43 protein-coding genes, 5 pseudogenes and 1 riboswitch (2 of these 49 only partly in view) are annotated in these 57,671 nt (G+C 45.8%); of the genes and pseudogenes, 10 read left to right on the forward strand and 38 right to left on the reverse strand.

From position 1 onward, the window contains the following. On the reverse strand, nt 1–1,624 hold the 5' portion of the coding sequence (locus tag DMB88_RS23005) for a PDC sensor domain-containing protein (protein ID WP_128103224.1). 233 nt of this gene lie to the left of the window's left edge; 1,624 of the gene's 1,857 nt are visible here — the first part of the coding sequence; it begins with the start codon at nt 1,622–1,624; the stop codon falls past the left edge of the window. Between the two features lie 540 nt (nt 1,625–2,164). Between DMB88_RS23005 and DMB88_RS23010 the strand changes: the two are divergent. Both DMB88_RS23010 and DMB88_RS23015 read left to right on the forward strand, forming a co-directional pair. Next, nucleotides 2,165–4,191, forward strand: a pseudogene (locus DMB88_RS23010) (DNA mismatch repair protein MutS). 134 nt (nt 4,192–4,325) lie between these two features. Next, a complete protein-coding gene (locus DMB88_RS23015; RefSeq protein WP_128103225.1) occupies nt 4,326–4,580 on the forward strand; it encodes a cysteine-rich CWC family protein in 255 nt (84 codons plus the stop codon). 65 nt (nt 4,581–4,645) lie between these two features. Here the strand turns inward: DMB88_RS23015 and DMB88_RS23020 are convergent, their stop codons facing one another. From DMB88_RS23020 to gcvH, 5 genes are all read right to left on the reverse strand, one after another. Beyond that, the gene (locus DMB88_RS23020; protein WP_128103226.1) at nt 4,646–5,791 is read right to left on the reverse strand and encodes a mannitol-1-phosphate 5-dehydrogenase; all 1,146 of its coding nucleotides are present in this window, start codon (nt 5,789–5,791) and stop codon (nt 4,646–4,648) included. Next, complete coding sequence (locus DMB88_RS23025; protein ID WP_128103227.1) at nt 5,788–6,222, reverse strand: PTS mannitol transporter subunit IIA; 435 nt, start codon at nt 6,220–6,222, stop codon at nt 5,788–5,790. The genes DMB88_RS23020 and DMB88_RS23025 overlap by 4 nt, the downstream gene beginning before the upstream one ends. A gap of 5 nt (nt 6,223–6,227) precedes the next feature. Beyond that, nucleotides 6,228–8,321: a BglG family transcription antiterminator gene (locus tag DMB88_RS23030; protein ID WP_128103228.1), complete on the reverse strand. Its 2,094-nt coding sequence runs from the start codon at nt 8,319–8,321 to the stop codon at nt 6,228–6,230. Nucleotides 8,322–8,361: 40 nt separating this feature from the next. After that, nucleotides 8,362–9,816, reverse strand: coding sequence for a PTS mannitol transporter subunit IIBC (locus DMB88_RS23035; RefSeq protein ID WP_128103229.1), 1,455 nt, complete (start codon nt 9,814–9,816; stop codon nt 8,362–8,364). Nucleotides 9,817–10,327: 511 nt separating this feature from the next. Then, nucleotides 10,328–10,720: a glycine cleavage system protein GcvH gene (gcvH, locus tag DMB88_RS23040; protein WP_128103230.1), complete on the reverse strand. Its 393-nt coding sequence runs from the start codon at nt 10,718–10,720 to the stop codon at nt 10,328–10,330. A 341-nt stretch (nt 10,721–11,061) separates the two neighbouring features. Then, nucleotides 11,062–11,185: riboswitch (glycine riboswitch) on the forward strand. 346 nt (nt 11,186–11,531) lie between these two features. Here gcvH and gcvT point away from each other — a divergent pair. The 3 genes and pseudogenes from gcvT (at nt 11,532) to gcvPB (ending at nt 15,581) form a co-directional block, all read left to right on the forward strand. Then, nucleotides 11,532–12,668, forward strand: a complete 1,137-nt coding sequence (gene gcvT, locus DMB88_RS23045; protein WP_128103231.1) for a glycine cleavage system aminomethyltransferase GcvT — start codon at nt 11,532–11,534, stop codon at nt 12,666–12,668. After that, nucleotides 12,665–14,020: an aminomethyl-transferring glycine dehydrogenase subunit GcvPA gene (gcvPA, locus tag DMB88_RS23050; RefSeq protein WP_128103232.1), complete on the forward strand. Its 1,356-nt coding sequence runs from the start codon at nt 12,665–12,667 to the stop codon at nt 14,018–14,020. Before gcvT ends, gcvPA begins: the two co-directional genes overlap by 4 nt. 125 nt (nt 14,021–14,145) lie before the next feature. After that, nucleotides 14,146–15,581 (forward strand): annotated as a pseudogene (gene gcvPB / locus DMB88_RS23055) (aminomethyl-transferring glycine dehydrogenase subunit GcvPB). Nucleotides 15,582–17,110: 1,529 nt separating this feature from the next. Here gcvPB and ptsP read toward each other — a convergent pair. From ptsP to DMB88_RS23110, 12 genes and pseudogenes are all read right to left on the reverse strand, one after another. Next, complete coding sequence (gene ptsP / locus DMB88_RS23060; RefSeq protein ID WP_128103233.1) at nt 17,111–18,823, reverse strand: phosphoenolpyruvate--protein phosphotransferase; 1,713 nt, start codon at nt 18,821–18,823, stop codon at nt 17,111–17,113. Next, complete coding sequence (locus DMB88_RS23065) at nt 18,816–19,091, reverse strand: HPr family phosphocarrier protein (protein WP_036617010.1); 276 nt, start codon at nt 19,089–19,091, stop codon at nt 18,816–18,818. The genes ptsP and DMB88_RS23065 overlap by 8 nt, the downstream gene beginning before the upstream one ends. Before the next feature lie 79 nt (nt 19,092–19,170). Further along, nucleotides 19,171–20,119: pseudogene (locus tag DMB88_RS23070) on the reverse strand (glucose PTS transporter subunit IIA); the annotation flags it as partial. A 269-nt stretch (nt 20,120–20,388) separates the two neighbouring features. Further along, the gene (locus DMB88_RS23075) at nt 20,389–21,243 is read right to left on the reverse strand and encodes a glucose PTS transporter transcription antiterminator GlcT (protein WP_128103234.1); all 855 of its coding nucleotides are present in this window, start codon (nt 21,241–21,243) and stop codon (nt 20,389–20,391) included. Between the two features lie 167 nt (nt 21,244–21,410). Then, nucleotides 21,411–22,958 carry a flotillin lipid rafts scaffold protein FloT gene (locus tag DMB88_RS23080; RefSeq protein WP_128103235.1) on the reverse strand — a complete coding sequence of 516 codons (1,548 nt, stop codon included), beginning with the start codon at nt 22,956–22,958 and terminating at the stop codon, nt 21,411–21,413. A 55-nt stretch (nt 22,959–23,013) separates the two neighbouring features. Beyond that, entirely contained in the window at nt 23,014–23,550 is a 537-nt protein-coding gene (locus tag DMB88_RS23085; protein WP_128103236.1) for an NfeD family membrane protein, read from the reverse strand. A 288-nt stretch (nt 23,551–23,838) separates the two neighbouring features. Beyond that, on the reverse strand, nt 23,839–25,002 hold the full coding sequence (locus tag DMB88_RS23090) for an iron-containing alcohol dehydrogenase (protein ID WP_128103237.1): 1,164 nt from the start codon (nt 25,000–25,002) through the stop codon (nt 23,839–23,841). Nucleotides 25,003–25,094: 92 nt separating this feature from the next. Further along, a complete protein-coding gene (locus DMB88_RS31510) occupies nt 25,095–25,367 on the reverse strand; it encodes a PNPOx family protein (RefSeq protein WP_254438316.1) in 273 nt (90 codons plus the stop codon). Between the two features lie 2 nt (nt 25,368–25,369). After that, nucleotides 25,370–25,681: a pyridoxamine 5'-phosphate oxidase family protein gene (locus DMB88_RS31515; protein ID WP_254438317.1), complete on the reverse strand. Its 312-nt coding sequence runs from the start codon at nt 25,679–25,681 to the stop codon at nt 25,370–25,372. Nucleotides 25,682–25,856: 175 nt separating this feature from the next. Continuing rightward, nucleotides 25,857–27,455: a UDP-glucose--hexose-1-phosphate uridylyltransferase gene (locus tag DMB88_RS23100; protein ID WP_128103238.1), complete on the reverse strand. Its 1,599-nt coding sequence runs from the start codon at nt 27,453–27,455 to the stop codon at nt 25,857–25,859. A 15-nt stretch (nt 27,456–27,470) separates the two neighbouring features. Beyond that, nucleotides 27,471–28,459 (reverse strand): annotated as a pseudogene (gene galE, locus DMB88_RS23105) (UDP-glucose 4-epimerase GalE). Between the two features lies 1 nt (nt 28,460). Beyond that, on the reverse strand, nt 28,461–29,642 hold the full coding sequence (locus DMB88_RS23110; RefSeq protein ID WP_128103239.1) for a galactokinase: 1,182 nt from the start codon (nt 29,640–29,642) through the stop codon (nt 28,461–28,463). 170 nt (nt 29,643–29,812) lie between these two features. Between DMB88_RS23110 and DMB88_RS23115 the strand changes: the two genes are divergently transcribed. After that, on the forward strand, nt 29,813–30,754 hold the full coding sequence (locus DMB88_RS23115) for an AraC family transcriptional regulator (protein WP_128103240.1): 942 nt from the start codon (nt 29,813–29,815) through the stop codon (nt 30,752–30,754). A gap of 267 nt (nt 30,755–31,021) precedes the next feature. Here the strand turns inward: DMB88_RS23115 and mgrA are convergent, their stop codons facing one another. From mgrA to DMB88_RS23145, 6 genes and pseudogenes are all read right to left on the reverse strand, one after another. After that, nucleotides 31,022–32,032 carry an L-glyceraldehyde 3-phosphate reductase gene (mgrA, locus tag DMB88_RS23120; RefSeq protein ID WP_128103241.1) on the reverse strand — a complete coding sequence of 337 codons (1,011 nt, stop codon included), beginning with the start codon at nt 32,030–32,032 and terminating at the stop codon, nt 31,022–31,024. Between the two features lie 79 nt (nt 32,033–32,111). Further along, nucleotides 32,112–32,852, reverse strand: coding sequence for an NAD-dependent protein deacylase (locus tag DMB88_RS23125; protein ID WP_128103242.1), 741 nt, complete (start codon nt 32,850–32,852; stop codon nt 32,112–32,114). A 37-nt stretch (nt 32,853–32,889) separates the two neighbouring features. Next, nucleotides 32,890–33,669 (reverse strand): HAD family hydrolase, encoded by a 780-nt coding sequence (locus DMB88_RS23130; protein ID WP_128103243.1) that lies wholly within the window; start codon nt 33,667–33,669, stop codon nt 32,890–32,892. Nucleotides 33,670–33,698: 29 nt separating this feature from the next. After that, nucleotides 33,699–34,475 carry an alpha/beta fold hydrolase gene (locus tag DMB88_RS23135; protein WP_128103244.1) on the reverse strand — a complete coding sequence of 259 codons (777 nt, stop codon included), beginning with the start codon at nt 34,473–34,475 and terminating at the stop codon, nt 33,699–33,701. An 85-nt stretch (nt 34,476–34,560) separates the two neighbouring features. Then, nucleotides 34,561–35,225, reverse strand: a pseudogene (locus DMB88_RS23140) (bifunctional 2-keto-4-hydroxyglutarate aldolase/2-keto-3-deoxy-6-phosphogluconate aldolase). A gap of 84 nt (nt 35,226–35,309) precedes the next feature. Next, entirely contained in the window at nt 35,310–36,275 is a 966-nt protein-coding gene (locus tag DMB88_RS23145) for a sugar kinase (protein WP_128103245.1), read from the reverse strand. Nucleotides 36,276–36,494: 219 nt separating this feature from the next. Here DMB88_RS23145 and DMB88_RS23150 point away from each other — a divergent pair, with 219 nt between their 5' ends. From DMB88_RS23150 to ilvD, 3 genes are all read left to right on the forward strand, one after another. After that, on the forward strand, nt 36,495–37,535 hold the full coding sequence (locus tag DMB88_RS23150) for an acyltransferase family protein (RefSeq protein WP_128103246.1): 1,041 nt from the start codon (nt 36,495–36,497) through the stop codon (nt 37,533–37,535). Nucleotides 37,536–37,635: 100 nt separating this feature from the next. Continuing rightward, nucleotides 37,636–37,887 carry a KGG domain-containing protein gene (locus DMB88_RS23155; RefSeq protein WP_128103247.1) on the forward strand — a complete coding sequence of 84 codons (252 nt, stop codon included), beginning with the start codon at nt 37,636–37,638 and terminating at the stop codon, nt 37,885–37,887. A gap of 317 nt (nt 37,888–38,204) precedes the next feature. Continuing rightward, nucleotides 38,205–39,890, forward strand: coding sequence for a dihydroxy-acid dehydratase (ilvD, locus tag DMB88_RS23160; RefSeq protein WP_128103248.1), 1,686 nt, complete (start codon nt 38,205–38,207; stop codon nt 39,888–39,890). A gap of 148 nt (nt 39,891–40,038) precedes the next feature. Here ilvD and DMB88_RS23165 read toward each other — a convergent pair whose 3' ends face one another. Next, nucleotides 40,039–41,469, reverse strand: coding sequence for a polysaccharide deacetylase family protein (locus DMB88_RS23165; protein WP_128103249.1), 1,431 nt, complete (start codon nt 41,467–41,469; stop codon nt 40,039–40,041). A 190-nt stretch (nt 41,470–41,659) separates the two neighbouring features. Between DMB88_RS23165 and DMB88_RS23170 the strand changes: the two genes are divergently transcribed. Then, nucleotides 41,660–42,877 (forward strand): AI-2E family transporter, encoded by a 1,218-nt coding sequence (locus DMB88_RS23170; protein ID WP_254438318.1) that lies wholly within the window; start codon nt 41,660–41,662, stop codon nt 42,875–42,877. Here DMB88_RS23170 and DMB88_RS23175 read toward each other — a convergent pair. From DMB88_RS23175 to DMB88_RS23235, 13 genes are all read right to left on the reverse strand, one after another. Next, on the reverse strand, nt 42,841–44,661 hold the full coding sequence (locus DMB88_RS23175) for a peptidoglycan D,D-transpeptidase FtsI family protein (RefSeq protein ID WP_254438319.1): 1,821 nt from the start codon (nt 44,659–44,661) through the stop codon (nt 42,841–42,843). The two genes, DMB88_RS23170 and DMB88_RS23175, sit on opposite strands and share 37 nt — an antisense overlap. Nucleotides 44,662–44,834: 173 nt before the next feature. Continuing rightward, on the reverse strand, nt 44,835–47,102 hold the full coding sequence (locus DMB88_RS23180; RefSeq protein ID WP_254438320.1) for a methyl-accepting chemotaxis protein: 2,268 nt from the start codon (nt 47,100–47,102) through the stop codon (nt 44,835–44,837). 233 nt (nt 47,103–47,335) lie between these two features. Further along, nucleotides 47,336–48,664, reverse strand: coding sequence for a peptidase U32 family protein (locus DMB88_RS23185; protein WP_128103250.1), 1,329 nt, complete (start codon nt 48,662–48,664; stop codon nt 47,336–47,338). A gap of 17 nt (nt 48,665–48,681) precedes the next feature. Continuing rightward, nucleotides 48,682–49,611 carry a peptidase U32 family protein gene (locus DMB88_RS23190; protein ID WP_128103251.1) on the reverse strand — a complete coding sequence of 310 codons (930 nt, stop codon included), beginning with the start codon at nt 49,609–49,611 and terminating at the stop codon, nt 48,682–48,684. Nucleotides 49,612–49,626: 15 nt separating this feature from the next. Beyond that, nucleotides 49,627–50,667, reverse strand: coding sequence for an endolytic transglycosylase MltG (mltG, locus tag DMB88_RS23195; protein ID WP_128103252.1), 1,041 nt, complete (start codon nt 50,665–50,667; stop codon nt 49,627–49,629). A gap of 75 nt (nt 50,668–50,742) precedes the next feature. Next, a complete protein-coding gene (locus tag DMB88_RS23200; protein ID WP_128103253.1) occupies nt 50,743–51,057 on the reverse strand; it encodes a DUF1292 domain-containing protein in 315 nt (104 codons plus the stop codon). Next, the gene (locus DMB88_RS23205) at nt 51,058–51,357 is read right to left on the reverse strand and encodes a DUF1292 domain-containing protein (RefSeq protein WP_024633075.1); all 300 of its coding nucleotides are present in this window, start codon (nt 51,355–51,357) and stop codon (nt 51,058–51,060) included. Between the two features lie 12 nt (nt 51,358–51,369). Beyond that, nucleotides 51,370–51,786, reverse strand: a complete 417-nt coding sequence (ruvX, locus tag DMB88_RS23210; protein ID WP_174715350.1) for a Holliday junction resolvase RuvX — start codon at nt 51,784–51,786, stop codon at nt 51,370–51,372. 127 nt (nt 51,787–51,913) lie between these two features. Beyond that, nucleotides 51,914–52,174 (reverse strand): IreB family regulatory phosphoprotein, encoded by a 261-nt coding sequence (locus DMB88_RS23215; RefSeq protein ID WP_090915537.1) that lies wholly within the window; start codon nt 52,172–52,174, stop codon nt 51,914–51,916. A 231-nt stretch (nt 52,175–52,405) separates the two neighbouring features. After that, complete coding sequence (gene alaS / locus DMB88_RS23220; protein ID WP_128103255.1) at nt 52,406–55,036, reverse strand: alanine--tRNA ligase; 2,631 nt, start codon at nt 55,034–55,036, stop codon at nt 52,406–52,408. Nucleotides 55,037–55,461: 425 nt separating this feature from the next. Further along, the gene (locus tag DMB88_RS23225; protein WP_128103256.1) at nt 55,462–56,529 is read right to left on the reverse strand and encodes an AI-2E family transporter; all 1,068 of its coding nucleotides are present in this window, start codon (nt 56,527–56,529) and stop codon (nt 55,462–55,464) included. A 614-nt stretch (nt 56,530–57,143) separates the two neighbouring features. Further along, nucleotides 57,144–57,353 (reverse strand): hypothetical protein, encoded by a 210-nt coding sequence (locus tag DMB88_RS23230; RefSeq protein WP_024633070.1) that lies wholly within the window; start codon nt 57,351–57,353, stop codon nt 57,144–57,146. Nucleotides 57,354–57,363: 10 nt separating this feature from the next. Continuing rightward, on the reverse strand, nt 57,364–57,671 hold the 3' portion of the coding sequence (locus DMB88_RS23235) for a PRC-barrel domain-containing protein (protein ID WP_128103257.1). Its footprint extends 214 nt past the window's final position; only the last 308 of its 522 coding nucleotides appear in the window; the start codon falls outside the window, past its right edge — the gene reads right to left on this strand; the stop codon is at nt 57,364–57,366.

Consider the following 57,671-nt stretch of genomic DNA (forward strand, 5'->3'; position numbering starts at 1 on the left):
TACCCAGGCTCACTCGCCCTTGTAGTGCTTCCCGGCTCTCCTGATAAGCCTGCGGCGTATCACCTATGGCACGATAAGATCGGCTGATCCCAATACTTACGGGCAGATTCAGATAAGTCACGACACGCTCCCGTATGCCTTCGGCTTGCGTGTGCATCCATTCTTTCAGTTGCAGTTCATCATGCAATTCAGAAGCCAGAACGGTAACCTGAGCATCATCAATCATGACAGGTGTGAACCGAATTTCCGGAGGAAGCCATTCGCCAACAATGTTATTTACCGCGAAAAGCAACAGATCACGATCCTGCTCTTCATAACGCGTCCCCTCAATGGTATCCATCTGAAGTGTAAGCACACCAAGGCTAGACCAGTTGGTTGGAAAATCATATAGATCTCCTTGATATCTGAAATCCTCTTCCGATATTTTGCCTGTTAATAGTTTAGTCATAAAAAATTCCTGTAAATGAACGTGTTGTCCTTTCATTTGCTCTCGCATGGTCTGCTCAGAACTGAACAAGGTTGACAATCGCTCTTCGATATAACTGAATTCATCCTGTCTTCGACCTTTCGAATCCACAGGTGAGTCCAGACCTTTCGTGAATTGAAGCAGCCTTGAAATAGGTGAATACATCCGGCGGCTACCGTAGAATGCAACTAATCCGGTTAATCCTAACATCACAAGTGTGGCTACTCCCGTTACCAGAGCAATTTTCTGAGATTGAGCAGTAATCTGCCCAAGCGATACAACAGACACATACAACCATCCGTTAAGCTGTGACTGCCGATAACTAACAGCCACCTGATTCCCCTCTACCTCCGCATTAAAGAAACCTTCCGATTCCCCTGTTACTTGCACTTTCTCTTGAATTTCCTCGTTCAGTGCAGTGTACTTCCCATTCTGTTCCATATCGTTCAGGAAAAACTTCTGATCCCGATCAAGGACATACATATCTCCGGAATTGGTATTACGACTCAAATAAGAGCTAAGCTCTGTATCAGAAATATCAATCACTAGAAATCCTTTCGGTTTGACATTCGTCGGCATCATGGGAATCTTGAATACCATACTCACCACATTGTCTGAAGAAATGAGTGTGGGAACGATCTCCTGTGTGGAATCGCCCACGCCTGCCGATACAGGTACGCTCTCTTTTGCTGAGTTTACATTCTGCGTTACCCAGAATAAACTGTTGGTATACTTCAGATACGAGCCGATTCGATCCCGGATACTAAAATCATCTAGTTTGCCAAATGAACGCATCGAAACAACCCAGTCCTCATCTAGATTGACTAAATAAGCCTGATCAATATTAGTCACCGCCTGCAAATTGTTAAACCCAGACGTCAGATCACGGATTTGCTGAAATTCGCTGCTATCGAGTGGTTGTTTCATCGCTTGTAAAACCAAAGGCGAATTTACGTATTGAATAGATGATAATTGCAAACTGCGCAGCACCTGCTCCACCCTCATCTGAGTCTGATGTAAAATCTGCAGATTGCTCTCGCGCACCTTTTGTTCAATATCCTGTGAAGCTATCGTATACGAGACGGAACCAATAACGATGACTGGAAGCGCTCCAAGGATCATGGTGAAGCATAGCAGACGCAGCAAGTATTTTGGCAAAAAAGAGCACCTTCTTTCAAAAAACGTTCTATTCCATAATATCGCTTACATTGGGTTAATTTACTATTGTTATTTTAAAACCCATTCTTATTCAAGTCCACTTATTTATTCTGAAAGATGAACTTCCGGGTTGACTTTGAGGTAATTTCCAGTTTATATTAGTTGCATATTCCTCAATCAAAGGAGAGATTTTGATGTCGGTGAGCGTTCTTAACTAACCAAGTTTCATATTCAGGAGTTTGGCCTTTCATGTCGCTTATGCCTCATGGCGTACGTGTATTTTCTGATGTGCCAGAACCCTGTACTTAGTTAAGAACAGCGGATATCATAAATCGCCTCCGGGATTGTACTTGTCCGGGTCTATTTCCGCGCTGTGTTCAGCGTGGATTTTTTTGTTATAGACCTTATTGGACTTTGCTTTTCCATACAGCTTAGGGCGGAGAATGACGTTTGTTCATTCTCCGCCCTTTTTGCGTTTTCCAGGAATAAGTCAGCTGCAATAACCAAACACCATATTTTAATATTAAGGAGAGATCCCCCATGAACGAAAACACTTTACGCACACTTAATTACTTCGAAATTCAAAAAAACGTAGCCTCCTGCGCCCGATCTTATTTGGGCAAGCGTCATGCGCATAATATGAAACCGATGAATGATGTCCATTGGATTCAGACACGTCTAGAAGAAACAGCAGAAGCCGCTCTCATGCTCCGTTACGGCGCAAGCATTCCCATTCCATCCCTGGATGGAATGGAAACCATCATGGATCTGCTAGGCACAGGATATTTGTTCAGTGAACGTGATTTCAGTCATCTTGCACAATTTCTGCGAAGCTGTGCGCAGCTGATGAAGTATATGGAGGGTAAATCCGAGATCGCTCCAACGGTCAGCCGTTATGCTGCATCTATGATGCTGATGGAATCGTTGCTAAGCGAGATTGAACGTAGTATCCACAACGGACGTATTCAAGATCTGGCGAGCAAAGAGCTTACAAGAATCCGCAAAAAAATAATGGTAAATGAAGAGCGTATGAAGCGTAAGCTCGATTCACTGCTCAGCAAACATCGCTCCATCATGCAGGAAAATGTCATTAGTCAACGTAATGGAAGAACCGTACTACCAATCAAGAAGGAATTCCGCAAGCTGGTCAAAGGCAGTGTGTTAGACGAATCAGGGAGTGGGCAAACGGTGTACATTGAGCCGGTAGAACTCATGAGTCTTCACAGTGAACTCGCTACATTGCAGGGGGATGAATCTCGAGAAGAGATGAAGATTCTTGGCGAGTTGACCACACTCACAGAGTCATACAGTCGTGAAATTGCTCTGAATACCGAGACGGTGGGCATACTAGATTTTCTACTGGCAAAAGCAAAATATGCGGTCACGATGGACGGACGCGTTGTTCAAGTTAATGCAGAAGGAAGAGTTCAGATCCAACGTGCACATCACCCATTGATGGGCGAATCTATGGTTCCACTGGATTTTACAATCGGCACGAACTATCGTTCACTCATTATTACAGGGCCAAATACCGGGGGAAGACGATTGCACTCAAGACACTTGGGCTACTTACCCTTATGATGCAATCCGGGTTGCTTGTCCCTGTTGGAGAAGGTGGCACGATGTCTGTATACAGTGAAATTGCGGTGGATATCGGAGATGGTCAGAGCATGGAGCAAGCACTTAGCACGTTCTCTGCTCATATTCGCAACATGATCGGTATTCTGGAACAGGCTAATTCCTCAACACTCGTACTCATTGACGAGATGGCTTCAGGTACAGATCCTGGGGAAGGAGTCGGATTATCCATCGCGATGCTTGAAGAGTTACATCGACGCGGAGCAACGGTTGTAGCAACCACTCATTTTGGAGAAATCAAGCATTTTGCCGCTGCTACACCAGGTTTTGAGAATGCTCGGATGGAATTCGACACGGTAACGCTCCAGCCTTTATATCGGTTGCGAATTGGAGAAGCTGGACAGAGTTATGCTTATGCCATCGCACTCAAACTAGGAATGGCACAACACATTATTGATCGTTCCAAGTCTATCTCCGATCAGGGCGTTCAACAGAACCATTCATCAACAGAGAAATGCATAACAGAGCATTTACCAACCCTATCAGGTGAAACAGAAGCAAATGTATTCGTTCAATCGGAAGCAACAGATGCACCGCCAGTGGCTGACATAGCCAAACCGATCGTGCCTACTAATGCTGCCTCTCAGACTACATCGGCAATGAAGTCTATGAAGGCCGAAGAAACAGAGACATCTGTACCAGCGACTGTATTCCAAAAAGGGGATCGAGTCTATATTGGTTATCTTGATCAGACGGGAACCGTGTGTGAAGTCGAGGATGCTCGTGGCAATATCGGGATTATGCTGCGTGGTCGCAAGGTTAAAATTCACAAGAAGAGATTGAAACTGCATATTGCTGCAGACCAACTCTACCCAGATAACTATGACCTCGACATCGTATTCGAGAGCAAAGAAAACCGGAAGAAGCGTAAGTTGATGGGACGTAAACATGTGGAAGGACTGCAGATTGAACTGCCCCCTGATGAGTAAACAGTGAAATAGGATACTAAAATAGATACCGTGGTGCAAAGTTCACTCCCTGCTTGTAAACACATATCTGTTATACTGGAATTTGTATGTATTCACTTCAGATCGTGTTTATTAACAGGGAGGGAAAGAACCAAATGTCTTCAGAACAGGATGCTACTCATCATCAGAATACTGATGTTCTTGTCTGCCCGTTATGCGGAGAAGCTAATCGCTGTTCCTATGCGGCTGGACACCCTCATTCGGAATGCTGGTGTAACCGGGCTACTTTCCCCGAAGGTATATTTGACCGTATTCCAGCAGAACAGCGCCGCAAATCATGCATATGCCAGCGCTGTTTGGATGCATATACCAACAAGCTTACATTAAAACAAGAGCCATACAGTCGTTAACTGTACGGCTCTTGTTTTATGATGCATGCTACCATGTTAGATCATGGCTACTTTGACCCACTACTTTACATTTCGTGGTATTGAGCAACAGCTTGTTTAAGTACCGGATGATGCTCATCCATGGACGTATAATGCTGCAGTGCAGCAGCAATCCCCTTCTGACGAATCATGTCCTGCAGTTCAACAGCTTCCGGATCATCGGAAACATCGAATTTACAAGCTGCGGCCATGCCCATAGTCAGATAAGTTGTTTCCGTTCCATCCGCATATGCAAGAAGAGCCGGGCGAACCAGACGATCATTCGGGGACAGCTTGCGCAGCGGGGAACGACCAACACGAGTAACCTCATCCGTGATATACGGGTTGACGAACCGTCCCAATATTTTAAGGATATACTGCTCATGCTCTTCCGGATTGAATCCAAATCGCTTCACCAGCACTTCTCCGGTTTCCTGCAAAGCACCATATACAATGGATTTTACTTTTTCATCGGCGATAGCCTTCTGAATAGTGTCATACCCGTGCACGTTACCAATATACGCAGCAACGCAGTGTCCTGTATTTACAGTGAACAGCTTGCGTTCGATATACGGCTCCAGCTCATCAACATATACAATGCCCTCAACCGGTTTGAATGCAGGAGCCATCTGAGAACGATCCACCACCCACTCGTAAAAAGGCTCCACCTGTACATGCAATGGATCTTCATGGTGCTGAATAGGTACAATCCGGTCTACAGCCGAATCGGGAAAATAAATGTACTGATCCGCAAGTGAGCGTACTTGCTCATCAAGCAGAGCATATACATGCTCTTTCAGTTGCGTACTGGCTCCAATTGCATTTTCACATGCAATAATATGAAGAGGTTTCTGAACAAGATCCGAGTGAAGTCTCGCCTTAAGCCCCTTGGCAATGCCTGGTGCAATATATTTCAGCACACCCACACCAACTGCAGTTGTAATCAGATCTGCTTCCACAACCGTTTGGGCAACCGTCTCCAACTGGGTTCCATCGATTGCGTTTACACCCGTAACGGTCTCCTGATCCTTACTCTCGTTAGCCAGTTCCACCGTATACTGTCCTCGTTGCTGTAGAGCCGATACCAATTCCTGATTCACATCTGAGAAAATAACCTCGTATCCTGCACGAGACAGTATTAACCCGATAAATCCGCGTCCTATGTTACCTGCGCCAAAGTGTAAGGCCTTCATAGTTCCATTTCACTTTCCAGAATAGCAATAACTTCTTCCGCTGTTTTGGCTAGACGCAGAGCCTCCATATTTTCATCCTCAGCACAGATTACTGCAATGCTAGTCAGGATCTCCATATGTTCCCCACCTTGAGCCGCAATACCAATCACCATATAAGCTTTTTCCTCGCCAAAATCCACACCTTCTGGATATTGAATGACTGAGATACCTGTGGATAAAATGAATGATTTAGATTCCTTCGTACCGTGCGGGATCGCAAGGCCATTTCCTACATAAGTTGAAACAATCTCTTCACGCTCAATCATTTTCTCGATGTAATCAGCGGTAATATGACCCGCATCCTTCAAAATCTGTCCTGCCATACGAATCGCTTCGTATTTATCCTGAGCCTTCGCATTCATAATGACTTTATCTGTTGTTAAAATACTCATAATGGTTAACCTCCAATTTCGGTTTTACTGCGATAGAATCCAACGAGTTCCTTGGACAGGTAATGAATGAGTTCATCCCTGACTCCCTTTTCCAGCAATGTAATCATTTCTTCCTGCAATAACAGTGCGCTGATCTCACTAAGAACCTCCAAGCTTTCCTTGGATAATTCTCTCGGGCCCAGCATCAAGAGAACATGGGTAACTCCTGCCGGATCAGCTGACGTACGAAGGAGCGGCTCCGTGAGCTGGAAGAGACTGATCGACGGACGATAGATTCCCTCACTGCGTGTATGAAACAGCGCAAGTGTTGTACCCGGAATCTTCTGACTCCCTACTGCTTCACGTTCCTCCAACCGTTTCGCGATTTCCTCTGGTTCCTTCAGCACCCCGGATCCATGAAGTACGTTGCACATCGCATACACCGTTTTATAGAAACCGGCACCTTGATTGTCCAGCGGGTAGACCTGAAACTTGCCAATGATTCGGACGATTTCAATCAGAGTGGCTTCCATTCCGTCTGGATCCGAGTAATGACTTGGCGTCTGGGTTTCTGTTTCCCTTGACTTGTTATGCTGTCGTTGTAACGTTGTTGTTCTAATAAAATGACGCAGATGTTCACTCTCTTCTGCTGTAAGCAGTGGACTCACTTTGTAGTACTGATGCTCATCCATCGGCAGATCAACAGTGGATAACACCAGATCGTATTGATCCGTTGGAATCCGGGTAGCTTCATACCAGGAGACGCTGTCTATAATTCGAATCTCGGGAAACTCCTTCGTCAGTCGGCTGGACAGCATGCGTGATGAACCAATTCCGCTTGTACAGACAATGATCGCCCTGATTTCCCGTTTTAATGTGCGTAATCTCTCGATGGATGCTCCAAAGTGCATGACTAGAAAACCAATTTCCTCATCGGGAACATCTATACCTGGCCAAGCCTGGTACACGGATTTTTTGACATCTTCGAACAGTGAATCATAATCCTTGCGAATCTGCTGCAGTAGTGGATTACGGATCATCTGTTGTCCTTCAATACGTTCCATTACAGGTGCCATATGCCCAATCAGACCTTCACGAAGCATACGATCCTCATGAAAGGCATAATGGGTTCTCGCCTGCATCTGATCAATCAATGAATGTACCCTATCTAGTAGAATTAAGTCGTCTATTGGCAACAGCCTTGAAGAGTGTATCCTCTGCTCTGTCTCAATTAATAATCTGTGAAAATAATCCTGCTCATCTTGGGAGAACGTCAGCCCTAGCTGGGTAGATAGTACACCGCACAATCGGGATGCCATATAAGGTGGAACCTTCATCTCATCCTGCTCCGCAACGTCATCTCTCGCTTTCTCACGTGGAGAAAGACGACCAATGCCAAAGCCTTTACGAATACGTACAACCGCAACGGATAATTGAATCAGCAGCTTCATATATTGCCGTTCCGGGATGTTCTCCAGCCATTCGATATCTGGTTGCCACAATGCATTTTCGACTGTAAGCACATCACCATGCCCAATCATATTCAGCAACTTCTGGTTTACGATGGAGCCCCCTTGCTCAGGCTGTCTTCCGAACAGATCGGACTCATCCAGAAATTCCAGAGCAAGCGCAGCTATGGCAGTACGATGAATCGTCTCATTTCCGTTAATCTTGACTCCATATCCACGTCTGCGAACCAGCTTTAGTCCAGCCTGACGAATCCGTGACTCCAGATCATCGAGATCATTGGTCACCGTTGATACTGTCACTTTCAGATCTGAAGCTAGTGCAAGCAGTTTTACAGGTTCCGACTCATCCAGCAAAATACAAAGCATGAAGAGCTTACGCTCTTCCGGCGTAAACTCAATAGATTCCTTACCCTCTAATTGCTGGCGCAATACGGCCAGATTACCGGAACCGGCATCAATTCGAATACCGGTTCCTGATTTTTTTTCCAGCCTCATACCCAAAGGTTCCAGCCACTGTTCAATCATCTGAAGCTCTCGGTGAACTGTTCGCGTACTGACTTTGACTTCAACGGCGATCTCACCAGCAGTGACTTCTTGTGGATGCTCCAGCAGAAACTCCACGATTTCACGTTGTCTTTTGGTAATACTCATATCTCTAGCCTCCGGCTCAGAGAAGACGAATGCGTCCGATTTATTTCAGTCGTTCAACGAGCGCATCGTATTCCGGGCTTTTTAGGAAGTTGTCAATGGATATATGTTCTGCGTTTGGTGCAACGGAACGGGCACGATCGGTTAATGTTTTCTGTGTAATAACCACATCTGCATCCTGCGGGATCTCACTGATTGCGGTATTGGTCACCGCAACGTCAATCCCTTCCGCCTTCATTTTCTTACGCAGAATGGAAGCGCCCATTGCACTTGATCCCATGCCTGCGTCACAAGAGAAGACGATTTTTCTCACATCTGTCTTCACTGTAGAAGCAGTACGATCCGCAACTTTGTTTTCTTCACCGCCATTAGCCGTAATTGCAGCATTTGGCGTAGTTCCTTGACTCTTCATATCCTTCATTCGGCTGGATGCAGCCTCTAGATCTTCGTCCTTTTGTTTACCGGTTTTCAGCAATACTGCTGCAATCAGGAAGGATACTACCGCCGCTACAAGCACCCCTGCAAGCATTGGGAGATATCCGCCTTTTGGTGTTAGAAGGAAATAAGCGATAATACTACCTGGTGATGGTGCTGACACCAATCCTGCTCCAGTAAGCATAAATGTTAATGTACCCGCAACACCGCCGCCAATTGCGGCAAGAATTAGAATCGGTCTCATCAGAATGTAAGGGAAGTAAATTTCATGTATTCCCCCGAAGAAATGAATAACAACCGCACCTGGTGCAGAAGATTTAGCCATACCGCGTCCGAAGAAGCAGTAAGCAAGCAGAATACCAAGTCCCGGACCCGGGTTGGATTCAAGCATGTATAATACAGATTGCCCTAATTCTCTTGCCTGATCTGTTGCAATCGGTGTGAGAATTCCGTGGTTGATCGCATTGTTCAGGAACAATACTTTACCCGGTTCAATGATCAGGTTAACCAGTGGCAACAAGCCCAGATTCATTAACCCCTGTACTCCGGCAGATAATACTTTACTAACAGCTTCTACAGCAGGCCCGATGCCCACGAGAGCAGCAATTCCCAAGATTCCACCTATAATACCTGCGGAGAAGTTGTTAACCAGCATTTCAAATCCAGCTTTAATTTTACCTTCGATGGATTTATCAAACTTCTTGATGATCCATGCTGCCAGCGGTCCGGCAATCATGGCTCCGAGGAACATCGGAATGTCGCTACCCACGATGACCCCGATGGTCATTATGGCACCTACGACACCACCCCGCTGTCCATGCACCATTGTACCGCCAGTGTAACCAATTAATAGTGGGAGCAAATAGTTTATCATCGGTCCCACAAGCTGTTCTATCGTCGCATTTGGGTACCAGCCTGTTGGAATGAACAGAGCCGTAATTAATCCCCAGGCGATAAAGGCGCCCATATTCGGCATGACCATACCACTCAGGAATCGGCCAAAACGCTGTACACCTACCCGTAGCCCACCTTTAGAATTGGACGTTTGGTCCAAATTACTCATTGTTATATCCTCCTTGGATCAAGTCATTATGAAAATGAAAGGGGTATCATTTTGCCCCTGCTGCAATCCTAAGCGAGAATGCTCTCCTGTTCAATAAAATGAAAGCGTACTTTCGTCATGAACAATGATGACAACATTAGGTTATGTAATCATAGTTTGTCTATGCATAATGGCTGGATACGTTGATACACAAGGATTTTTTCGCCTATGACTTATGTCACTTCCAGAACCAATTTCTGATCCAGAACTGGATTCAATCAGACAATTAACAACCAAAATCAGTGTGAGTTGTCATTCACTACAATCCTCAGAGAGCACAAAAAAAACTGTGCAAGCATCTCGCTCACACAGGTTAATATGATATAAAGCAACACTCTATATGTTATTAAATGAGTCCATTTATAACCACTAAAGGTTGATTTTTGATCTATATCTGGCTGCGTTTGCAGCACCAAATAAGATATTATGAAATCGATTCAAACATATGTTAATAAGTCCATTTCAGAACATATTATTCTTCCGTGTGTTTGCGATAAGCATCCGCGTTCATCAGCTTGGATAAGGCTACACTCAAATCGCCATCCACCCGGATCTCAATCATCCATCCTTCTTCATAAGGAGAGCTATTCACAAGCTCTGGTGAGTCTTGCAACGCATCATTGATCGCAATAATGGAGCCACTCACAGGTGAAAATAAATCCGAAACCGTTTTGACGGATTCAATCGTACCAATACTTTCTTCCGCTTGTACACTGGATTCAAGATCAGGCAATTCAACAAACACAATGTCACCCAGCTGGTGCTGTGCGAACTCGGTAATACCAATACGTACAGTATCCTCCCCTACGGTCTGCACCCATTCGTGCTCTTCACTGTACAGGAAATCACTTTTCAATTCGCTCATCGATATCCGCCTCGCTTTTCATTAATGAGTGCATGCGTTCTTTGGCCAAATCCCTTTTCCCAGAACATAGCGTATGATATTTTCGAATCAAATGTCAAGATACCTTACAATTTGTTCATATTTTCTGATCAAAAGCGAGATCATCTAAATACGAACTTACATATACTAGTTATTATTGGAATAGTAAGCGCACTCTTTTTATTTAAACGAACATTAAATTGCATATAAGCTTAAATTATTCGTCTTTCTTTGAAATCAGATGACATTGTTCTTGACATCAGCAGGCAATTCGCGTATTAATGAAAGGAGTAAAACTGTTTTCGTTGTGTGCAATATCGCGGATGAATGTAAAGGGAGAGATTACCCAAGCATCTGGATCTGGATGTTCATGCGGTAACGCCGAAGGAGTAAACCACCCGACAAGCGGGCGGTGAATCTCTCAGGCAAAAGGACTTTTACGGGACGCAACTCTGGAGAGCATCTACCCGCCCGGTACGGGCGTTAAGATCACCCAAGGGGAAACCTGCTGCATTGGCGGCGGGGTAACTCTCAGGTACCAAGGACAGAGCCTAAGAATACAGCGTGCTTCTGGCATGCCGGTTCTTTGGCCTGTCCTTTTCCTTTTTCCCAAAAAAGATAAACACAGCAACCAAACCGTGCAGCATAACCGGATCTCAGAAGTACGATTTTACGTACGATTTATATTCATTACTCAAAATACTTATACCACTCTAATAACGATCATGCCTATTCAACATTAATCCATATGCAGCACATTCAGCCGCTTGACGGCTAATGAAGAGGTGATTTGATGTCCGATTTACTTAGAACTCCACTCTTTCCCTTATATCAACAGTACGAAGGCGTACGTTGCATTGACTTTGGTGGCTGGGAGCTTCCGGTACAGTTTAGCGGAATTCAGAAGGAACACGAAGCAGTTCGTGAACGTGCAGGGCTGTTTGATGTATCCCATATGGGCGAATTCACCGTACAAGGTGAACAAGCGGAGGCTTTTTTGCAGCACATGACCACCAATGACGTAACCGCACTTGTTCCGGGTCAGGCACAATATACGTTGATGTGTTATCCCGATGGCGGTGTGGTCGATGATCTACTGGTGTATAAACTGGAGGAACAGCACTATATGTTAGTTGTTAATGCCTCCAACATCGATAAGGATTGGGCATGGCTAGTGGAACATCTCGCCCCTGGGGTAACCATGACAAATGACTCCAAGCAGACTGCTCTTCTAGCACTGCAAGGTCCATTGTCTGTTGATATTCTCCAAAAAGTTACGGACATTGATGTAGCTACCATTGAGCCGTTTCGTTTTGTACAGGATACGGAAGTATGCGGTGTAAAATTGCTGTTATCCCGCACTGGATATACCGGCGAAGATGGCTTTGAGCTGTATGTTCGAGCAGATCACGCTGCTACGGTGTGGAATGGATTGATGCAGGCAGGGGAAGAACACGGATTGGTTCCGGCTGGACTTGGTGCACGGGACACCCTACGCTTTGAGGCAAAATTGCCATTGTACGGGCAGGAACTGTCACCCACGATCTCCCCGCTGGAGGCTGGGGTTGGCATGTTTGTGAAACTGAATTCCGGGCCTTTTATCGGACACGACGTTTTATCACAGCAAAAAAATGACGGGCCTGCTCGCAAATTAGTCGGCATCGAAGTGCTGGAGCGCGGGATTCCACGTCCCCATTACCCTCTCTACGCAGATGGTGTACAGATTGGTGAAGTAACGACAGGCACACAATCACCTACGCTAAAAAGGAATCTTGGGTTAGCCCTCATTGACAGTAAATATGCTGCACTAGGTACGCCACTGGAGATTGAGATTCGCGGCAAAAAGCTAAAAGCCGAGGTCGTAAAGACCCCTTTTCATAAACGGACACGCACGCCTAAGACACCTACTCAAGGAGCTGATCAAGCATGACCAAGCACCGTTACATTCCTATGACCGAGCAGGATCAGAGCGCTATGCTGGCAACAGTTGGTGTGAAAACGATCGAAGACCTCTTCCGAGATATCCCGCAGGAGATTCGTTATCAGGGTGAGTTACCCGTATCCTCTCGGCTAGATGAATATGCACTTACGCGTCATATGTCCAAACAAGCTGGTGCCAATGCCAACTTCGAGACACACGCAAGTTTTCTTGGTGCAGGCATCTACGACCATCATATACCTTCTGTCATCAATCATGTGATCTCCCGTTCGGAATTCTATACTGCATATACACCGTACCAACCTGAAATTAGTCAGGGCGAGCTTCAAGCAATATTTGAGTTTCAATCATACATCTGCGAATTGACAGGCATGGCCGTTGCCAATGCAAGTATGTATGACGGTGCGACCGCTTTTGCAGAAGCAGGGAATTTGGCAGCAGCAGCTACTCGCCGTAAACAATTGATCGTATCTCGTACCGTTCATCCGGAAGCACGTCAGGTACTGAAAGCCTATGCTCATGGTCTAAGTCTGGATATCGTCGAGATCGGGTATCAAAATGGCGTAACTGACTGGGATGCCTTACAAGCCGCCATCTCGGAAGAAACGGCTGCAGTCATGATTCAAAGCCCAAACTTCTTCGGTGCCGTTGAACCTATCCAGCAAGCAGCTGACCTAGCTCATGCACACAAAAGCCTGCTTGTAGTAAGTGCGAATCCACTTTCACTAGGATTGTTAGAGGCTCCTGGGAAGCTTGGCGCTGACATTGTTGTCGGTGACGCTCAACCTTTGGGGATCGCCGCATCTCTCGGCGGACCAACATGTGGATATTTTGCTGTATCACAGGCTCATATGCGCCGTATTCCTGGCCGAATTGTAGGTCAGACGACTGATCGTAACGGCAAACGTGGCTTCGTACTAACACTACAGGCACGCGAACAGCATATCCGCCGGGAAAAGGCGACGTCTAACATTTGTTCCAACCAAGCATTGCTTGCACTGAGCGCATCCGTATACATGTCTACAATGGGAAGACAGGGCATGATCGATGTAGCGGATCTCAATTTGCAGAAGAGTCATTATGCACTTGAAGTATTCAAAGCTATACCTGGTGTAAAAGCAACCTTCAACGCACCAACATTTAACGAGTTTGTCATTCAGTTGCCTGAAGGAACAAACGTCGATGCCCTGCAACTAGAGTTGCTGGATAAAGGTTTTATCGGTGGATACGAACTCGGTCGGGATTATCCCGAACTCGCTGGACATATGTTACTCGCAGTAACGGAGCGACGCACCAAGGAAGAAATTGACGAATTCGCACGAGCATTGGAGGGATCGTTGTGACTCAAGAAACGAAGACAGCAACAGGACAAACCGAGTTAGCGCATTCTAGTACATCGCCGCTAAGCACCGACACAGAATCAACGAGTTCAGCATCGACAGCATCTCCTGCTCCTGAGCAAACACTCATATTTGAACTGAGCAGCCCTGGACGTGTGGCTTATTCCCTACCGGAATGTGATGTGCCTCGCCAAGATCCCGGAGCTTTGATTCCCCGGGAAATGCTGCGGGCAGAAGCGGCTGCGTTACCAGAAGTATTCGAAGTGGATGTGATTCGTCACTATACAGCTCTCTCCCGTCGTAACTTCGGTGTAGATAACGGGTTTTACCCGCTCGGCTCCTGCACGATGAAATACAATCCCAAAATCAATGAAGATGTTGCACGCTACAGTGGATTCGCCAAAATCCACCCATATCAGCATGAGTCTAGCATTCAAGGTGCTCTTGAGCTGCTGTACACGCTGCAAAATGACCTTGCTGGTCTGACCGGCATGGATGCCGTGACTCTACAACCAGCTGCCGGCGCACATGGCGAATGGACGGGGCTCATGATGATTCGAGCCTACCATGAAAGTCGTGGTGAAGTACGTACCAAAGTCATCGTGCCTGATTCATCCCATGGTACAAATCCAGCTAGTGCAACAGTTGCCGGGTTCGAAACTGTAACCATTCCTTCCCGTGCTGATGGTCTTGTTGACCTGGATGCACTCCGCGGGCAGTGGGTAATGACACGGCTGCATTAATGCTTACCAATCCTAATACGCTTGGTCTGTTCGAGAAGGATATCCAGGAGATTGCTTCCATTGTGCATGAGGCAGGCGGATTGTTGTATTATGATGGTGCTAATTCCAATGCCATTATGGGCATTACCCGTCCGGGAGACATGGGCTTCGATGTCGTACATCTGAACTTGCACAAAACGATGAGTACCCCACATGGTGGTGGTGGCCCTGGTGCTGGCCCTGTCGGTGTGAAAAGCCGTCTCGTGCCGTACCTGCCTAAACCGATGGTAATCAAAAACGATCAAGGCCTTTATGCTCTGGATTATGAAGGCGATCAATCCATTGGACGTGTCAAAGCGTACTATGGCAACTTCGGTATCTTGGTACGTGCTTATGCTTACATGCGCACATATGGTCCTGAGGGACTGCGACGTGTATCCGAATGTGCTGTGCTTAATGCAAATTACATGATGGCACGTCTCGCACCTTATTACGAGATTCCATATCCAGGTGTATGTAAACATGAATTTGTGATGTCTGGTCGCGGGTTGAAGCAATATGGTGTTCGGACATTGGACGTTGCCAAACGGTTGCTTGATTTTGGCTATCATCCACCAACTGTGTATTTCCCACTCAATGTGGAGGAATGCATCATGATTGAGCCTACCGAGACCGAAAGCAAAGAAACGCTTGATGGATTCATTGATACGATGATCCGCATTGCGAAGGAAGCAGAAGAAACACCTGAATTAGTTCTTAACGCCCCTTACGGCACACCGGTAACTCGTCTGGACGAAACAACCGCTGCTCGTAAACCTGTATTGAACTGTGCTTGCAGTTAGGACGTTCTTGAATCTTACTTGAATTTGTGTGTAATCACACTTGTGGGTATCTTCCCGTGAGCTTTGGGTGAGCTTTCTCAGTGAGTTTTCAGTGGCTTCTCAATGGCTTCCCAGTAGCTTCTCGGTAACTTCTCACTGTCTTTTCACTGTCTTTTCAGTGACTTCTCACTGCCTTTCCGCCATACTGCGTCTGCGTCACGATCTCTTGACGTAGCTGGTAGGTCTGTGGAAAAGTTCCTGGCTTGGAACGAAAATGTGGCACACTCTGCTGCTTACGGAACGATAATTTGGCAAAACCTACTTCTTTCGGGTTATAGAATGTACCCTGAGTAAATCATTGTTCTCACAAAAGCTCTTGCGAGATCGAACATCCGCAAGAGCTTTTGTGTTGCTTTTCTTTTACGTGCGCCATTGTTGGTGCTCAATTGTTCTTCCCCTTCTCACGGTTACTATTGAGCCACTCTATTGCTTTCCCCTTCTTACGGTTACTATTGGTGCTGCTCAATTGTTTTTCCCTTCTTACGGTTACTATTGTTTAGCGCCACATTTCTGTTAAAACATTTCTTGAACTCAAGTAAACTGTAAAAAACTTTGGCGGAGTCTATAGTGCTGGAGTCTAGATTCGCTTACGAATCACATGGTGGCGTTCGTCGTAGTTGCCGAAACTTATATCGACTGATGCCTGTGACAGATAGCGCTGACCCAGAAGATGTTCTAAGGAATCCATGACACTTTATTTGGTCTCCAGGCTTACTTTTTCAATTCTTAGGAACACCAGACACGTTATTCCCCGAAATTCCCGCCATTATAATGAAAAACAGCTTATATTCTCTTATATAGCGTGTCACAGATTCTTTAGATTTCTGCGGGCGCTTCAAACCCCAGAATAAGGCGTCTCAGATTCTTTAGAGCTGAGAGCCTATTACTCACCTCCTAGTAGTTCATGCTTGGAACCTAGAACTTGGAACTTGCACTCAACACTTAGCACTTAGCTTTAACTCTTAACTATTCGCACTTTTGCTCTTAGCACTTGAACTTGCAGTTGGTTCTTGGTTCTTGGTTCTTGGTTCTCGGTTCTCGGAACTTAGCCTAGCTATCAGCACTTTTAACTCTTAGCACCTACTCCGGCTCCTGCACTTGCACTTGGTCTTGCCATTAGCTCTCAACATTTACACTTAATTTTCAGCACCTGTCACTCTAGACCAGTTAGCTTGGCACCTACATCTACATCTACATCTACATCTACACCGCACTTAGCTCTCTCCCTTACAAAAGGTAAAGTTTAGCTTATGAAGGACGCATTCCGTATTCATGCACTAAAGAGTCCCACCTCGCAATTTCAAGAATACAGTCCCCTTCAGTTTTCAGACTGAGGTTTAAATCCAGACTAACCTCCAACGCAACAATTCCCTGCTTAAATCAAAAAAAGCCGGTATCCACTGGTTAAGTAGATACCGGCAACATGCTGCTAGTAGCAGCTTTAATCGGAAAAAGAAGACCTTTAAGCTCCGGAGGAAACCCCGGCAAAATTACGCTTGAATGCTTTGAACCAATTCAACGACTTGTTCAGCCGTTTGCATATCCAATGCTTTTGCAGCCAATTCCTGCATGTCCGCACGGGACAATTTCGTGATTTGGCTACGTGCTGGCAGAATGGATGTTGCGCTCATGCTGAACTCATCGAGTCCAAGACCGAGCAGCAATGGAATAGCGGTTTCGTCTCCCGCCATTTCTCCACACATGCCAACCCATTTTCCTTCGCGGTGAGCTGCATCAATGACCATTTTAACCAAGCGCAAAATCGCAGGGTTGTATGGTTGATACAGGTAAGATACACGTTCGTTCATACGGTCAGCAGCCATCGTGTATTGAATCAGATCGTTCGTTCCGATACTGAAGAAATCCACTTCTTTAGCAAACTGATCCGCGAGAACTGCAGTCGAAGGAATTTCGACCATGATTCCGAGTTGGATGCTGTCTGAAACAGCGATACCTTCAGCAACGAGCTTGTCCTTCTCTTCGAGCAGGACAGCTTTTGCTTCACGGAATTCACCCAGTGTTGCGATCATTGGGAACATGACACGCAAGTTACCATGCACGCTTGCACGCAACAATGCACGCAATTGTGTACGGAAGATATCCAGGCGATCCAGACACAGACGAACTGCGCGGAAGCCGAGGAATGGGTTCATTTCTTTTGGCAGATCCAGGTATGGAAGCTCTTTATCTCCACCGATATCGAGTGTACGAACAACGACAGGTTTGCCTTCCATTTTTTCCAATACAGCTTTGTAAGCATTATACTGGATGTCCTCAGAAGGAAGTTTGTCTCTGCCCATGTACAAGAACTCAGTACGATAAAGACCTACAGCTTCTCCACCGTTCTCTAGAACGCCAGCAACATCATTTGGAGTACCAATGTTTGCTGCGAGTTCCACATGAACGTTATCCACAGTTACGGTTGGCTCGTCACGCAGTTTTCTCCACTCCGCACGTTGTGCGTCATACTGCTCCTGTTTGGCGCGGTATTCAGCAACAACCTCGTCTGTAGGATTAACCAAGACATGACCATCCAGCCCGTCCACAATAATCAGATCGCCTTGTTTCGCTTGAGCCAGAATGTCTTTTGTTCCAACGACAGCTGGGATTTCAAGCGAGCGCGCCATGATTGCGGAGTGAGAAGTACGTCCACCAATGTTTGTTGCAAAACCTTTAACGAATTGGCGATTCAGTTGAGCCGTGTCGGAAGGAGTCAGATCCTCCGCAAGCACGATCACTTCTTCATTGATCTCAGCCGGACTCATGAAGTCGATACCAAGCAAGTGATTTAGCACACGTTTGGTAACGTCGCGCATATCTGCTGCACGTTCTTGAAGATATGCACTCTTCATGTTCTCGAACATGGAGATAAATTGAGATGCCGTTTCATTCAATGCATATTCTGCATTAATCATGTTATCGGCAATACTAGCTTTAACCGGATCTATCAATTCCGGGTCATTCAGAATGAGCAAATGCGAAGCAAAAATCTCAGCTTTTTTCTCGCCAAGCTCTTGTAAAGTACGCTCTTTGATCGCCTCAAGCTCAGCCTGGGATTTACCCAGAGCTGAGTCGAGTTTCGCGATCTCTGCGTCAACGTCGTTAATTTGGCGTTTTTCTACAGAGTAATCAGGATGCTCCAAGATAAACGCCTTGGCGATAGCAATACCCGCCGAAGCCGCGATCCCGGAAACATTAAGCATTAATTTCGCCCAGCCCTTCGTTAACCATAACGTCAGTCAAAGCTTGAAGCGCTTCTGCTTCGCCTTCACCTTCAACGATGATGCTGATTGTGTCACCTTGCTCCAAACCAAGGGAAAGAACGCCCAGGATGGATTTCAATGTTACTTTTTTACCGTTAGCTTCTGCAAAGGATTCTGCACCTTTGAATTTGTTTGCTGTATTTACCAAGGCTGTCGCCGGACGTGCGTGGATACCATCTTCGTCTGTAATTCTGAATGTTTGTTGCATTACAATCATCTCACTTTCGCAATTTGTTTTTTTAGGCATTGCATATATTTACACTTGCTTGCCATCATCGTAACACTTCTTATTTTATCTCAATGATTGGCTGATCGCCAATCTTCAGCACGCCACTCTTCTTGAGAGTGACTGTAGAGCCTATTGGCAGGTTGGTGAAAATGACTGGTGAGATAATCGATGGAGCGTTCGCTTTCACATACTCCAGATCGACTTCCATAATCGGCTGTCCTGCCGATACCAAGTCTCCTTCCTGAACAAGCACGTTGAGGCCAAGACCTTTCAGCTTCACCGTGTTAACACCTATATGAACAAGCACTTCCTTACCACCGTTAGACATAATGGCTACGGCATGTTTGCTTGGAAATACATTAAACACTTTACCATACACAGGCGATGTTATCGTTCCATCATGTGGCAGAATTGCGAATCCGTCACCTGTCATTTTCTCGGCAAATACCGGATCAGGTACATTCGTAATATCCAGCAGCTCGCCATTAGCTGGCATGACGATATCTTCTGCAACAATACGTTCACCTTGCTCTCCTTGCGCCTTCTCTTCATCTGGCGTTGGCTTCACATCAGCAGCCGAATTTGGAACAAGTGTACGTCCTGCGATAATGTCTTGCATTTGAGATTTAATCGTATCTGAACGTGTACCGAAGATGGCATGTACATTATTACCCACTTCTAGCACGCCAAATGCACCCAATTGCTTCAAACGATCTTTATTTACATTCGATTTCTCATTCACTTCAATCCGCAAGCGAGTAATACATGCATCCAGATGTTTGATGTTTTGTTGTCCACCAAATGCAGCAAGAATATTATGCGGTAGGTCGTCTATCAAACCCGCACCTCCGCCCGCTGTAGTTTCCATGGTTACTTCTTCACATCCTGGCATCTTGAGATTGAATTGCGAATGATCACCCGGAGGCCAAACAAGAACGAGAATTCTAGTGGTTCTGTGAATCCTGTCAGAATGAGGTCAGCGTTGCCGAACTCCATATGCCTGCTACGTACTTTTTGTACTCCAGTATTGGTGCGAGCAAGGGGACACAAAAAAAGCATGAATTAATAAAGGAATCGAACTAACCTTTTCGGGTATAGCATACCCGGGTTAAGGTAAGAACAATCACACTTTAATAACTCATGCCTGATCGAGTCAGTAACACGTCGCTTATGTTATTCAATTGCTTGATTACGGAAATTATTGTAGCATCACTTTAATTGCAGTGCAAGCCTTTACAGGTAAATTCCCAAAAACTATTCCACATGTGGGAATATATCACTTCTTCTCTTCTTCTTTCCTCTGATACAACCGCTGAAGATGAATGGTAAGATAACCCACTTCTGCTGGATACACAGGCAGATTCAGCCTTTTCTCCATCACTTTCGTCAGCTTCCATGCAAGCGAGTACATTTCAGGGTATTCCAACTTCAAAAGAGAATCCAATTTATGAAGCTCTTCGACTTTGTCTCCACGACGAATACGCTCTAGAGCAAACCGCAGATGCGTTAATAAACGGGAATAATCCAGCGATTCCGTTTCAAACGAGTAGTCCAATTGCTTCGAGACAAGGCTCACGAGATCCGTAATTAATTGAGAATGCTCTCGCACTTGGGATATGTTCTGGTTCGTCATAGCGCTATAGATATGAAGGGCAATAAACCCGATCTCATCCATCCCCAAATCAACGCCCAGCTTCTCTTTGATCAGACGAACTGCGTATTCACCCATACGATATTCTTCCGGATAGATCTCGCGTGTTTCATACAAAAATGGATTTTGAATGACGATTCCCTGTTCCTTACGCTTCAAAGCAAAAGAAATATGATCAGTTAATGCAATATGGATATGCTCATTTAATGGAACATCCGTACGTTCAGCAATATACGTAATGACTTCGTTAATAATCTCGATCAACGCTTCATCCACTTGTGGAAGAAGCTGCTTGTACTGCTCTTGCTCCTGCTGATTCTTCAAAATGAACATTTTCTCCACAGCCATGAGTGGGATGTTGTCACTTGTTTTGCGGTTAAAGCCGATGCCTTTACCAATGACGACGACTTCCCCATGTTCAGGATGCTGTGCAATGATTACATTATTGTTTAGCGCTTTATCTACATGCAGGCTGCTCATTGTTTGCACCTCTTTTTTTCACACCATCTTGGGCATAATGAAGTCACACCCTGTTACAAACGAAAAGACATCCGGAGCGGGCAAACCGCGCCGGACATCTTGCTTAAAAAGTAACAAAAATTCGCCTCAAGGTCAATAGAGCTCACCTCTGAAAATACCTGTGATACTTACTCATCAGTTCTCGTTTTTTCCACAATTTTATCAACGATGGACGGGGGCGTTGCAGAATCGCTCTGTTGCACAGCAACTGGTGCAGCTGTTTTGGTTTTGGTAAGGCCTTTAATCAACTGCTCTACATCGATTCCGGACACACTTTTCAACATCTCTGGAGCTGTTGCCATCAGTTCTGTTACATAGTTACTAACACGTGTTGCTCCTTCGCCTTTACCCGTATCTACCACCGTCAATTTATCAATGGACGAGATTGGCTCTGCAATTTTACCAGCCAGTTCAGGCAGCATTTTGACAATGATATCGAGCACGGCTGCTTCGCCAAACTTTTGGAAAGCCTCGGCCAGCTTCTCTTTTGCTTCCGCTTCGGCAAGACCACGCAGACGAATAACTTCAGCATCTGCTGTGCCTTTAGCACGCTCTGCATCTGCCACAGCCTGACCTTCGAGACGTTTCTGTTCTGCAGTTGCCTTCGCTTGTGTCTCAATCGAGTATTGCACGGCATCCGCTTCACGCATTCTTTTCGCTTTGTCTGCTTCCGCCGCCTGCTCTACCGCGTAACGATCTGCTTCTGCTTTTTTCTTCACTTCAGCATCATATTGCTTCTCACGAACGGTAATCTCTTTTTCCTGCAAGTCAATCTCGCGTTCTTTACGAACCAATTCAACCTTCATCTGCTCTTCTACTACCGTTTGTCTAGCACGCGCTTCATGGATATGATATGCCTGATCGGCTTCCGCTTTGGCTGTATCCTGATCCCGCTTAAATGCCGCAACTTTCAGTTCCTTTTCCTTCGCAGCTTCAGCGATATTGGTATCACGTAGCAATTCTGCCTTTTGCCCTTGTTCCTCCGCATTTGCCTTCTGTATACGAGCATCCCGCATTGCTTCGGCTTCTGCGATCTCAGCATCACGCTTAACGGCAGCAATTCTTGGTTTACCGAGTGCATCCAAATAACCTTGTTTATCTCGGACATCTTTGATCGTAAATGAAACAATCTGTAGACCCATTTTCTTCAAATCTCTTGCGGCTACACCTTGAACCTCTTGTGCAAACCGATCACGGTTCCGATATACTTCTTCTACAGTCATTGTACCGAGGATAGCCCGCAAATGCCCCTCTAATACTTCCTGTGCTTCGCCTCTAAGCGATTCTACCGGTTTACCGATAAATTGTTCGGCTGCGGTAGCAACGTCCTCTACAGCGCCTCCAACCTTGATGATCGCGACACCGTCTGCAATAACCGGTACACCCTGCTCGGTGTAAACCTCAGGTGTTGAAACATCCAGCTTGTGGGATAACAGTGAGATAAACTCAGATTGCTGGAACACAGGCAGAATGAATGCACCGCCACCACGAACGATTTTAATTTTTCGACCTGACTCATCCTCAGAAATATTCTTATTTCCCAGGAATGAACCCGTAACGATCATCGCTTCGTCTGGTCCAACCGTCTTGTATCTTGCCCAGAACGCCAAACCTAGAATCAAAATTACACCAACTACGACAACCGGAATCAACAATACATCCCAATTCAAATCCATTCCACATCTCTCCCTTTAATCATTGATGAATGATTCATCTTACTTCTGTTCTTACTTACACATCATTAAGTACGTCATCTTCCCATTCGGACACTCGCAACACACCATCTACTACATCCACAATAACAACACGCGCTCCCGCCGCAATGGGGCGATGTTCAAAACTGGATGCCGTTTGAATTGTACTGCCAGAGGCGAAACGGATCATCACTTCACCAAAACCCTTTTCCGGCACCGGAATCGTAATCTCTCCAATTTTGCCCGATAGGTCCTTCATCGAAAATCCAATGGAGACATCGCTATTACGCATCGGTTTGATATATGCGAAAAATACCAGCATAGCTGCAGCAATACCTATTAGCAGGGATAATATTAGACCCGTCATCGCACTTACCGAGCTATAACGTGTCAGCATAATGCCTGCCCCACCAAAAGCTGTAATGGATCCAGCCAACACAACGGGTTTGAAAAAATCAATACCAGGTAACTCAAAGGCTCCATCCAGCAAACCGTCAATTAAGTCACCTAGCACAAGACTCACAACTGCAAATATGGCTCCACCGATAAGACAGCCCCAATAGATTGACTCCATTCCCCGTTCCTCCTTTCCTCTGCCGCAATCTCAATTCTAACTGGGCATTCCACATGTAAATAAATACGTACCAATCGGCAAAATGTTTCAAAATCTTTCCTCAAATGTATTCAGAAGCCGATAATGGGTATTATCATCATGCTCTCCACACCATACTTCACAATGCTCAGTCAAGCTTCAGCGTCCCATCACACTCATGTAAAAACATAATAAAAACCGCAGGTTTCCACGAAGGAGACCTGCGGTTAATTGTAGTTCATTATGCATGTATTCCCTGTTCAATTACAATTACAGAGAAGCTTTGTAGATAGATACAACATCTTCACGTTGCAGCTTTTTGAAGTTACCAAATGGTCCAAACAACATCGCTTTATCAGCCATTACATCGATCTGACTGTCATCGATATCGTAGTCTGCCAAACGGTTAGGCGCTCCAATGGATGTCCAGAATTGGCTGAGCGCATCAATACCTTCTTCAGCTACTTGTCTATCCGATTTGCCCTCAGGGTTCACGTCGAACACGTTAATAGCCAGACGCTTGAAGCGATCCACGTCCACATCTAGATTATGCTTCATCCAGTGCGGGAACAGGATTGCGAGTCCGCCGCCATGTGGGATATCATACACAGCGGATACCGCGTGCTCAATGTTATGTGTTGCCCAGTCACCTGCAAGACCCATGTTAAGAACGCCGTTCAAAGCCATCGTTCCGCAGTACAGGATCGTTTCACGCAGCTCGTAATTCTCCAGATCGTCAACAAGGCGAGGTGCTGCATCCATTACCGTACGAAGAATGGTCTCACAGAATCCGAGTTGCACCGGTGTATTGGCATCCAGATGGAAATAGTGCTCCAGCACGTGTGACATCATATCAACCATACCATAGACCGTTTGATCACGAGGAACCGTGTATGTATTGACTGGATCAAGGATGGAGAACGCTGGGAATGAATAAGCACTGCCCCAACCTAATTTTTCCTGTGTATCTTGATTCGTAATAACGGAACCGGAGTTCATCTCGGAACCTGTAGCTGCCATTGTCAGCACTGTACCGAGCGGGAGAGCATCTTGTGCTACAGCTTTGCGCTGTGCAAAGTCCCACATATCGCCGTCATACTTCGCACCAACAGCAATCGCTTTGGCACAGTCGAGCACACTACCACCACCGACAGCCAGTATGAGGTCAATGTTATTCGTTTTGCAGAGGTCTACCCCTTTGTGAACTGTCGAAAGACGTGGGTTAGGCTCTACGCCTGCCAGTTCAGTTACTTCCGCGCCAATTTCGCCCAGCAAGCCGATGACTTGATCATACAAGCCACTACGTTTGATGCTACCGCCACCATATACAAGCAAAACCCGTTTGCCGTATTTCGGAACTTCCGTCTTCAATGCTTCTAGTTGTCCTTTACCGAAAATCAAGCGGGTTGGATTATAAAATTGAAAAGATCTCATGATCTATATCGCCTCCATTGGAGATTTATATTTGTAACGCAACTCCATTATAGTACCCCATATCTAGAAAAACAAATCTATAGATGCTAACTTTATAACAATCCGTTAATCTGCAAATGTGCGCGGAACATTTCACTGGAGGACGGCAAATCCTCCGATTGTGCCCAAGTTTCAGAATCCCACAACCCTGCCTGTTTAAACGCACGAGGACAATGGATAAAGCATTCTTCCACATCCACAATCACAGCCGCACCAATTGTCTTACCGTTCCAATTCATACTTCCGATAAATTCGGCATCCTTCGTAATAGAGGCTGTCCCGTTAATACGCAGCACTTCATTCATACCTGGAATCAGGAAAAGCATACCTACCCTGGGTTAGATAATATGTTCATTAATGAGTCAATACGGCGATTGCCCGGACGTTCAGGATAAACCAAACGAAATTGGTCTAATACTTTCACAAATCCTGCTTCATCGCCCCGAGGAGAAACATCGCTCTTCCCGTCTTGATCGGACGTGGATAAGAAAAACAAGGGTGACATGGATACAAAATTCTGAACATGTGAATCTACATAGGAGATTGCCTTATTCCGTACATGTTCATGCGGTTCTCCTACCATGCTCTGCAATTCATTCGCGTCAGTAATCAATGGAATATTCAATGCCTGCTTTTCCAATTATTCGTCCCCGTTTCTTCATAATCATTGTGCTTCTACACACTTCTTCTCATTATACATGGGTGAGAATCCCATTCCAAACGATCAGCAAAACACCAAAAGCACTCGCTCCTGATTGAGCGGGTGCTTTGGATTTCATAGATATTCTTTTGTGAAGAAGATTGGAATGTCTATGTTATTCGGTATAGCCCATGCTAGTTACAAAACGACGGAACGCCTGACGGCCGGCTTCATCATGTTTGTACACACCTGCATGTTCCAGAATTTCAGCAAATTTCAAACCAACTTGTTGCTGCACAAGCGCAACCGCTTCTTCTTTGGTTAAGTTAGCGCCATGGTTCTGCTTCAATTCTTCGGTCCAGCGCAGATGCTTGTTCAGATCATGATCCGCAGCCTGTGCCGCCTCAGCAAGCTCGTTGTCTCCTGCCAAAATATTAGCAATACCATCCAGCTCTTCTTTCAGACGCCCTGGCAGAATCGCAAGACCCATAACTTCAATGAGTCCGATATTCTCCTTCTTCAGGTGGTGCATCTCACGATGCGGGTGGAAAATACCTTCAGGATGCACATCATTCGTCCGGTTATTACGTAGAACGAGATCCATCTCATAACCACCGTCTGCACTACGGCGAACGATTGGGGTTACCGTGTTATGCGGTACCTGTTCCCCTTCCACATCGCTGAACGCTTCGATATCCACTGTGGAATCACTGTAGACCTTCCACGCTTCATATACAGCGTTACCTGCTTCAAGCAGCTCTGCTGGGTCGTGGGAAGCCAGTCGCATAACAGACATCGGCCATTTCACGAGGCTTAGCGTAAGTCCAGGTGCATCCGCGTGACGGAATACTGCCTCTGGCTGTGCATTTTGGATCGCAAATGTATGACGTCCACCTTGGAAATGGTCATGCGTCAGAATTGAGCCACCTACGATCGGCAGATCGGCGTTAGAGCCGATAAAGTAATGTGGGTACTCTCCAACAAAAGCAAGCAGTCTGCGCAGCGTATCTTTAGTCAGTTTCATTGGTACATGATCATGATGGAAAATAATGCAGTGCTCGTTGTAGTACACATATGGCGAGTATTGGAACAACCAAGGCTCACCGTTCAGCTCCAACGGGATTACACGCAGGTTTTGACGAGCGGGGTGATTCACCCGACCCGCATACCCTACATTTTCACGACACAACTGACATTTCGGATAGACCGGTGGTGGCAGTAATTTTGCCATAGCGATCTCTTTCGGACTTTTCTCCGGTTTCGATAGATTAATGGTAATCTCCATATCGCCGTAAGCCGTGTCCTGTGTCCAGTATACGTTCTTCGCGATCCGGTCCATCCGGATATAGTTAGAGTGAATCGATAGCTCATAAAACTGCTTGGTTGCCGCCTCGATGCCTTCGGTCTGCTCCGTATGACGGAAAGCACGAACGACTTCGGATGGACGAGCCATAAGATGACCCATAATTTTGGCATCCAGCAAATCACGGTACGTATCTGTATTTTCAGGTATAAGACCAATTGTGAATCCATAATCAATCAATGTATCCAGCATGGCCTGTGGACCATCGGGTACAGAATTGTCTAATGTTCCAGCATAAGGTTCTGAGAATCCGAACTGTTCCAGCAAGAGATTACGGCTATAATCCCAGTCTGCTTCTTCAATCAGCTTATTGTGCAGAGCAAATGCAACCAGACGTTCAATGGCATGCAGTGCTTCCTGCTGCTCGGGTGTCCGCTCTGTGGCACCTGCTGCATTATGAGTCTGTGACATATGGGTATTCGCCTCCTAGTTTTTCCCGTAGCCATTAGGGTGAGACTGGTGCCAGCCCAAGCGCTCTGAATGACATCTTCCAGGTTGGTACGTGTTGGGTTCCAGCCCAGCACGGTTCTTGCTTTAGCAGACGAAGCAACCAGAACTGCTGGGTCACCTGCACGACGTGGCTCTTGGACAACCGGAATATCCAATCCAGTCACTTTCTTAGCTGTTTCGATGACTTGTTTAACTGAGAATCCTGTACCGTTACCAAGGTTAAACACGTTGCTGTTCTCGCCTTTACGAAGGTAATCTACAGCCCGCAAATGCGCATCTGCCAGATCACTTACGTGAATGTAGTCACGGATACATGTTCCATCCTCAGTGTCATAATCGTCACCAAACACAGCGATATGTGAACGTTGTTTCAGTGCTGTTTGCAACACGAGTGGAATCAAGTGACTTTCAGGTTGGTGATCTTCACCGATCTTGCCGCTGTCATGAGCGCCGGCTGCATTGAAGTAACGCAGGGATACATACTTGATATCCTGTACTTTATCGAACCAAGACATCATGCGCTCCATCATGAGCTTTGTTTCACCGTATACGTTGGTTGGTTCTGTACGGTCGCTCTCTTCGATTGGCACCTTCTCAGGCTCACCGTAGGTTGCTGCTGTAGAGGAGAATACAATTTTACGCACATTCGCTTCGTTCATAGCTTCCAGCAAGCACAATGTACCGAAGACATTGTTGTCATAGTATTTAACCGGAGCTGTCATGCTCTCGCCTACCAAAGAGTTCGCTGCAAAGTGAATAACTGCGTCAATCGAGTTCTCTGCGAACAGCTTCTTCAGAATTGCTTTGTCACGAAGATCCCCTTCATACAATTTACCGCCGAGCAATGCTTCGCGATGCCCTGTTTGCAAGTTATCCAGAACAACAACCTCTTCACCACGTTCCAACAAAGCCGCTACCGTATGCGAACCAATATATCCTGCTCCACCTGTCACCAAAATTGCCATTTTACTTCGCCTCCTTCAATTCTTTAACACCGTCGCCTACTCCGCACACATAAAACTCACCTTGGAGACTCGTACGTGCTTCATACGCTGCCCCAACTTCACTAACAAAGCGTTCTACATCATCTTCATGCACCAGAGATACGGTGCAACCACCAAATCCTGCACCCGTCATCCTAGCACCAAGTGTACCTGGAATCCGCTGAGCTTCTTCCACCATAACATCCAGTTCCTCGCAGCTTACTTCGTATAAAGAACGAAGCGATTCATGTGAAGCATTCATCAGCTTGCCGAAGGTAACGAGGTCATTCTCGCGCAATGCTTCTACCGATGCCAGTACACGTGCATTCTCTTCGACGACGTGCTGTGCACGCTGTCTCACTTTCTCATCTGTAATCTGATCTTGAAGTGTTACGAACTGCTCTGGCGTCAATTGCGCCAGGTAATTCAGTGCAGGCAGCTGTTCCTTCAAAATGGCAAGTGCCTGCTCGCATTGAGAACGGCGTTCATTATAAGCCGAATCTACCAACCCACGACGTTTGTTCGTGTTACCAATAATCAGTTTATAGGAACCTGTCCGGAAAGGCACTTTCTCGTATTCAAGGGTATCACACATCAGCAGAATCGCATGATCCTCTGCACCGTTGGCGACAGCGAACTGATCCATAATTCCGCAGTTGACGCCAACAAACTCATTCTCCGCCTTCTGCGACAGCAGTGCTAGCTGCACGGTATCAATATCGGACACGCCCTCTAATGATTGGATCGCGTATCCGGTAAGAACTTCCAAGGAGGCAGACGATGAGAGTCCTGCGCCGTTCGGAATTTCACCGTGGTATAGGAAGTCATACCCTTTCGTTACCTTCACACCTTTACCTGCAAGCTCAACCATGACACCAACAGGATAATCCGTCCATTCACCCGTTTTCTCTTCACCAACAGAAGAAGTTGTCAACGTCCCTTCGTAGGACATGTTCGTGGAAGCCAGTTGCAGCTTGTTGTCCTCTCGCTCCCGAATAACCAAAGTTGTACCAAATTCAAGTGCTGCCGGAAGGACGTATCCACCGTTGTAATCAATATGCTCACCGATCAGATTCACACGACCAGGCGCATGAAATACACGGATGTCCGCTCCACTTTCTCCGTACTTATCAATAAACTTTTGTTTCAATTCATTTATGCTCACTGCTGCTGCACCTCATCTCAATGTTGTGTGTTTTCTTAATGTAATTATATAAGAAAGCGATACCTCTTGAAATGCAACCATGTGTGTTTCATATGGATAAATGTGACCTTAACACGTATAATGGAGCAAATAACACATTCTCAATGTAGATAGAAAGAAGGCTTGTACTCATGACTGAGTCCCGATCAGAGCAAACCCCAAACCTGCCAAACCCGAAGCTACAAGAGACGTCGGGCAAAAGTGGTGCGCTTAGTTATTCGGTAGCCTCCAATCCCGTATATTATGAAAGAGGCGCACTGCATGTCCTGTTTGCAGGAGCAAGTCAGACGTTACCTGGACACGCGCTTGGACCGAAATTGTATGATTATTACCTACTACATTATGTAGAGAAGGGCGCCGGAACATTCCGTACAGAACTGCATTCATACGAGTTAACAGCTGGAGACTGCTTCCTCATTCACCCTGGACAATTGGTGAGCTACCAATCCAATGCACGTAATCCTTGGCAATATCGCTGGATCGCCTATACGGGAACTCAAGCGAGCCAACATACAGACGCTGCTGGGTTCCGACCAGAGAAATCCGTATTTCATGCCGGGACGGCATGCGGCATTGCGGACTGGCTATCTGTCATGCAGGAGGCTTTTGCCCAGCGCAAGGAAAGCTCTCATTTTACCTCTCTAGGCACACTGTATATGATTCTCGCCGAAGCGCAAAATCACCTTGCTGAAGATCAAACTTTAATTCCAGGTGAATCTTCCATACGCAGAACGGTCAAACAGATGATCCAATACATGTCGACGCAGTATGCCTATCCTGTGTCTATTGAACAGATGTCAGCCAGCCTTGGTTACAATCGCGCCTATCTATCACGTATATTCAAACAAGAAACCGGCCTTACTCCAGTCACGTATCTGCTCAAGCTGCGCATTGATAAATCGCGACAGTTGCTACGTGAACGACCAGACCTATCCATTGAACAAATCTCTGACTCTGTAGGGATCGCGGATGCGCTCTACTTCTCCAAACAGTTCAAACGATTTCACGGTGAGGCTCCTAGTCTATATAGAGAGAACATGCTTTCCAGAAGTAACTCAGCCAAGAAAACATAAGAAAAATGCTTACCGTCGTACTTTTACAGAAGACAGACCACGTTTAGTTATGATTTTTCTTGCGATAATTGAATTGAATTGTTCAACTCTGTTGAAAACTTATAAATTCGATTATCTAAAAAAAAGTGCATCTACGCCGATATGGCTAAGATGCACCTTTTTCACTGCATTTATTTAAAGCATAACTTCGGTCTTCAGCTCCCTATAAGTTCGTGTTCAAAATGGACTTTTAAACACCCTCTATAAGGAATGCCTGGAACAGAGAAATTATTGCTTGTCAGCATGCTCAGGACGAAGGATGGATTCAATGCGCTCCAATTCTTCGGTAGAGAAATCCAGTTGGCTTAGCGCTGCTACATTCTCCTCAATCTGAGCAGGACGGCTTGCACCGATCAATGCAGATGTCACTTTGCCACTCCGTAGTACCCAAGCAAGTGCGAACTGAGCCAGACTCTGGCCACGCGCAGCCGCAATCTGATTGAGCGCGCGGACTTTCCGCAGCGTCTCTGGTGAGATGTTATTTTCATTGAGAAATACAGACGGCCCTTTTGCACGAGAATCCTCAGGAATTCCATTCAGGTACTTGTTCGTGAGCAACCCTTGAGCAAGTGGACAAAAAGCAATACTACCCGCACCATATTCCTCCAAGACATCCTGTAACCCGTCTTCAATCCAGCGATCCAACATCGAATATTTGGGTTGATGAATCAAAAGCGGTGTTCCAAGGCCTTTCAGAATTTCTGCTGCTTGCTTGGTCTGTTCTGCAGGATAGTTTGAGATACCCACATAGAGGGCTTTACCTGAACGCACGATATGGTCTAGAGCCATCATCGTTTCTTCCAGTGGTGTTTCCGGATCATAGCGATGGGAATAAAAGATATCGACATAATCGAGTCCCATCCGTTTCAGACTCTGATTCAGACTAGATACGAGATTTTTGCGGGAGCCCCACTCGCCATAAGGCCCAGGCCACATATAATACCCAGCCTTGGTGGAGATGATAAGCTCGTCTCGATAGGGCTTCAGATCCTGTGCCAGCACCTGTCCAAACAATTGCTCTGCTGAACCTGCCGGAGGTCCGTAATTGTTGGCAAGGTCAAAGTGTGTAATACCTAGATCAAACGAACGCGTAATCATGTTACGTCCATTCTCTGCATTATTAATACCACCGAAATTATGCCAAAGTCCAAGTGAAATAGCCGGCAGTTTCAAGCCGGAACGTCCCACTCGATTATATTTCATTACCTCGTAGCGTGTATCGCTGGCCACGTAGACCATATTGAATCCCTTCTTTCCCCAGATTCCGCTTCTATTCATCCGGCACCATACCGGAGCGTGCGGTTATTTGATTTGCTTTCTAACCTAGAAGCTGATCCACAGTATTCATTACCTCACCGATGGGCTCTGTAATCAGTAAATCAGCCTGACGATCATACGCGGTAGGTGTAGCGTTAAGCAGCACGGTATGCTTGCCTTGAAAGTACGTAATAAGCTGAGCTGCAGGCTGTACGGTAAGCGACGTCCCACCCACCAATAATAAGTCCGCTGTAGAGATCGCATCCACTGAGAGATACAACGTATTCTGATCCAACTCCTCTTCGTACAGCACCACATCCGGCTTGACTACCCCTCCGCAGGAGGTACAGCGGGGAACGATATCTTGAGAACGAATGATATCATCCAGCGAGTAGAAACGTTTACAATCCATACACGCATTACGATGAACAGAACCATGCAATTCAAGCACATTCTTGCTACCAGCCTTCTGATGTAAACCGTCGATATTTTGCGTGATAACCGCTTGTAGACGCCCTTCACTCTCCAAGCGTGCAAGCAATCGATGGCAGCCATTTGGCTCGGCATCTGGATGGAGCATCTTCCCCCGATAAAAATCATAGAAGATGTCCGCGTGCTGATCAAAAAAATGACGACTCAGCAGTTCCTCCGGTGGATAAGGGGAATGCTGCTCCGTTTGATACAGGCCTGCGGCAGAACGAAAGTCGGGAATTCCGCTTTCTGTTGAAGTCCCTGCCCCGCCGAAAAAAACAATTTTTGTACTCTCCTGAATCCAGGAGGTCAATTGTTCTGTTGCGTTCATCCTCTCTCCCCCTCTACTGAAATGAACCGCCGAACCTTCAATTTTCGTTAGGAAACAAGCTTAGCTCCTCATAAGCTCGGATAATGACATCGGCATCATGTAAATGGTCAGTAGCTTGATTTTGTGGGCAGAATCCAATAACGCAAGATATCCCTGCATTACGTCCCATTTGCATATCCCCGTTACTGTCACCAATCACAATCGCTCGATCAGGACGAATATGTAATTCCTTACAAGCCAGCATAACCGATTCTTGATCTGGCTTGCCTAATGTAACCCGATCAGAGCCAACGATAGATGTAAAAAAGGATCGAATCCCCATCCAATCCAGATGTGTTTCTGCTGCTGCGGTGCTGTCAGAGGTTACTACCGCCATCGGAATGGATGAATCTCTGCATTGCTGCAAAAATGGCAGGAGACCGGCCATAGGCTCTGCAAGCTTATTTTGACGCACCTCTCGCATAGCTACACTTGAGAACTTGCGAATCATCGTGATTGATTCGTTCCATGGGATGCCAGCAGCATACAACTGTCCAGCCAATAATCCATTGCTTTCATCTACTGTAGCAATCGCGAATGGCCCCTGAGGATCGTATCCGATGATCTTGCCTGCACCGTCATGCTTCGTGCCTAACACGTCACCACGATCAACCGTAAACGTGACCCCCCGTACGGTAAGTGCTTCTTCCAATTGACGTAACATGGTCTCTGCCCAAGGCCCCCATAATTGCAGAAACTCCAGCAAAGTTCCATCTTTGTCAAAGAGAATGCCCTCGCAGGGGTACGCTAAATTTTGTACATGAAGCTTGAAGGTCATATGGTATCCTCCCTGTAGCAACAGGCTATCTATTGAATGCCCTGCAGCCAATCCAAAACAGTTTTTACCGTCTGTGTTAACTGCTCTTCTTCGCTGATTCTAGGTTCTCCATCACCGCTCTGGTGACCATAATCACCGAATTGGGAGTGATTTCCTCCTTCGATGGTATAATACACGGTATCCTCAGGCAAGTAAGCCCGCCCACTTTGATATTTCGCCGAATTCACAACCTCATCATTCGTTCCCAGAATAGACAGTGCTGGAATATCCAATGATTTTACGCTACCTTTTTCATCTGGATAAGATGCCAAGAAAAATATACCTTTGAGTGCATCAGGATGAGCAGCTGCATAACGCGCAGCCATTGATCCACCTAGAGAGTGTCCACCCATGACAAATGTTTCGTCAGGATATGCATTCCGAATCTCATCAGCTAGATCTTGCTTGAGTACCGCCAGATTGACAGGCATTTTGGCGATAATCGTATGATGGCCTGCTTCCGCTAATTGATGGGCGAACGGTGCATAACTTTCCGGCTTAACCAATCCACCCGGATAGAAAATAACGCTCACACCTTCAGGCTTATCAGGAGCAAAATCAATCCAATTCTCTTGCTCACTCACCGTGACCTGATCCGCAGTTTCCATAGCGTTTTGAGCCACTTCTTGTGGTCCGTAAGGGGTTAACAATTTATAACCAACATATCCTAAACCAATGACAATGAGCGCCAGAAGAACGAGCAGGAATTTCCATATGCCCCTTTTCTTGCGCCCTGTGTTGTACCGATTCCTATTTCTCAACTTCATTCACCTTTCTTCGCTTCCGCAGGTGCCGCGGCTCGCAAGAATGAGAGCCACAGACGTCCCGGCTCTCATTCCCCGCATATTCATCCTATTCGGCTTTGGCCTTACGATAAGCGTCCATATATTGTTCCGCTTTGCGACGGACATGACTCAAGTCCCCGTTTTTACTGCTTCGGTCGTCAAGTCGGAACCAATTCCTACCGCTACCGCACCACCCTTGATCCAATCACCCAAGTTAGACAAAGAAACCCCACCTGTTGGCATAAAGTTCGCCTGCGGCATTGGGCCTTTCATTGTTTTGATAATTGAAGGATCATACAGATTACCTGGGAATAATTTCACAATATCAACGCCAAGTTCCAAAGCACGCTGAACATCTGCAATCGTCATCACACCTGGCAAAATAGGGATACGATACAAGTTGCAGATCTGAACGGTATCTGGATTCAGAGATGGCCCAACGACGAATTCAGCACCTGACATAATAGCTGCACGCGCTGTTTGGGGTTCTAGAACGGTGCCCGCACCAATAATGGCAAACTTCTCAGGATCCTGTGTATTCCAATGATAGACACGACTTAATTTCTCAATCGCTTTGAGGGCACTGGGAACTGTCATGGTGATCTCAATGACTTTGATCCCACCAGCAATGGCTTGTTCCGCCATCGCGATAACTTGATCGGCAGAATCCGCACGCAGGACGGCAACGACGCCGTTGTCCGTTATTTTTTGCAGTAGCTGAAGCTTCTTCATTTCATTCTCTCCCTTGTCAATGTGATCGTCATTGCAATCCTTACATTTAGAACGAAGATGAGACATTCATGATATCAGCAGCGACTAGCGCTCAACATGAGCTACGTTGTTCAGCTTAGCCTCTACCTGCTCCCACGTCGGGAGTGCTTCCCAGTCCCCCACAGCCTGTATCACCATAGAACCTGTCAGGTTTCCTAGTCGAGTAGCCTCTTGAGGGGAATAACCTTTGATGATGCCTGACAGGAATCCTGCACAGAAACCATCACCCGCTCCGACCGTATCCAGCACATGATCCGCTTTGAAGTACGGAACTTCCGTTAGGGTACCATTCACTAATACATAGGTCAAATCAGGACCGCCTTTTACAATGCAGACCGCATCCAGAGCAGATAAGCGATCAAGCACCTTTTGATCATCTTCTTCGTTGTATAACAGCTTCATCTCATCCAGACCAGGCAAGAAATAGTCTGCCTGTTCAGCCAGCCGAAGGATGACAGGACGCGCTTCTTCGATCGACCAGAGCTTCAAGCGCAGATTCGGGTCAAAACTTACCTTCACACCAGCCTGTTTGGCGATATGTATAGCAGCTTCAACGGTAGCAAGACCTTCTGGACTGATCGCTGCTGTAATGCCAGTAACATGCAATATTTTTGCACCTGCAATATAGTCCTGATCCAGATCCTGTGGTGTCATCGCGCTAGCAGCAGATAACTTCCTATAATAATGAACCGATGCTTTCCCGGAAGCGTTCTCACGAATCATTAGACCCGTAGGTTCCGTATCACTCAGACTTACTCTAGATACATCTACACCTTCACCCCGAATCGCCTTCAGGATCATGCTACCCAATGCATCTTTACCAAGACGTCCAAACCAGCCGCTTGAATGGCCAAGACGTGCGACACCAATCGCCAGATTGCTCTCTGCGCCACCAAATGATTTATCTAATGAAGCTGCGTATTCCAATCCACGAGTATCCTTGGCTGTCAGAAGCCCCATACTCTCACCAAACGTGATAATATCAGGGCTTTGGCTCGTTTTCGTTGACATATTTCATCCCTCCTTATATTTACAGTTTCTCATCTTCTTGTACCATTGTCATCCCGTATGCAAGCGTTGTCAATCCCAAAGCGTTCATTTTGTTGTCACAGCTTGGTGAAAGGATAACGCTTTCTATTGTGAAAAATATCACAATAGATGAACCACTTTCATATTACCCTTATTGCAGAAGCACTTTTCGCATACAAAGGGGTAACAGGAGGCTACATCATGAACATTCGGACAACACGTATCGATGATCCAGATTCGTTTTTTTACAATTTAAGATTCATGCTCATCGTCTGTGTTCTTGTAGGTAACGCACTCGAACCAATTATTGCACGTTTTGCTGGAGCAGAGACATTGTTCCTGTGGATATATACGTTTCATATGCCATTATTCGTCTGGGTAACTGGGTATTTTGCTAGACACTCTCTTCAAGGAGAATCGGGTAAACGTGTGCTTCAGCACATCGCTATCCAATATGTACTATTTCAATCCTTGTACGCATTGATGGATTTCACCGTGTTCCACACACCACATATGCGCTTATCTTTTTTTGCACCTTACTTGTTATTATGGTTCCTAGCCAGTCATTTCTGCTGGAGGCTCTTGCTTCGTGTCACATTATCTTGGAAACCGATCTATCGGTTGATTGGCTCCATTATTCTTGGAATCATCGCTGGATATTTACCTGTAGACGGTTTCTGGCTCAGCTTCTGTCGCACATTTGTATTCCTTCCGTTCTTTATCATCGGTTATGACTACGGAACAGCCATTCGCTCCCATATAAAATCAAACTGGAGTCGTTATGTAGCTGCACTATTCTCCGTGGGTGTACTCATTTTGATTGGTATAGGGGGAATTCCGCTCTCACCTGGCTGGCTGCTGGGAAGTATGACTTATGCTGAACTAGGTCATTCCGAATGGTATGCAGGCATCTACCGTCTGGGCGTGTACGGTGTACAGTTTGGGTCAGCTGCATTATTTCTAGCTTGGGTTCCTACACTCACTTCCAGAATAACAGAAATGGGACGCCGCACCCTGTATGTGTTCCTCTTGCACGGATTTCTCGTTCGTTTCGTGATCTGGTCTGGCGTATATAATTATATGGAAAGTAGTTTATATATTCCGGTCATCATTGTGATCGCAGTCCTGTTCGCTGTTATGCTTGCACATCCGGCGGTTCGCCACACATTCAGACCGCTTATTGAACCCAATCTTTCGCGTTTCACCTTCCATCGTCAGGAGGTTTCCAAACGCTCTGCATGATTATAATGTGTCCGAATCATTTTGTTTCAGCCTGCAAAGACCGTGGTAAATAGGCATACGCGCTACAAAAAACAACTTATCAACTAAGGAGTGATTTGTAATGGCACGTCCACAAATGTCTGAACACAAAATGACTCGCGAGGAAGCAGGGCGATTGGGGGGCAAAGCCACCTCAAAAAAATATGATCGTAGCTTCTACCAAACCATTGGTAAAAAAGGCGGTGAAGCGACCTCCGATGCCCATGATACAGACTTTTATAAAGAGATTGGACGCAAGGGCGGAATCGCCACTTCCGAGACGCATGATAAGGAATTCTATCGAGAAATTGGACGCAAAGGTGGAAGCAACTAATTGATCTTGGACATGTTGATCCGAAATATATAGGAATAGCTGTGTTTCTAACTTAGAAGTCGAACTCCATGGATTTGGAAGACGGCTTCTTTCTATTGATTGTAGAAATATGACGACGATTGTGATAGACTCTATAAAAAAACCGGGTTGTTCACGGGTTTAAAGCAGCAAAGAATTTCACAAACTACGGGAAGCTCGAACCGGCAATTGTCGGTCTATTTTTTTAGAGTACGGATGAAATTTAACGACAGAGCCACTGCCATTTTATTTCCATTCATGTTGCTCGAATACATTATATAATTTGGGGGAAATACACCATGTCAGCCAATAAGATGCGTTCCGATATGATCAAAAAAGGTTTTGACCGTGCACCGCACCGCAGTTTGTTGCGTGCCGCAGGCGTAAAAGAAGAAGATTTTGGCAAGCCGTTTATTGCCGTATGTAACTCTTACATTGATATCGTTCCTGGCCATGTGCATCTGCAGGAGTTTGGTAAAATTGTAAAAGATGCAATCCGTGAAGCTGGCGGCGTTCCATTCGAGTTCAACACTATCGGTGTTGACGATGGGATTGCAATGGGACACATTGGTATGCGTTACTCCCTTCCAAGCCGTGATATCATTGCCGATTCCGTTGAGACGGTAGTATCCGCTCACTGGTTCGACGGTATGGTATGTATCCCGAACTGTGACAAAATCACACCAGGTATGATGATGGGTGCACTTCGTTGTAATATCCCTACCGTGTTTGTAAGTGGTGGACCGATGAAAGCGGGTCGTGATAGCAACGGTAAAGCTCTCTCCCTGACTTCCGTATTTGAAGGTGTGGGTGCTTACCAAGCAGGTAAAATTGATGACAAGAGCTTGCTTGAGCTTGAACAGTTCGGCTGTCCAACTTGTGGCTCATGCTCCGGTATGTTCACAGCTAACTCCATGAACTGTCTGGCGGAAGCAATGGGACTGGCTATGCCAGGTAACGGAACTATTCTGGCTGTTGCTCCTGAGCGTCGTGAGTTTGTTAAACAATCTGCTAAACAATTGATGGAACTCATCAAGCTCGACCTGAAACCACGCGATATCGTTACAGTTGAAGCAATTGATAACGCGTTCGCTCTGGATATGGCTATGGGTGGTTCTACTAATACTGTACTGCATACGTTGGCACTGGCTCATGAAGCAGGCATCGATTACCCAATCGAGCGCATCAATGAAGTAGCTAACCGCGTACCACATCTGGCTAAGCTTGCTCCAGCTTCTGATCTGCACATCGAAGATGTTCACAATGCAGGCGGCGTAAGTGCAGTTCTGAACGAATTGCTGAAGAAACCAGGCGCGATCCACGCAGATTGTATTACTGTAACAGGTAAAACGATCCGTGAGAACGTTGAAGGTCAAGAAATTCAAGATACCAACTGTATCCACACAATAGATAATCCGCACTCTGAAAAAGGTGGACTGGCTGTATTGTTCGGTAACCTTGCACCTCAAGGAGCTATTATCAAAGTTGGCGCAGTAGATGCTTCGGTTGGCGGATATCACAAAGGTCCAGCAATCTGCTTCGACTCTCAAGATGAAGCTCTGGCAGGCATTGCGAATGGCAAAGTTAAAGAAGGACATGTTGTAGTTATCCGTTATGAAGGACCAAAAGGCGGACCAGGTATGCCTGAGATGCTTGCTCCAACTTCCCAGATCGTTGGTATGGGTCTCGGTGCTAAAGTCGGTCTGATCACTGATGGACGCTTCTCTGGCGCATCCCGCGGAATCAGTATCGGACATATCTCCCCAGAAGCGGCTGAAGGCGGTCCAATCGCCTTTGTTGAAGAAGGAGATATCATTGAGCTTGACCTGAACAACCGGATCATCGAGTTGCACATCAGTGACGAGGAGTTCGAACGTCGTCGTGCAGGTTGGAAAGGCTTTGAGCCAAAAGTGAAAACCGGATTACTGGCTCGTTACTCCAAACTCGTAACGAACGCAAGTAACGGTGGCGTGTTGAAAATCTAATTTAAATGGTTCCATAACATTTATTAGAAACCATAACAAAAGGGAGGTTGCTTACCAATACGGTAAGTAACCTCCCTTTTTCTTTTACACATTAGAAGTATAGAACAAAGTAAATATGACACTTGTATCTGTAGTTATACATGCGGCCTTACCGCATTGGTGGAACGTTTTTCAATTCAGCTCCTGACAACAACTCTTGTTGAGGCTCCTTCAAAGTAGCGTGAACCTGCTCAACCGTCGCTGTAGCGACGCTTCTCGTTCCATAGTGCTGCAATAGATGTCCCATCGGCATGGAAATCACTTTGGGTACGAGCTGTTCGGAACGCTGTTTCAGACGTTTAGTTCCTGCAGGATGAATCACACTGAGCAGTAATTTCAAATAGATCTTAGAAGCAGCGCTAAACGGCCCAGGGGGCAAATCCCGAACAGTAAAGCCAAACTTCTCCGGTCCACGATTAATCATGCTCACGCCATACAATGCTTTAGCTGAGCTAAGCTTCGGATCGGAAGCGATCTGTCGAGCCAAATCAGGCAACTGCTGCTCTATTGCACGAATCATGCGAATGGCTAAGTGCATACTGGAACGGGAGGTCATGCCAAGTTCGAATAATTTTTTATTATCAAAATGAAGTTCAATAACCTGATCCCCGTTCTGCATCACATGTCCATCGTTCATTTCAACCATGGCACCGTGGTACACACGTGCGCGGTAATGTAACATCGGGTCTTCCGGCGAAGCTGTCCTCAGATGATACATCCAGTGAAATATGTTCTCCCAGAGTAGCCATAACGCGACAATGCCTCTCTTCCAGAAGGATAACTGAACTTGAGAATGACTGCTCTTTTGAGATTCACTCATTGATACACCTCCTTGCAACATCAAGGTATCCACACGCACACTGTGCAGCCCCCGCCTATTGGCCTCTTGGAGCACAGTCTCCAAAGCCTCAAGCATATGTTCTGGCGCTTGTGCGTCAGCTCCCAGCGTTGTACCACGGTCATGCAATAGCATAACCTCGCCACCTCTTAGTTCCTTCAGCATTCGTTTAGTAAGTTTCTGCACCCCTACATGGCTTTTCCAATCTTCAAACATGGATGACCACAATATGATCTTCCGATCTTTTTTGCTGAAAAAATCAAACAGATTCATAATGCCCCATGGCGGTCGGTAATAACAGGTTTTTACCCCGGTCACTTCATGAATAATCTGCCCTGTCTGCTGAATCTGCTTACGCACAGTTTGAGGTCTCATTAACCAGTTCGTCTTATGAATATAATTATGAATTCCGATTAGATGCCCTTCCTCATGCATTCGCTGAATTAAATCCCGATGATGGTCTGCATGCTCCCCAACAACGAAGAATGTCGCTTTGGCATTGTATTGCTTGAGCAGCTGCAGCAGCCTTGGTGTATACACCGGATCCGGCCCGTCGTCGAATGTTAGAGCGAAATCGGTCTCGCTTTTTCCTCGCCTGAATACCCGCAAACCAAAAAGTCTACTAATCAAACTTGGAATAAAGGCGTAAAACGATGAAATATACAATGCCCATAAAAATAGGCTGTAAAGTAAACTCGTCATGCTTCAATTCCCCGTCTCTCTCGCTGAATTATGGCCACCACGTTGTGTGCTATGGAAAAGAAACCACCTATCATTTTATCACAATTCAGACTTATCTTGAATCCTATTTTCCCAAAAAGAGCATGATCGTGTACAATGAATGCATTCCTATTTTTACCTTTCACCTTATACATACGAAGGAGTAGAGCCTATGTTACCGTTATACAAAAAATATGGACGCACCGTTTTCGACATTGCGTTACTCGTGTTGACCGTTTATTTTATCATGTACGGTTTCAGCCGTTTGTATCAAATTGCTGCCCCCGTTTTTCTTTCCTTTATTGTGTATTGGATGATTGAACCACTGGCTCGTTTTCTACATCGAAGAGGATTACCGAAGACACTCGGGGCTGCTGTTTCGGTTTTGTTATTTCTCGGGGTCATTGTGGCTGTATTTTTTGGATTGGGGCTAATCATTATCTCCCAGATTTCCAACCTGCAAGACAATTTTCCGTACTATATTGAAATGGTTCAACAGCAATTTACGAACCTTGTTCATTTCGCACAGGATAAATCCGATGCATTGCCTGTAACCGTCATGGACAAAGTAAACGAGTATTTTGCTACGCTGACTGGATTTATCTCGACATGGGTAACGAGTGGTGCTCAGTATCTGATCGGATTCCTAAGCTCCTTTTCTTCGTTTATAACGAACTTCGGGATTGCCATTATTCTGGCCTTTTTCCTGAGTATTGAGATTGAATCTTGGCGTAAATTTGCCCGTGCCAAAACACCAAAAACACTAAAGCTGGCGATTGAATTCATGCGCAATCATGTGTTCAAAACCATTCGTTCCTATTTAAAGGCGCAGATGATCATGATGTTAATCACCTTTGTATTGATCTATGCTGGTCTATTGATCTTAGGAACAAGCAACGCCTTTACGATTGCTGCAATCTGTGCAGTCTTTGACCTAGTTCCACTGCTCGGTGTGCCGGTTGTATTCATTCCTTGGATCGTCTATCTGTTTATTGTCGGCAACAGTACATTAGCCATCGGTCTTGTTGTCCTACTCGCAGTTACGATGCTGACACGCCAGTTGCTGGAGCCCAAAATATCAGGTAATTCCATCGGGGTCTCTTCCGCTTACTTGATGCTATCATTTATGCTTATCTCGCTCTCGATCTTCGGACTTGCAGGCGTGGTACTGTCTCCAGTGTTGTTAATCTTGCTGAAAGAACTGCTGCAACAAGGATATCTACAACAATGGATTCACTTGCCAAAAGATGAATTTGACTCCTCTCCACTCGTCATGGATACACCAGCTGCTGGAGCAGCAAGTCAATCTACAGGAGACGTTGAACGTCATAGCAACGCTTCTGCACAGGCGTCTCAACCTGCTGACGATGGCGATACCTCCGCCAAGTAATCCATAATGTTGCGAAACAATGCGGTGGCTTGGTGAGAGCTTCCCGGTGCGACATGCTGAACCAGCACAGCGACTGCATATTGTGGATTTTCGACTGGTCCGTAACCGATAAACCATTGATGGTTCAGCTTATGACCTCGCAGCTCAACTTGAGCCGTTCCAGACTTCCCTGCAACATGCCACTTGGCTTGCTGCAGGGTTTTTCCCGTTCCATTTGTCACGACTCCTCTCATCCACTTCAATAACTGATGTGCGGTGGCTGGTGAGATCTGACCTGTATGAGATGGCGAATCATGTAAAGGCATTTCCAGCATCGTATCACCATCCGCATAGCGTATACGTTGGACTAACCTTGGTGCACTCACCTTACCTTCGTGCAAGAGCGTAACGATTAGATTGGCTGCTTGAAGAGGTGTGACCAAGGTGTCTCGCTGCCCAATCGAAGTCTGCACTTTAGCCCCTTCATCTTGCGAGGAAACTGCTGTAGTGCGAACCCGCCCTGCATCTTCATGATCAAAGTGTCGCAGAATTGGCATTCCTCCAACATGCTTGCCCTCCCAACCAATCGTACGCGCAAGCCCTAATGCATCAGCAGTACGTTCCAACTGTTCCATGCTTAATCGGCGAGCCGTCTCGGCGAAGACGATGTTACAGGATTGAGCAAAACCTTCTTCTAGGTGTAATGTTCCATGTCCATGCTCTTTCCAGCAAGACAGTCCGTATTTCCCCCATTCCCCGTTACAATGAAAGGTTTCCCGTGAAGACACGACATGGGTTTCAAGTGCCGCAGCGGCTGTAACGATTTTGAAAATAGACCCAGGAACGGCTCCTTGAATCGCGCGATTGGCCCACAATGATTGTGTCGGTTCCACATGTAGCGGCGTATACATGGGCATAGAAATCATCGCTCGCACATCGGCTGTAGCGGCATCCAGTACAACGACAGCTCCTTCCTGGATACCCGACCGCTTCGCAATGGCCTCCAAGTCCTGTTGGATATCTGCATCAACCGTCGTCTCTACTCGTAATGGGTAATGGCTATTAGTTGGAGCGATAACACGTGGCTGCATCTCGGGAATGACCTCACCAGCGCCTGTAACCATGCGTGTTAGCAATGTGGGTCCAATTCCCATCATCAAGGGCTCTAGCGTCCTTTCTAGCCCTGCTGCTCCCGACTTCATGGCAAATGGTTGCTTCACTTCATTGATATGTGCTGTTGGTGATATTAAACGATCAGGCTGCTCAGCTAAATACCCAAGCCACTGCATCCCCGTATATCTCTGATTATATCGGCTCATCATCGGATAAACATATGCCCCCACATCCTGCAATTGACGAATCTGGGTTACTTGCGAATCACTTAATACAACAGGCTGCTGATTGCCTGCCGTCCATAACCGAGGTGTGTGGTCTTGTTCCCATTCTTGTTGTAACTTCATGACATCCGTATGTAAAATAGCAGCTAGCTGGTTCAACTGTGATTCTGCATGTCGAGTGGTTCCTGAACTGGTGGCATGTTGATGTGGAAAAAGAACAAGCACCCATTGCAATGTTCCCGTTAGTGGCTTCCCTTTATAATCTGTAAATTGCCCCCGACCCGAATCAAGCATCACACCCCGTTCTCGTTGTAATACAGACATCTCCCGCAGAGAACGAGTGGTGCCCGGAACCACCTGGTTCACTTGGATAATCTGAATCCAAGCTAGACGGAGCAGAAGAACAGCAAGTACACCTGTCAAAAGCATACAAGCTACAAAAATTCTGCGTTTCAAGTGTACATTCATCGTGTTCACCCTTTTACGTTTTGGCATAGTATGCGCAAAGGATATGCATTTATCCAATAAATAACAAAAAGCCTGTTCCATCATCGGAACAGGCCTTCTCATTAATAATACAATTATTCTATTACAGATGGTGTATTGCCACTTTCCACATGCTACATCTGATATAGATAAGATTACACGGTGAATCGTGACAAGGTGTCTTTCAATTCGTTGGATACGTTCTGCAGCTTATCAGACAGGTTAACCAACTGATTACTAATATTTTGCTGTTCACTACTGAGCGAAGCAACCTCTTGTGACGTAGCTGATGACTCTTCAGCTACAGCGCTAACGTTACTCATCGCTTCCGATAGCGTAACCTGTGATTTGTTCAAATCTCCAATCGAGTTTGTTGCCATATCCAGTCGTTCTACAAATGCACCCATTTGTTGCTGAACTGAAGCAAAGATGACGTTGGTATCCTTCACGGAATCCATTTGTTCTTTGAAGAGTGGATACGCGTCCGATAGGGCTTCAACGGTTTCGTTCATCTCGGTCATGATGTTGTCTGTAATTTCACCAACCATGTCAATCGACTTTCTGGATTGTTCAGCCAATTGCCGAACCTCATTAGCAACAACCATAAATCCACGACCCGCTGTACCCGCCCGTGCCGCTTCAATCGTAGCATTGAGGGACAATATGTTCGTTTGCTTCGTAATATTTTGCATCACATCAAGCACCTTCAGAACAGAGGACGTGCTCTCTTTAAGGGAATCCACTTTGTTCACCAGTGCACCGATCATTTCTTCGGTCTTCTGGGTTTTGGTCATCAATTGGTTCAAATGCTGAATACCCGTTTCACTGGACTTCTCAACATGACGTGCGGATTGTCCCATTTCCTCATTGGCAGCGACTACACTTTCCATCTGACGAGAGATGTTATCCGTGAGATCATTACCACGCTCAGCCTCGTTTGCAAGACTGCTCGCACCTCCTGCAATCTCTTCTGTAGCCACAGCGATCTCAGAAGCGGAAACAGCTGTTTTCTTAGAAGCATTGCTGAGCTCTGACGCTGTATCCAGCACTTCTTGGGCAGAACGATTCGTTTGCTCAACCAGCTTGGTGATCTGCTCCATCATCTCATTAAATGCAGCCGACAATTGACCAATCTCATCCTTAGACGTATATGGTGTACGAACTTTAAGATCACCTTTGGCTCCTTGTTGCATCAGATCTTTCAATTTACCCAATGGACGAGCAAACATACGAACCATCCAAATACCGATCAAGACAGCAATTGCGGCATCAAGTAGTGCCATCCACAATGTGAGCGTAAGAATACCTTTGGCATCCTTAACCAATACGGACGTTGGCAACAACCCGATTAACTTCCAATTGGATGCTTCCATCGTGCTATACACAGCTAACATCTCCGTGTTCTTATCATCCACTGTGTATTCTGTATTAAGGCTTCCTGTCTTCTCAGTAAGGTCTTTGAAAAATGTAAGTTCGGTATCTTTTCCTGTACGATCTGGAATGGTTGAAGCGACCACTTTATTGTCTGGTGCAATCAACTGCAGCACTGAGCCCGGTCCCAGATCAAGTGATTTCAACTGTTCTTCCAGCACTTCTAATTTCAGTTCAATAATTAATACATACGATTGATTAGAACCTTGTAAGTTCTTCATTGAGCGAGCAATGCGGAAAGTTGGCATTGATCCATCTTCTTCATTCTGCGTTGGCAACCAGCGATATCCACCAGCTTGGGTAAGCTCAGCATACCAAGGCTCAGTACGAATGCTTCCCATGGAGGAACTACTATTGCCTGTACCCATCGTTGATTTCGTTTCATCCGTAGGAACCAAATAAATCGCTTCCATGGATTTGTTTGTAAATGCGATGTTGGACAACTGCTTGTTGATGGAACTAGAATTCACAAACAAGTCATACGCGGACAAATTTTTGTCAGACATTTTCTGCAGTAACGATTGCATCTCTGGATCGAAGAAAATCTGTGTGGAGGTATCCACAAAACGTTCTAAAATAATATCCAGCTTTTGCTTCGTTTGTTCAATCGTCTCTTGATTAGATAGAGAGGCATTTTGTTCAATCGTGTTTTTGGCTTTATTATAAGATAATAGCCCCAAGCTAACGACAAAAATCATAATTGCGGCAAAAAAGATAAAGAACAATTTGACGCCAACCGACTTAATTGGATTCGCTTTCTTAATTTGAGATAACGTTGAACCCCCTAGGTTCTTCCACTTCACGTTTTTCAAATCTGGCTTGCTCCATTTTACTTTAAAGGGTTTTTTATTTGATGCCCCATCAGCTTTGCTATGTACAGCTTTTCCCTTTTTCGTAATCTTTTCCTTCAATACGTTTAACACTTTATTTTCCTTCACCGGCTTTTCCTTCTTTTCCCCATTTTCTCTCTGCTTCTTTTGAACCATTTCCATTCACCTGCCAGTTCCTACTTGTTGGATTTTTCTTACTTTCCCCTATAAACATGTATTATTCGACAGGTTTCCTATTTCCCCTTTACTAAACCAAAAATTTTTTACAACTTTTTTCCTAATTTTCTATACAAAAAAGACCCCCATCAACCGATATACGGAGGTCATTTTTAGTAATTGATAACATAATATTGTTATTTCATAATACTATTTTGTTATATTATAGGTCTGCAAGACTATTTCTTTTTTCTCATCATATCGAAATAAGAAATAGGTTGATTTACTTTCATTTTCACACGTTGCAGTGGATGTCTTGCAGCATCTAGGACATTGCCTTCCTCATCCTGCAATTCTCCGACAACTTGTTTGAAGAATGTGCCACCTGGGCCGAAAAATTCGATCTGATCGCCCGGCTTGAAGTGATTGCGCTGTTGAATTGTCGCCATGCCAGTCGCAGCATCATAATCCATAACGAGTCCTGCGAAGTCGTAAGGAACTGCTTTTTCTTCTGGCTCATAGATATGATCCTCATGATCTGGTGTGTCATAGAAGAAACCTGTGTTTAGTGGACGGTTTGCAGCTTTATTCATCTCTTCAACCCATTCCGGTTTCAACACATAATTTTCTGGATCAGCCATATAAGCATCAATCGCTTGACGATATACGTTAACCACAGTAGCTACATAGTGAATCGATTTCATACGACCTTCGATTTTGAAGCTATCCACACCGACGTCGATCAATTCAGGGAGATGTCCGATCATGCATAGATCTTTGGAACCCATGGAGAAGGCATTATCCTGTTTTTCGAACAGTGGAATCTGATTCTCGCCCAGGTTAAATGGAGCAGGAGCTTGCATCTGCATCTCTTCTTCGCTGACCCATACACCTTCTTCTCGTGCGTCCTCAAATAGATCATATTTCCAGCGGCAGGATTGGCAACAGCCCCCGCGATTGGAGTCCCGGTCCGTAAAGTGATTGGATAATACGCAACGCCCAGAGTACGAAGAACACATTGCACCATGGATGAAAGCTTCGATCTCGATATCAACATGAGCCTTGATCTCTTCGATCTCCTCAAAGCTTGTCTCACGGCCTAGAACGACACGTGGCAGCCCTTCATCCTTCCAGAACTTCACGGCTTGCCAGTTAAGCGTTGATTGTTGGGTACTCAAGTGAACCTCAAGTCCAGGAACCGCACGCAGCGCCACATCAATAATAGCTGGATCTGCAACGATTACCGCTGAAATGCCGGCATTATACAAATTCTGAAGATACGCTTCAATCCCCTCGACATCTTCATTGTGTGCATAGATGTTCGTTGCCACAAACACTTTCGCGCCGTATTTCTTGGCAAACTCCACACCTTCGCGCATTTCCTCAAAGCTAAAATTGTCAGCATTCGAACGCAAGCCGTAGGCCTGTCCACCAATATACACGGCATCTGCGCCGTAATGGATTGCAAACTTCAGTTTTTCCAGATTCCCAGCCGGAGCAAGTAGCTCCGGTTTATCCAGACGGTTACGTTTGCCGGAGAACTTCCGCTGTACCGCCACTGTTTCCATTTTCTTCACCTCTTCTATTAATACACTTGTTCTTTGTAGAAAAATCCAAATGACAATTCCCGTTCAGGATCTTGCAATTCACGAACTTCATCTAACCACTCTTCGGAGAAGGCATATGCATCAGCATCTGAGATATAATGATCAATTGCTTTTCGGTAGGCTTTAACTACAGCTACATTGTAGGCTAGCGGCTTCAAAATGCCTTCAATCTTCAAGCTGTGCACGCCTGCCTCCATTAACAGATGTAGATCCTCCAAAATGCAAATATCCTCTGAACTCATAATATGTGTTCCGTTCACATCTTCATAGATGGGGAATTTCTCATCCCGTCGCTCAGCTTCAATCAAGAACAAACCACGCTCTTTGCCGAGATTCCCCTCCACAAGACGACCCTGATGTGACATATAACTCTGTACAAGGCTACGCTTGGAATGATAAATATTAGTCATCCCGTGTACCTGTACCTGAGCCTCTACTTTCAGAAAAGGAACCATCTCCGTCAGTTCGTCCATGTTCAGCTCGCGAGCCAACACGACACGACTGGCGCCTTTTGTCCCCCAGTAGTTGGCAGTGGCATAGTTGGTTGAAGTCATCTCTGCATTCCAATGCAGCTGAATGTGCGAAGCATATTCTCGAATAGCTCCAAGCACCGACGGATCATTGAACTCCACCCCGTGTACGCCGATTTTGCCCAGTGCTTGAACATACTCAGGTAATTCCTTCAGTAGATCGTTGGACATCAAGTTCGTCATAGATACATAGACACGTGCCTGATGTTTCGTCGCAAGTTCTACGACCTCTGCTGTCTCTTCTATAGTGAAGCTACCAGGAAGTCGCATACCGAATCGGTCATCCCCGATTAACAGGGCATCCGCACCTGCCTGTAACAGCACCTCTGCTTCATTTACATTCGCTGCTGTAACCAGCAGTTCATGTTTCTTACTCATATACATCCCCTCCGCTTATTGCGCAGCCTTGCTCTTGGCTATATTTTGCTGATGTTCCTTATACGTTTTGGCAAACAAATGCCCAGACGAACCGTCCTTTTTGGTTACATAAAACAGGTATTCTGAAGCTTCTGGTTGAAGAGCCGCCTGAATGGACGGAAGACTTGGACTTGCAATCGGACCTGGTGGTAAACCTTTGTTCAGATACGTATTGTAGGGACTCTCTACTTTTAGATCCTTGAAGAGCAATCTAGCCTTCGGCTTGTCCAATAAATATTGCACCGTAGCATCAATCTCCAGCTTCATATCCTGATGAATCCGATTATAGATCACGCCCGCAACTAGAGGACGTTCTGCATCAACTACAACTTCTCTCTCCACCAACGACGCGATGGTCAGCAACTCATGCAACGACAAGTTTTTCTCTTGCAGTTCTTTCTCCAGATCCGGAATCGAATTCACTCTAGTTTGGAACTCCTCCAGCATGCGCTGCATGACATCATGAGTGGAACTGTCCTTTTTGAGTTCATAGGTTTCAGGGAACAGATATCCTTCCAGTACGTACCGCAACTCTTCATCCACTGGAACATCTTTAATAATATCTACATCAAAGGCAGAAGGGTCATTGGCGAGCTTGATAAATTCTTCGCGATCCACAATGCCTTCTTCCGATAATTTATCCGCCATTTGCAGCACAGTATAACCTTCCGGAATCGTAAACTTCACCATTTCCTCGGGTACAACCTCACCATTATTCAGCTTGTTCACGATCTCCTCATATGACACACCAGGATTCATTGAATAGGTACCTGCCATAAAATTCGATCCTTGCTTCTTCCATTTCAAATAACCTTTAAAAGCTAAACCACTTCGAATAAGACCTTCTTGCTGTAGTTGTTCTGCAATTTTTGATGTTCCTGTTCCGCTTTTGATCTCAAAAACGATCGGCTCTGTTGAAGCTTCGAGTGGACGCATCATGTTCCAGGCATATGCACCAGCCCCACCAGCAGCTACAACAATGACAAGCAGAAGAATTAACCAACCTTTCCCTTTCAAAAAAGAAACAACTCCTTTACACAACCAAAAAGAGCGGACTTCTCCGCCCTTCCGGTTTCTTCAATTTGAAGCTGATTAATCTTCATCAATGGGAAGTGTACATTCATCGTATAATTCCGAGATGTTCTCCCACTCTTCATCATCGTCAATCGTTACTAACTCCGGCATGATCTGGTCTTCACTACCTGGCAATACTCTCAGAAGTTCAACTTCGTCATAAGGACGCAATGAGCTTCGAAGTACGGCGTATTGCTGACCATGCACCTCGAATTCAGCCAGCAAGTCGTAGGGATGTGATTTCCCGTTCTCTTCCTCGAGCTCAACATGAGCACCAAAAGCCAAACGCAGTGAATCTGTCCATTTTAGGTCTTTGCGGCTGTATTCAGTCATTTAGTTCGCTTCCTCTTCATCTTCTGCTAAGAATGTATTAAACGTCTCCTCAACGATATCCCATTCGGCATCATCTTGGATGACGAAAAGTTTAATGTCGTCGCCCTCTTCTTCGTAACGGAATGCATATACATCCGTCTCTCCATCCTCAGGCTCAACCGGAGCAACCATCATGTACTTGGCCTCCGAACCATCTACTTCAAACTTCATGATGACTTCGAATTCTTCTTCATTGCCCTCGTCATCCGCAATGTAAATAATCTCCGATTCTTCTTCCATACCCAGTTGATCTTCAGCCATTGTTGATCCCCCTCACCTTTTACTGTTGGCATCTAAATAGTTTTGCAAAATCAAGCTTGCGGCCATTTTGTCCACAACCTGCTTGCGTTTTTTCCGACTGACATCCGCTTCAATCAGCGTTCTTTCCGCTGCCATGGTTGTCAGCCGTTCATCCCAAAGGTGAACAGGTAAATTCAGTTCGCCCCGCAGGCGTTCGGCAAAATCAATACAGATTTCACCCCGCGGACCTACGGTGCCGTTCATGTTTTTGGGGAGCCCTACAACGATCTCGCTAATCTCGTGCTCGCGCACAAGCTCGGCAATTCGACCGAACTCACCTTCATCCCGGCGGCGTTCAAGCACTTCCAATCCCTGGGCAGTCCAACCGAAGGCGTCACTGACAGCAACTCCGATTCTTCGGTCCCCATAATCCAAACCTAATATTTTCATCATGCTCTCCCATCCTCAAGCCTGCTTAGGAGGACTACTCATCCTCTCTCTCAAGCTTCAGGCTGACTACTGTCGGTTCATTTCCCGCTGCCCTGCATGGGCTGCATCACAGCGGAAGCGGTGTACATTACCGGTGATTGGCCAGATAAGAACGTACAAGCTCTTCAATGAGCTCGTCGCGCTCTTTTTTCCGAACCAGGCTGCGTGCATTGTTGTGACGAGGGATGTATGCGGGGTCGCCAGAGATCAGATACCCTACAATCTGGTTGATTGGATTATACTCCTTATCGACCAATGCATCATATACCGTGAGAAGAATCTCTTGGGAGGATGCCTCCTGCTCGTCACCTTTCACATTAAATTTAACCGTCTTATCCATGGAGTCCATTGATGACACCTCGCTCCTGCATGAACATGGGGACCATGTCCTGCCGAATTGATTTCTGCTTATATAATAACATATTCTGACTGTCACGAGTAAACAAAGGAGAAGCGAATTGTGTTTTTTGCTTGACTGTTACGATTTACAGCATGTTGTTCCTGTCATTTCGTAGCTGAAAGCAGAAATTATATTCGCTTCATCCTCTGTAAATGTTTGATTCAACGCATATCGATTGAATTAAACCGCCTGCTCGCTTACAAGTGATACAGCCAATTTCAGTGCTTCATCCAGCTTGGATGCGTCCTTACCACCAGCTTGTGCCATGTCTGGACGTCCACCGCCACCGCCACCGCACACAGCTGCAACTTCCTTAACAATTTTACCTGCATGAAGACCTTGCTTCACTTGCTCTGCAGGTACAGCGACAACAAAGTTTACTTTACCATCTGCGGGAGCACCTAGTACGAGGACTGCATTAGGCAGTTTCGCTTTCAGTTCATCCGCTACGGTCCGCAGTGCATCCATGTTCGGAGCATCTACACGAGCTGCTAATACTTGTGTGTTACCAGCTTGTACGACTTGGTCAGTGAGTTGACCTGCTTCCATAGCACTGAGCTTGCTTTGAAGAGATTCTGCTTCTCTTGCTGCTTCTTTCAATTGTTGATTCAAGCCTTCAATCCGTTTAGGTACATCAGCAACATTTGCTTTGAGCAAAGTAGCCGATTGTTTCAACAGTTCTAGCTGACTCTCAACATAGAGATATGCACCACGACCCGTAACAGCTTCGATACGGCGCACACCGGAACCAATTCCGCTTTCGCTTACTAATTTGAAAATTCCAATCTCCGATGTATTATTTACGTGGCAACCGCCGCAAAGTTCCAAACTGTAGTCTCCTACTTGAACTACACGCACGATATCTCCGTATTTTTCACCAAATAGCGCCATTGCGCCCATTTCCTTGGCTTCATCGATCGCCTTCAATTCAATGTTCACGTTCAAGCGATTCCAGATCTGTTCGTTAACCTGACGCTCGATCTCCGTCAATTCTTCCGGTGTAATGCTGCCGAAGTGAGAGAAGTCGAAACGCAGACGTTGTGGTTCAACCAATGATCCTGCTTGATTAACGTGAGTTCCCAGTACATCCTTGAGTGCTTTGTGCAACAGGTGGGTTGCGGTATGGTTTTTGATAATATCTCCACGTTTGGACGCATCCACTTCTGCTTTAACGACATCACCCACACGCAGCTCACCAGCTTCTACCACGACCATATGCACATGTTGTCCCATTGGAGCTTTGAACAAGCCTTGAACTTTAGCAGTCATATTAGCTCCGCGCAACAAACCTTGGTCACTAACTTGTCCACCACTTTCCGCGTAGAACGGTGTTTGGTCAAGGATGACCTGGCAAGACTGCCCTTCACCGACAGCATCCACAAGCGCTTCGTCAGCAACAATAGCTACCACTTTTGCTTCCTTCAACAGGTCAGTATAACCAACAAACTCGCTTTTAACCTCCAGATCAGCAAGAGGGCCACCTTGAGCCTTCATACTTTCGTTCTCCTGACGACCTGCACGTCCAAGATCACGTTGACGTTGCATCGAAGCATCGAATCCTTCACGATCTACCGTGAGACCATTCTCAGCTGCATAGTCTTCTGTAAGGTCAAACGGGAATCCGTAAGTGTCATACAGTTTGAAAGCTTCTGGGCCACTAATAACAGTGCGTCCTTCCGCTTTAGCTGCTGCACTAATATCAGCCAGAATCGCCAAACCATCGCTAAGTGTTTCGTGGAAACGCTCTTCTTCCGTTTTGATGACTTTAGCAATGAACTCTTGCTTCTCCACCACTTCTGGATAGTACACGCCCATAACCTCACCGACCGTTGTTGTCAGTTCATATAGGAACGGACGGTCTAGTCCAAGCACTTTACCGTAACGCACTGCACGGCGGAGCAAACGACGGATAACATATCCGCGGCCATCATTACCTGGCAAAATGCCATCACCTACAGCAAAAGAAACCGTACGGATGTGATCCGCAATAACTTTTAGTGCAACGTCAATTTCGACGCTATCATTATATTTAACACCAGCAAGTGCCGCTGTTCTTTGAATCATCGGTTGGAACAGATCCGTATCGAAGTTGGAATCCACATTTTGAAGAATGGAAGCAAACCGCTCGAGGCCTGCACCTGTATCAATGTTTTTGTTCGGAAGCGGGGTATAGCTGCCATCTTTATTGTGATTGAATTGGGAGAATACCAAGTTCCATACTTCGAGATAACGTTCATTCTCTCCACCTGGGTACATCTCTGGATCATTCATGTCGTTGCCATAAGCTTCGCCGCGATCGTAGAAAATCTCCGTACATGGTCCACAAGGGCCTTCACCAATGTCCCAGAAGTTCTCGTCCAGCTTAATAATCCGCTCTGCAGGCAGACCAATCTTTTCATTCCACAGTTTGAACGCTTCTTCGTCTTCTGGATATACCGTTACGGACAGACGCTCTGGGTCGAAACCAATCCACTCTTTGCTTGTCAGGAACTCCCATGCCCACTCGATCGTCTCTTCCTTGAAGTAATCTCCAATGGAGAAGTTACCTAACATTTCGAAAAATGTGTGGTGACGGCGCGTTTTGCCGACATTTTCGATATCATTCGTACGAATACATTTTTGCGAGTTCGCAAGACGTGGATTCTCCGGCTTCTCACGACCGTCAAAATACGGTTTGAGCGGCGCCATACCTGCATTAATCCACAACAAGGATGGATCATTGTGAGGTACAAGGGATGCACTTGGTTCAATTTTATGACCTTTACTTGCAAAAAACTCTAACCATTTAGACCGGATTTCACTAGCTTTCATGTTGGTCTTCCTCCAATTTAATTATAATGTCCGGTGCTGTAACTCCCCGGTTTGTTAATCATGATCATGCGATAAAAACAACACAAAAAACGCCCCTGATTATATCAGGGACGATGTTATCGCGGTACCACCCTGGTTATTGCCATTTATCCAGGATAAATAGACAATCGCCTCGTTGATGCGAATAACGGTCGCTTCCGGCAGGGTTGTCCTGCACTCCGAAATTAGCTTTCTGCCGCTTCGACTTTCTAGACTCTTCCAGCCATCAGGCAGATTCAACTCTGCTCCGAAGAAGTCTATTCTCTGAGAAAGGAAACCCGGCATACTTGATTTCATCATCGTTTTCATAGTCTAAACATACACCTTCATTATATCGGTATGCCTTTCAGGTGTCAACGCACGCCACTTCCGCTTCCAGACTGGCTTTATTCAATCCTCCGCTTGATATAGTATGCGAAGAAATGCTGCATAATCACTTTCAGGACGGCAAAGACAGGTACAGCGAGAATAAGTCCAACAATGCCAGCCAGCTCTCCCCCAACGAGAAGGGCAAAGATAATCGACAGCGGATGCAGGTGCAATGTTCGCCCGACCACTTGTGGAGATATGACGTTACTTTCTAATACCTGACATAACGTATTAACGATGACCACGAACAGCACCATTTTGAGAGATACGGTGGACGCCATTACGACTGCAGGCGCCGCCCCCAGGAATGGCCCTAGATAGGGAACGATGTTAAACACAGCAACAATGCTTGCCAGCAATAAGGCATATGGCATATCGACAATGACATAACCAATATAGGCGAAGATTCCTACGATCACACACACGATAAACTGCCCACGAATGTAATTGCCTAGTGCTGCATCAATCTCTTTCATGACTGAAACAATGGCCTTGCGACGTGAGCGGGGTAAGTAGGCAACAACGGTACGCTCAAACACTTCAAAGTCCTTAAGCATATAGAAAATAAGAAAAGGCACGATAAATACATTGAACAATACATTAATGGTTGCTCCGATATTATCCATCAGCACCGTAATCCCTTGCGTCAGCCGATCTTCCATCTGAAAAAACCAGCTATTCATGCCTGTGCGCACACTTGGCGGCATTAACTTGTTATCCATGCTATTCATCAAACTTTGGGCTCGCATCGAAAGCTCGGGCATATGTTCATTCAACTCTTCCAGTTGTTCAATCAATACAGGGATTACATTCATCAAGATTACACCGATGCAAGTCAGGAAAAAGGCATAGATCAGCAGTACAGCAATTGTCCGCGGCACTTTACGCCCACCTAGCATACTTACGATTGGATTCAGAACATAAGATATGATCAGAGCTACAATAAAAGGCGCCAGAACTGTTTTCAGAAATCCATATATATGAAGTAACAACGGCCTTAACAGCCAGATAAAATATAAAATAATCAAGCCCAGCAACAGCCAGATGGCGTAACGGAACAGCTTGTGTTTGGTTAATTGCTCCACTTGTATCTCTCCCTTTTGGACTGGCTCTGAAAGTCAGTATATGTAGGAAAGAGAATATTTATTAATAGGACGTGTCTCAAAACTCGCTGAAGTGCATCTTTTACCGCATTTTCGCCCCTGCTGCATACTTCGAATTTTTCAGACACGTACTAGAGGTTGTTCAAAAAAAGCCCGAAACCGTATTTATTGAACACGCACTATATCTAAACGCAAAAAAACGCCTCCTTCTCACTGAGAAGGAGGCGCATGTTGTAATCCGGTCGAGCATATATTATGCCATACTCTATGAATTACTATGTAACCACACATCTATATGCCCTGTCCTGCATATCGCAACAGCATTTAACGACAGAAACTGTCATCAAACCGCATATAGAGGAAGTTCATTGACTTTAAGTACGTGTTCAAAAAGGTCGGTTTTCAGTACCAAGAAGATGGGATGAAGCTAGAAATGGAGTAGCGGAGCGTAGGCAAAACTACGTGAGCAACTACATTGTTTCCTACGGAAACAAGCTTCGTAAGCCTCCACTTATTTCGGCTGAATCCCATGTTCGACGTTGAGATGCCACTCGCGCATCTTTCGTAATCAAAAGCGGACTTTTTGAACAACCTCTTTAAGAAGATGCGTGCAGGTGAGGGAAGTCTTGTGGCAACTCTTCACCGAAGAACAAGTCATCGAGTGAGCTAAGTGTGCCGTCTTCTTCTACCTGGTACACAGACATCTTCTCTCCGTTCACCGTTAATTCGATAAAGCAACCCCAGCAATAAAACTGGTGGGAACCAATTTTCCCGATATCTTTGGAACTACAGTTTGGACATTTCATATTCATTCACCTATCCATTAACAGAATGAATGGCATTTTCCAAGCGCTGCTCACTCAGTGGAGGTACCATAACGGCATTTTCCCCGATAGACATATCGCTTGTACATGGCAGCCATTTACGGCCCTCAATCAAATCGGACACGAACCCGTCCGTAATTTCAATCCCTATTATTGTATTTCCCAACTCTTGGTCAAAATAAACATCAGAGATTCGTCCTAACAACAATCCCTCTTCAGTAAGTACAGATCTCTCCTTCAATTTAGACTGACCGAGAAGGTACGTATGTTTTATGTCGTCGGCTCCCGTCTTGCGGACAG

This window comes from Paenibacillus sp. DCT19, from assembly GCF_003268635.1.
In the GTDB taxonomy this organism is placed as follows: Bacteria; Bacillota; Bacilli; order Paenibacillales; family Paenibacillaceae; genus Paenibacillus.

Excerpts from the sequence above, each read along its gene's own strand:
- DMB88_RS23150 (WP_128103246.1), top strand. The coding sequence starts at position 36,495 with ATGAACATTCGGACAACACGTATCGATGATCCAGATTCGTTTTTTTAC.
- DMB88_RS23080 (WP_128103235.1), bottom strand. The coding sequence starts at position 22,958 with ATGGATTTGAATTGGGATGTATTGTTGATTCCGGTTGTCGTAGTTGGT.
- DMB88_RS31510 (WP_254438316.1), bottom strand. The coding sequence starts at position 25,367 with ATGCTTTTCCTGATTCCAGGTATGAATGAAGTGCTGCGTATTAACGGG.
- DMB88_RS23175 (WP_254438319.1), bottom strand. The coding sequence starts at position 44,661 with ATGAATGTACACTTGAAACGCAGAATTTTTGTAGCTTGTATGCTTTTG.
- alaS (WP_128103255.1), bottom strand. The coding sequence starts at position 55,036 with ATGAAAGCTAGTGAAATCCGGTCTAAATGGTTAGAGTTTTTTGCAAGT.
- DMB88_RS23035 (WP_128103229.1), bottom strand. The coding sequence starts at position 9,816 with ATGAGTAATTTGGACCAAACGTCCAATTCTAAAGGTGGGCTACGGGTA.
- DMB88_RS23025 (WP_128103227.1), bottom strand. The coding sequence starts at position 6,222 with ATGAGTATTTTAACAACAGATAAAGTCATTATGAATGCGAAGGCTCAG.
- ptsP (WP_128103233.1), bottom strand. The coding sequence starts at position 18,823 with ATGCTTAATGTTTCCGGGATCGCGGCTTCGGCGGGTATTGCTATCGCC.
- DMB88_RS23125 (WP_128103242.1), bottom strand. The coding sequence starts at position 32,852 with ATGAACGCAACAGAACAATTGACCTCCTGGATTCAGGAGAGTACAAAA.
- DMB88_RS23030 (WP_128103228.1), bottom strand. The coding sequence starts at position 8,321 with ATGAGTATTACCAAAAGACAACGTGAAATCGTGGAGTTTCTGCTGGAG.
- DMB88_RS23015 (WP_128103225.1), top strand. The coding sequence starts at position 4,326 with ATGTCTTCAGAACAGGATGCTACTCATCATCAGAATACTGATGTTCTT.
- DMB88_RS23065 (WP_036617010.1), bottom strand. The coding sequence starts at position 19,091 with ATGCAACAAACATTCAGAATTACAGACGAAGATGGTATCCACGCACGT.
- gcvT (WP_128103231.1), top strand. The coding sequence starts at position 11,532 with ATGTCCGATTTACTTAGAACTCCACTCTTTCCCTTATATCAACAGTAC.
- DMB88_RS23130 (WP_128103243.1), bottom strand. The coding sequence starts at position 33,669 with ATGACCTTCAAGCTTCATGTACAAAATTTAGCGTACCCCTGCGAGGGC.
- ruvX (WP_174715350.1), bottom strand. The coding sequence starts at position 51,786 with ATGAAAATATTAGGTTTGGATTATGGGGACCGAAGAATCGGAGTTGCT.
- DMB88_RS23020 (WP_128103226.1), bottom strand. The coding sequence starts at position 5,791 with ATGAAGGCCTTACACTTTGGCGCAGGTAACATAGGACGCGGATTTATC.
- DMB88_RS23100 (WP_128103238.1), bottom strand. The coding sequence starts at position 27,455 with ATGTCACAGACTCATAATGCAGCAGGTGCCACAGAGCGGACACCCGAG.
- gcvH (WP_128103230.1), bottom strand. The coding sequence starts at position 10,720 with ATGAGCGAATTGAAAAGTGATTTCCTGTACAGTGAAGAGCACGAATGG.
- gcvPA (WP_128103232.1), top strand. The coding sequence starts at position 12,665 with ATGACCAAGCACCGTTACATTCCTATGACCGAGCAGGATCAGAGCGCT.
- DMB88_RS23145 (WP_128103245.1), bottom strand. The coding sequence starts at position 36,275 with ATGTCAACGAAAACGAGCCAAAGCCCTGATATTATCACGTTTGGTGAG.
- DMB88_RS23090 (WP_128103237.1), bottom strand. The coding sequence starts at position 25,002 with ATGAGATCTTTTCAATTTTATAATCCAACCCGCTTGATTTTCGGTAAA.
- DMB88_RS23085 (WP_128103236.1), bottom strand. The coding sequence starts at position 23,550 with ATGGAGTCAATCTATTGGGGCTGTCTTATCGGTGGAGCCATATTTGCA.
- DMB88_RS23165 (WP_128103249.1), bottom strand. The coding sequence starts at position 41,469 with ATGACGAGTTTACTTTACAGCCTATTTTTATGGGCATTGTATATTTCA.
- DMB88_RS23180 (WP_254438320.1), bottom strand. The coding sequence starts at position 47,102 with ATGGAAATGGTTCAAAAGAAGCAGAGAGAAAATGGGGAAAAGAAGGAA.
- DMB88_RS23200 (WP_128103253.1), bottom strand. The coding sequence starts at position 51,057 with ATGACTGAATACAGCCGCAAAGACCTAAAATGGACAGATTCACTGCGT.
- DMB88_RS23190 (WP_128103251.1), bottom strand. The coding sequence starts at position 49,611 with ATGAGTAAGAAACATGAACTGCTGGTTACAGCAGCGAATGTAAATGAA.
- DMB88_RS23075 (WP_128103234.1), bottom strand. The coding sequence starts at position 21,243 with ATGAGCAGCCTGCATGTAGATAAAGCGCTAAACAATAATGTAATCATT.
- ilvD (WP_128103248.1), top strand. The coding sequence starts at position 38,205 with ATGTCAGCCAATAAGATGCGTTCCGATATGATCAAAAAAGGTTTTGAC.
- DMB88_RS23185 (WP_128103250.1), bottom strand. The coding sequence starts at position 48,664 with ATGGAAACAGTGGCGGTACAGCGGAAGTTCTCCGGCAAACGTAACCGT.
- DMB88_RS23205 (WP_024633075.1), bottom strand. The coding sequence starts at position 51,357 with ATGGCTGAAGATCAACTGGGTATGGAAGAAGAATCGGAGATTATTTAC.
- DMB88_RS23155 (WP_128103247.1), top strand. The coding sequence starts at position 37,636 with ATGGCACGTCCACAAATGTCTGAACACAAAATGACTCGCGAGGAAGCA.
- DMB88_RS23115 (WP_128103240.1), top strand. The coding sequence starts at position 29,813 with ATGACTGAGTCCCGATCAGAGCAAACCCCAAACCTGCCAAACCCGAAG.
- mgrA (WP_128103241.1), bottom strand. The coding sequence starts at position 32,032 with ATGGTCTACGTGGCCAGCGATACACGCTACGAGGTAATGAAATATAAT.
- DMB88_RS23170 (WP_254438318.1), top strand. The coding sequence starts at position 41,660 with ATGTTACCGTTATACAAAAAATATGGACGCACCGTTTTCGACATTGCG.
- DMB88_RS23135 (WP_128103244.1), bottom strand. The coding sequence starts at position 34,475 with ATGAAGTTGAGAAATAGGAATCGGTACAACACAGGGCGCAAGAAAAGG.
- DMB88_RS23215 (WP_090915537.1), bottom strand. The coding sequence starts at position 52,174 with ATGGACTCCATGGATAAGACGGTTAAATTTAATGTGAAAGGTGACGAG.
- DMB88_RS23230 (WP_024633070.1), bottom strand. The coding sequence starts at position 57,353 with ATGAAATGTCCAAACTGTAGTTCCAAAGATATCGGGAAAATTGGTTCC.